At 67.8% G+C, this 56,993-nt stretch carries 51 protein-coding genes (2 of these 51 cut by a window edge); 27 read left to right on the plus strand and 24 right to left on the minus strand.

All coding sequences use genetic code 11. The features are described 5' to 3' along the window. Positions 1 to 108, minus strand: the beginning of a protein-coding gene (locus GFK26_RS01270) for an ABC transporter permease (protein ID WP_153280501.1). The gene continues 2,166 nt to the left of window position 1, outside the view; 108 of the gene's 2,274 nt are visible here — the first part of the coding sequence; it begins with the start codon at positions 106 to 108; the stop codon falls past the left edge of the window. Beyond that, the gene (locus GFK26_RS01275; RefSeq protein WP_153280502.1) at positions 109 to 1,119 is read right to left on the minus strand and encodes an ABC transporter substrate-binding protein; all 1,011 of its coding nucleotides are present in this window, start codon (positions 1,117 to 1,119) and stop codon (positions 109 to 111) included. 144 nt (positions 1,120 to 1,263) lie between these two features. On the opposite strand from GFK26_RS01275, the gene zwf reads away from it, so the two are divergent. Further along, entirely contained in the window at positions 1,264 to 2,736 is a 1,473-nt protein-coding gene (gene zwf / locus GFK26_RS01280; RefSeq protein ID WP_153280503.1) for a glucose-6-phosphate dehydrogenase, read from the plus strand. Between the two features lie 27 nt (positions 2,737 to 2,763). Here zwf and ygiD read toward each other — a convergent pair whose 3' ends face one another. From ygiD to GFK26_RS01320, 8 genes are all read right to left on the minus strand, one after another. Further along, complete coding sequence (ygiD, locus tag GFK26_RS01285; protein ID WP_153280504.1) at positions 2,764 to 3,684, minus strand: 4,5-DOPA dioxygenase extradiol; 921 nt, start codon at positions 3,682 to 3,684, stop codon at positions 2,764 to 2,766. Positions 3,685 to 3,787: 103 nt separating this feature from the next. Continuing rightward, positions 3,788 to 4,828, minus strand: coding sequence for an ABC transporter ATP-binding protein (locus GFK26_RS01290; RefSeq protein WP_153280505.1), 1,041 nt, complete (start codon positions 4,826 to 4,828; stop codon positions 3,788 to 3,790). After that, positions 4,825 to 5,895 (minus strand): ABC transporter ATP-binding protein, encoded by a 1,071-nt coding sequence (locus GFK26_RS01295; RefSeq protein WP_153280506.1) that lies wholly within the window; start codon positions 5,893 to 5,895, stop codon positions 4,825 to 4,827. The genes GFK26_RS01290 and GFK26_RS01295 overlap by 4 nt, the downstream gene beginning before the upstream one ends. 20 nt (positions 5,896 to 5,915) lie before the next feature. Continuing rightward, on the minus strand, positions 5,916 to 6,827 hold the full coding sequence (locus GFK26_RS01300; RefSeq protein ID WP_153280507.1) for an ABC transporter permease: 912 nt from the start codon (positions 6,825 to 6,827) through the stop codon (positions 5,916 to 5,918). A gap of 116 nt (positions 6,828 to 6,943) precedes the next feature. Further along, positions 6,944 to 8,524, minus strand: a complete 1,581-nt coding sequence (locus tag GFK26_RS01305) for an ABC transporter substrate-binding protein (protein ID WP_101491059.1) — start codon at positions 8,522 to 8,524, stop codon at positions 6,944 to 6,946. A gap of 34 nt (positions 8,525 to 8,558) precedes the next feature. Beyond that, positions 8,559 to 9,842: a M20 aminoacylase family protein gene (locus tag GFK26_RS01310; protein WP_153280508.1), complete on the minus strand. Its 1,284-nt coding sequence runs from the start codon at positions 9,840 to 9,842 to the stop codon at positions 8,559 to 8,561. A 1-nt stretch (position 9,843) separates the two neighbouring features. Continuing rightward, the gene (locus GFK26_RS01315; protein ID WP_056573001.1) at positions 9,844 to 10,824 is read right to left on the minus strand and encodes an ABC transporter permease; all 981 of its coding nucleotides are present in this window, start codon (positions 10,822 to 10,824) and stop codon (positions 9,844 to 9,846) included. 201 nt (positions 10,825 to 11,025) lie between these two features. After that, positions 11,026 to 12,270: a porin gene (locus tag GFK26_RS01320; protein WP_153280509.1), complete on the minus strand. Its 1,245-nt coding sequence runs from the start codon at positions 12,268 to 12,270 to the stop codon at positions 11,026 to 11,028. Between the two features lie 281 nt (positions 12,271 to 12,551). Here GFK26_RS01320 and coq7 point away from each other — a divergent pair, with 281 nt between their 5' ends. Next, complete coding sequence (gene coq7 / locus GFK26_RS01325) at positions 12,552 to 13,181, plus strand: 2-polyprenyl-3-methyl-6-methoxy-1,4-benzoquinone monooxygenase (protein ID WP_153280510.1); 630 nt, start codon at positions 12,552 to 12,554, stop codon at positions 13,179 to 13,181. Between the two features lie 26 nt (positions 13,182 to 13,207). Here coq7 and GFK26_RS01330 read toward each other — a convergent pair whose 3' ends face one another. Then, on the minus strand, positions 13,208 to 13,657 hold the full coding sequence (locus GFK26_RS01330; RefSeq protein WP_153280511.1) for an OsmC family protein: 450 nt from the start codon (positions 13,655 to 13,657) through the stop codon (positions 13,208 to 13,210). A gap of 273 nt (positions 13,658 to 13,930) precedes the next feature. Here GFK26_RS01330 and GFK26_RS01335 point away from each other — a divergent pair, with 273 nt between their 5' ends. After that, a complete protein-coding gene (locus GFK26_RS01335; protein ID WP_153280512.1) occupies positions 13,931 to 15,214 on the plus strand; it encodes a porin in 1,284 nt (427 codons plus the stop codon). Positions 15,215 to 15,309: 95 nt separating this feature from the next. Here GFK26_RS01335 and GFK26_RS01340 read toward each other — a convergent pair whose 3' ends face one another. Beyond that, positions 15,310 to 16,440 carry a hypothetical protein gene (locus GFK26_RS01340; protein ID WP_153280513.1) on the minus strand — a complete coding sequence of 377 codons (1,131 nt, stop codon included), beginning with the start codon at positions 16,438 to 16,440 and terminating at the stop codon, positions 15,310 to 15,312. A 73-nt stretch (positions 16,441 to 16,513) separates the two neighbouring features. Between GFK26_RS01340 and ilvA the strand changes: the two genes are divergently transcribed. Further along, positions 16,514 to 18,079 carry a threonine ammonia-lyase, biosynthetic gene (ilvA, locus tag GFK26_RS01345; RefSeq protein ID WP_228121865.1) on the plus strand — a complete coding sequence of 522 codons (1,566 nt, stop codon included), beginning with the start codon at positions 16,514 to 16,516 and terminating at the stop codon, positions 18,077 to 18,079. A 27-nt stretch (positions 18,080 to 18,106) separates the two neighbouring features. Here ilvA and GFK26_RS01350 read toward each other — a convergent pair whose 3' ends face one another. Next, on the minus strand, positions 18,107 to 18,739 hold the full coding sequence (locus tag GFK26_RS01350; protein ID WP_153280515.1) for a type II secretion system protein N: 633 nt from the start codon (positions 18,737 to 18,739) through the stop codon (positions 18,107 to 18,109). A 50-nt stretch (positions 18,740 to 18,789) separates the two neighbouring features. On the opposite strand from GFK26_RS01350, the gene gspG reads away from it, so the two are divergent. The 18 genes from gspG (at position 18,790) to GFK26_RS01440 (ending at position 39,550) form a co-directional block, all read left to right on the plus strand. Continuing rightward, positions 18,790 to 19,230: a type II secretion system major pseudopilin GspG gene (gene gspG / locus GFK26_RS01355; protein ID WP_056573020.1), complete on the plus strand. Its 441-nt coding sequence runs from the start codon at positions 18,790 to 18,792 to the stop codon at positions 19,228 to 19,230. Next, entirely contained in the window at positions 19,205 to 19,711 is a 507-nt protein-coding gene (locus GFK26_RS01360; RefSeq protein ID WP_153280516.1) for a prepilin-type N-terminal cleavage/methylation domain-containing protein, read from the plus strand. Before gspG ends, GFK26_RS01360 begins: the two co-directional genes overlap by 26 nt. Beyond that, positions 19,708 to 20,088, plus strand: coding sequence for a type II secretion system minor pseudopilin GspI (gene gspI, locus GFK26_RS01365; RefSeq protein ID WP_153280517.1), 381 nt, complete (start codon positions 19,708 to 19,710; stop codon positions 20,086 to 20,088). Before GFK26_RS01360 ends, gspI begins: the two co-directional genes overlap by 4 nt. Next, on the plus strand, positions 20,088 to 20,777 hold the full coding sequence (locus GFK26_RS01370; RefSeq protein WP_153280518.1) for a PulJ/GspJ family protein: 690 nt from the start codon (positions 20,088 to 20,090) through the stop codon (positions 20,775 to 20,777). The genes gspI and GFK26_RS01370 overlap by 1 nt, the downstream gene beginning before the upstream one ends. Then, positions 20,774 to 21,808, plus strand: a complete 1,035-nt coding sequence (gspK, locus tag GFK26_RS01375; protein ID WP_153280519.1) for a type II secretion system minor pseudopilin GspK — start codon at positions 20,774 to 20,776, stop codon at positions 21,806 to 21,808. The genes GFK26_RS01370 and gspK overlap by 4 nt, the downstream gene beginning before the upstream one ends. Positions 21,809 to 21,937: 129 nt before the next feature. Beyond that, positions 21,938 to 23,149 carry a type II secretion system protein GspL gene (gspL, locus tag GFK26_RS01380; RefSeq protein WP_153280520.1) on the plus strand — a complete coding sequence of 404 codons (1,212 nt, stop codon included), beginning with the start codon at positions 21,938 to 21,940 and terminating at the stop codon, positions 23,147 to 23,149. Next, a complete protein-coding gene (gspM, locus tag GFK26_RS01385; protein WP_153280521.1) occupies positions 23,146 to 23,700 on the plus strand; it encodes a type II secretion system protein GspM in 555 nt (184 codons plus the stop codon). The genes gspL and gspM overlap by 4 nt, the downstream gene beginning before the upstream one ends. A 22-nt stretch (positions 23,701 to 23,722) precedes the next feature. Next, entirely contained in the window at positions 23,723 to 24,526 is an 804-nt protein-coding gene (gene gspN / locus GFK26_RS01390; RefSeq protein WP_153280522.1) for a type II secretion system protein N, read from the plus strand. A gap of 7 nt (positions 24,527 to 24,533) precedes the next feature. Then, on the plus strand, positions 24,534 to 26,870 hold the full coding sequence (gspD, locus tag GFK26_RS01395) for a type II secretion system secretin GspD (protein WP_153280523.1): 2,337 nt from the start codon (positions 24,534 to 24,536) through the stop codon (positions 26,868 to 26,870). Positions 26,871 to 26,897: 27 nt separating this feature from the next. Further along, positions 26,898 to 28,289 carry a GspE/PulE family protein gene (locus GFK26_RS01400; RefSeq protein ID WP_153280524.1) on the plus strand — a complete coding sequence of 464 codons (1,392 nt, stop codon included), beginning with the start codon at positions 26,898 to 26,900 and terminating at the stop codon, positions 28,287 to 28,289. Positions 28,290 to 28,298: 9 nt separating this feature from the next. Continuing rightward, on the plus strand, positions 28,299 to 29,540 hold the full coding sequence (gene gspF / locus GFK26_RS01405; RefSeq protein WP_153280525.1) for a type II secretion system inner membrane protein GspF: 1,242 nt from the start codon (positions 28,299 to 28,301) through the stop codon (positions 29,538 to 29,540). 22 nt (positions 29,541 to 29,562) lie between these two features. Then, a complete protein-coding gene (locus tag GFK26_RS01410; RefSeq protein ID WP_153280526.1) occupies positions 29,563 to 30,462 on the plus strand; it encodes a 5'-nucleotidase in 900 nt (299 codons plus the stop codon). 417 nt (positions 30,463 to 30,879) lie between these two features. Beyond that, positions 30,880 to 31,062, plus strand: a complete 183-nt coding sequence (locus GFK26_RS01415; RefSeq protein WP_153280527.1) for a hypothetical protein — start codon at positions 30,880 to 30,882, stop codon at positions 31,060 to 31,062. A 32-nt stretch (positions 31,063 to 31,094) separates the two neighbouring features. Then, positions 31,095 to 33,332, plus strand: a complete 2,238-nt coding sequence (locus GFK26_RS01420; protein ID WP_153285818.1) for a phosphocholine-specific phospholipase C — start codon at positions 31,095 to 31,097, stop codon at positions 33,330 to 33,332. Between the two features lie 15 nt (positions 33,333 to 33,347). Continuing rightward, complete coding sequence (locus GFK26_RS01425; protein ID WP_153280528.1) at positions 33,348 to 35,609, plus strand: phosphocholine-specific phospholipase C; 2,262 nt, start codon at positions 33,348 to 33,350, stop codon at positions 35,607 to 35,609. A gap of 48 nt (positions 35,610 to 35,657) precedes the next feature. Then, a complete protein-coding gene (locus tag GFK26_RS01430; protein WP_153280529.1) occupies positions 35,658 to 36,560 on the plus strand; it encodes a LysR substrate-binding domain-containing protein in 903 nt (300 codons plus the stop codon). A 138-nt stretch (positions 36,561 to 36,698) separates the two neighbouring features. Then, a complete protein-coding gene (locus GFK26_RS01435) occupies positions 36,699 to 38,114 on the plus strand; it encodes a nucleobase:cation symporter-2 family protein (RefSeq protein ID WP_153280530.1) in 1,416 nt (471 codons plus the stop codon). Further along, positions 38,111 to 39,550, plus strand: a complete 1,440-nt coding sequence (locus GFK26_RS01440) for an 8-oxoguanine deaminase (RefSeq protein WP_153280531.1) — start codon at positions 38,111 to 38,113, stop codon at positions 39,548 to 39,550. The genes GFK26_RS01435 and GFK26_RS01440 overlap by 4 nt, the downstream gene beginning before the upstream one ends. 19 nt (positions 39,551 to 39,569) lie before the next feature. Here the strand turns inward: GFK26_RS01440 and GFK26_RS01445 are convergent, their stop codons facing one another. Genes GFK26_RS01445 through GFK26_RS01455 form a run of 3 tightly spaced genes read right to left on the minus strand, consistent with a single transcriptional unit; the run spans position 39,570 to position 41,789 of the window. Next, on the minus strand, positions 39,570 to 40,868 hold the full coding sequence (locus tag GFK26_RS01445) for a c-type cytochrome (protein WP_153280532.1): 1,299 nt from the start codon (positions 40,866 to 40,868) through the stop codon (positions 39,570 to 39,572). A gap of 7 nt (positions 40,869 to 40,875) precedes the next feature. Continuing rightward, positions 40,876 to 41,601, minus strand: a complete 726-nt coding sequence (locus GFK26_RS01450) for a c-type cytochrome (RefSeq protein WP_153280533.1) — start codon at positions 41,599 to 41,601, stop codon at positions 40,876 to 40,878. After that, entirely contained in the window at positions 41,601 to 41,789 is a 189-nt protein-coding gene (locus GFK26_RS01455; RefSeq protein ID WP_056573062.1) for a DUF2970 domain-containing protein, read from the minus strand. Before GFK26_RS01455 ends, GFK26_RS01450 begins: the two co-directional genes overlap by 1 nt. A 110-nt stretch (positions 41,790 to 41,899) precedes the next feature. Here GFK26_RS01455 and GFK26_RS01460 point away from each other — a divergent pair, with 110 nt between their 5' ends. After that, complete coding sequence (locus GFK26_RS01460; protein WP_153280534.1) at positions 41,900 to 43,318, plus strand: PLP-dependent aminotransferase family protein; 1,419 nt, start codon at positions 41,900 to 41,902, stop codon at positions 43,316 to 43,318. 92 nt (positions 43,319 to 43,410) lie between these two features. Here the strand turns inward: GFK26_RS01460 and GFK26_RS01465 are convergent, their stop codons facing one another. Beyond that, a complete protein-coding gene (locus GFK26_RS01465) occupies positions 43,411 to 44,679 on the minus strand; it encodes an MFS transporter (RefSeq protein ID WP_153280535.1) in 1,269 nt (422 codons plus the stop codon). Between the two features lie 100 nt (positions 44,680 to 44,779). Between GFK26_RS01465 and GFK26_RS01470 the strand changes: the two genes are divergently transcribed. Next, positions 44,780 to 45,232 (plus strand): GNAT family N-acetyltransferase, encoded by a 453-nt coding sequence (locus GFK26_RS01470; RefSeq protein WP_153280536.1) that lies wholly within the window; start codon positions 44,780 to 44,782, stop codon positions 45,230 to 45,232. Between the two features lie 40 nt (positions 45,233 to 45,272). Here GFK26_RS01470 and GFK26_RS33935 read toward each other — a convergent pair whose 3' ends face one another. From GFK26_RS33935 to GFK26_RS01485, 4 genes are all read right to left on the minus strand, one after another. Further along, positions 45,273 to 45,416, minus strand: a complete 144-nt coding sequence (locus GFK26_RS33935; protein ID WP_180838959.1) for a hypothetical protein — start codon at positions 45,414 to 45,416, stop codon at positions 45,273 to 45,275. 93 nt (positions 45,417 to 45,509) lie between these two features. Continuing rightward, positions 45,510 to 47,219 (minus strand): putative 2-aminoethylphosphonate ABC transporter permease subunit, encoded by a 1,710-nt coding sequence (locus GFK26_RS01475; protein ID WP_153280537.1) that lies wholly within the window; start codon positions 47,217 to 47,219, stop codon positions 45,510 to 45,512. 327 nt (positions 47,220 to 47,546) lie between these two features. Then, a complete protein-coding gene (locus GFK26_RS01480) occupies positions 47,547 to 48,620 on the minus strand; it encodes an ABC transporter ATP-binding protein (RefSeq protein WP_153280538.1) in 1,074 nt (357 codons plus the stop codon). 22 nt (positions 48,621 to 48,642) lie between these two features. After that, on the minus strand, positions 48,643 to 49,677 hold the full coding sequence (locus tag GFK26_RS01485) for a putative 2-aminoethylphosphonate ABC transporter substrate-binding protein (RefSeq protein ID WP_153280539.1): 1,035 nt from the start codon (positions 49,675 to 49,677) through the stop codon (positions 48,643 to 48,645). 257 nt (positions 49,678 to 49,934) lie between these two features. Here GFK26_RS01485 and GFK26_RS01490 point away from each other — a divergent pair, with 257 nt between their 5' ends. After that, a complete protein-coding gene (locus tag GFK26_RS01490) occupies positions 49,935 to 51,749 on the plus strand; it encodes an ABC transporter ATP-binding protein/permease (RefSeq protein ID WP_153280540.1) in 1,815 nt (604 codons plus the stop codon). Here the strand turns inward: GFK26_RS01490 and queC are convergent. The 3 genes from queC to GFK26_RS01505 all read right to left on the minus strand — a co-directional run bounded on the left by queC (position 51,731) and on the right by GFK26_RS01505 (position 55,062). After that, positions 51,731 to 52,444 carry a 7-cyano-7-deazaguanine synthase QueC gene (gene queC, locus GFK26_RS01495; RefSeq protein ID WP_101491092.1) on the minus strand — a complete coding sequence of 238 codons (714 nt, stop codon included), beginning with the start codon at positions 52,442 to 52,444 and terminating at the stop codon, positions 51,731 to 51,733. The genes GFK26_RS01490 and queC overlap by 19 nt on opposite strands. An 87-nt stretch (positions 52,445 to 52,531) precedes the next feature. Further along, positions 52,532 to 53,005, minus strand: coding sequence for a DUF1854 domain-containing protein (locus GFK26_RS01500; protein WP_153280541.1), 474 nt, complete (start codon positions 53,003 to 53,005; stop codon positions 52,532 to 52,534). Continuing rightward, positions 53,005 to 55,062, minus strand: coding sequence for an ABC transporter ATP-binding protein (locus GFK26_RS01505; protein WP_416222534.1), 2,058 nt, complete (start codon positions 55,060 to 55,062; stop codon positions 53,005 to 53,007). The genes GFK26_RS01500 and GFK26_RS01505 overlap by 1 nt, the downstream gene beginning before the upstream one ends. Between GFK26_RS01505 and GFK26_RS34645 the strand changes: the two genes are divergently transcribed. Continuing rightward, the gene (locus GFK26_RS34645; protein WP_416222535.1) at positions 55,045 to 55,242 is read left to right on the plus strand and encodes a hypothetical protein; all 198 of its coding nucleotides are present in this window, start codon (positions 55,045 to 55,047) and stop codon (positions 55,240 to 55,242) included. The genes GFK26_RS01505 and GFK26_RS34645 overlap by 18 nt on opposite strands. A 190-nt stretch (positions 55,243 to 55,432) precedes the next feature. Then, positions 55,433 to 56,993, plus strand: the 5' portion of a protein-coding gene (gene cphA, locus GFK26_RS01510) for a cyanophycin synthetase (protein WP_228121866.1). 683 nt of this gene lie beyond the right edge of the window; 1,561 of the gene's 2,244 nt are visible here — the first part of the coding sequence; its start codon is at positions 55,433 to 55,435; its stop codon lies off the right edge, out of view.

The following is a 56,993-nucleotide window of genomic DNA, read 5'->3' on the forward strand; positions in this document are numbered from 1 at the left end:
GGCCGCGAAGCCCAGCACGACCCAGGCCCAGATCCAGCGCCGTGCGCGCCGGGCGGCCGCGAGAGACGCCGGGTTGACCGGCGCGCCTTCGTTGGAACGCGCTTCCACTTAGCGCGGCAGCGAATTGACGTCTTTTTCCCAGCGCGCGATGAGGCGGCGACGCTCGGCGCTGGCGCCGTACTTGGCGTAGTCGTAGTTGATGAACTTGATCTTCTTGAAGTCAGGAATGCGCGGGTCGAGCTTGGCGGTCGCGTTGCTCGGCAGCTGGAACTGCTTGTTGGCGGCGCCGAGTTCCTGCGCGGCGGGCGTGAGCGCCCATTCGTAGAACTTCTTGGCGGCGTCGAGGTTGCGCGCGCCCTTGATGATGCTCATGGAGCCGATCTCGGCGCCGGTGCCGTCGCTGGGCGTGATGGTCTCGACCGGGAAGCCCTGCATCTTCTCGCCCGGGCCGTCGTGCACGAAGCTGATCGACACGGCCGTTTCGCCACGCGCCACCGCCTTGATCGGGCCGGTGCCCGAGCGGGTGTACTGGCCGACGTTCTTGTGCAGCGCCTTGAGGTAGTCGAAGGCCTTGTCCTCGCCCATGAGCTGCACCAGCGTGGCGATCATGGTGTAGGCCGTGCCGCTCGATGCCGGGTTGGCCACCTGGATGTCTCCCTTGTACTCGGGCTTGAGCAGGTCGGTCCAGGTCTTGGGCACGGGCAGCTTCTTCTTGGCGAGCAGCTCGGGGTTGTAGCCGAAGCCCAGCGGGCCCGAGTAGATGCCCACGGTCTTGTAGCCCGATTGCTTGGCCTGCTGCTGCGCCCAGGGGTGCAGCTGCGACAGCGTGGGCGACTTGTATTCGAGCGTGAGCCCCTGCTCGGCCGCCTGCAGGTGCGGGTCGCCCGTGCCGCCGAACCAGACGTCGGTCTTGGGGTTGTCCTTCTCGGCGATGAGCTGGGCCAGCGCCTCGCCCGAGCCCTTGAGCGCCATGTTGATGCGCACGCCCGTGGTGCGGGCGTAGACGGTGGAGATCACGTTGCACCACTCGGCCTGCACCGAGCAGATGACGTTGACGGTTTGCGCCGACGCGACGGCCGACAGACCCAGCAGCGCGGCTGCCGTGAAAAGCTTCTTCATTGGTATTCCCCTGCCTCGGACATAAAAAAAGGCCTTGCGGCCTTGGGGCAGCGTAGCTTTAGTACAGGTGTGCCGAATCGGTACAAGTACCATCGCGACTGGCACATTGCCTGCTCGGCATCCAGACAAAAGGAAAGTTTTCTCATGAGCTTCGATCTCGTTCTGTTCGGCGGTACTGGCGACCTTGCGTGGCGCAAACTGATGCCCGCTTTGTTCCAGGCCTTCAGGCACGGCAGCCTGCCGCAGGACGGGCGCATCGTCGGCGTGGCACGCGACGACCTGTCGGACGACCAGTACCGCGAACTGATCCAGTCGCGCTTCAGCGCCGTCGAAGGCGCCAAGCGCCCCTCCCCCGAGGAGTTCAAGAAGTTCGCGTCCATGCTGCACTACCTGCGCATGGACCTGTCCAAGCCCGCCGACTACGCCAGCCTGGCCGAGCTGCTCCAGCAGCGCGACGCAAAAACGGTCGTGATGTACGTAGCCACGGCGCCCGCGCTCTTCACGCAGGTGGTCGAGCAGATCGCCGCCGCCGGGCTCAACGGCCCGCGCACCCGCGTCGTGCTCGAGAAGCCGCTGGGCCACGACCTGGCCTCCAACCGCGCCATCAACGCCGCGGTGGGCAAGGTGCTCGAGGAGAAACAGGTCTTTCGCATCGACCACTACCTGGGCAAGCCCTCGGTGCAGAACCTGTTCGCGATGCGCTTCGGCAACGCGCTGTTCGAACCCATCTGGCGCCGCGAGCACATCGCCAACATCCAGATCACCATGGCCGAAGACCTCGGTGTGGAAAAGCGCGGCGCTTTCTACGACCAGACCGGCGCGCTGCGCGACATGGTGCAGAACCATGCGCTGCAGCTGCTGTGCGCCGTGGCCATGGAGCCGCCGATCAACGCGCACGCCGACGCCATCCGCGACGAAAAGCTCAAGGTGCTGCGCGCCCTCAAGCCCTGGACGCCAGAGAGCCTGGGCCTGCACGCGGTGCGCGGCCAGTACACGGCCGGCACGGCCTACGGCGAGCGGGTGCAGGGCTACCGCGACGAGCCGGGCGTGAACCCCGACAGCCGCACCGAGACCTTCGTGGCACTGCGCACCGAAATCGCCAACTGGCGATGGGCCGGCGTGCCCTTCTACATCCGCACCGGCAAGCGGCTGGCCTCGCGCGACGCGCGCATCGAAGTCAACTTCCGCCCGACGCCGCACGCGATCTACCGCGCGCCCGCGGGAAACGTCAACAAGCTGGTGATCAACCTGCAGCCGAAGGACGGCCTGGAGCTGCACATGCTCGCGCAGGCCCAGGACAACCGCCAGCGCGGCGGCAACGGCCACGCCAGCGCCGCGCAGCTGGCGCCGGTGCAGCTCGACCTCGATTTCGACAAACGCTTCGGCGCCGAGCGCGTGGGCGCCTACGAACGCCTGCTGCTCGACGTGATCGACGGCCGCCTCAACCTGTTCGTGCGCAGCGACGAACAGGAAGAAGCCTGGCGCTGGGTCGAACCGCTCATCGACAGTTGGGAATCCGACGGCGGCCCGCGCCCCTATGCGGCCGGCACCTGGGGCCCCAGCGCATCGAGCGCCATGATCGCGCGCGACGGCTTCGCCTGGGGCGAAGAGCAGTAACGCAGCAGCAGGCTGCGCGGCCTTCCTTCAGCCGAACTGAAGGCAGCGCATGCCGAGCGTGCCCGACTGGAAGCCTTCGTAGACGGTCTTCGCACGCTCGCCCGGCGCCGCAGCGCCCAGGGCATACAGGAAGGGAAAGTAGTGGTCCGGCGTGGCCACGGCGGTCGACGCCCCTTCGAGCTTCTGGTAGTCGATGAGCGCGCGGTCGTCCCGGCCGGCCAGCGCGGCTTTCACCGCATCGTCGAAAGACTGCGCCCACGGGCGACTGGCCTTCGGGCCATCGGGCGTGCCGCGGTCGGTCACGCGCAGGTTGTGCACGACGTTGCCGCTGCCCATCACGAGCACGCCTTGGTCACGCAACGCCGCCAGGTCACGCCCCACCGCATGATGGAACGCCGCCGGCTTGTCGTAGTCGATGCTGAGCTGGAAGACCGGCACGTCGGCCTTCGGGTACAGGTGCTTCAGCACGCTCCAGGTGCCGTGGTCCAGCCCCCACTGCTCGGTGGCGATGACCGGCGTCTGCTTGACCGCGCCGACCGCCTCGCGCGCGAGCGCGGGCTGACCCGACGCGGGGTATTCGATGTCGAACAGCGCCTGCGGAAAACCGCCGAAATCGTGGATCGTCTTGGGCCGCGTCTGCACCGTGACGCCGGTTGCGCCCTGGCTGAGCCAGTGCGCCGACACGCTGAGGATCGCCGTCGGACGCGGCAGCTCACGGCCCCAGGCGGCGAGGCGGCGCGTGAAGGCGTTGTCCGCGAGCGCATTCATCGGCGAGCCATGGCCGATGAAAATCACGGGCATGCGGCGCGCGGGTGCTGCGCCGGCCGCGTGCGCGATCTCGGTCATCGACGCCAGCGCGGCGGTCGCGCCCAGCGCCGAGCCCATGAGAAAGCCGCGGCGGCCGAGCAGGCGGGTCGCCCAAGAGGAAGGGATCGTCGGAGGTGTCATGGTTTCGTTCGGGACAAGCGCCGGACTCTGCCTGATCTCTCGCGGCGCCGCAGTGCCTTTACGCACACTTCGGCCGATCTCCTTCCGCTTCGGTGACGTACCTTCAGATCCGCCCTTCCTCCACCGCGTGGCAGGCGACCTGCACGCCCTTCAGGCTCATCAGCGACGGCCGCTCCGACGAGCAGCGCGCATTGGCATGCGGGCAGCGCGGATGAAAGGCGCAGCCGGTCGGCGGGTTCAGCGGGTTCGGCACTTCGCCCTGCACCGGCGTGCGCGCACGGCCGGTGTGCTTCATCTGCGGGATCGCGTCGAGCAGCATGCGCGTGTACGGATGCTGCGGCTCGGCGAAGAGCTTCTGCTTGTCCGCCACCTCGACCAGCCGGCCCAGGTACATCACGCCAACCTGGTCGGCCACGTGACGCACCACGGCGAGGTTGTGCGAAATGAAGAGGTACGTCAGGCCCTGCTCGCGCTGCAGGTCTTTCATGATGTTGAGCACCTGCGCCTGCACGCTCACGTCGAGCGCCGAGGTGGGCTCGTCGCACACCAGGAACTCGGGCTGCGTGGCGAGCGCCCGCGCAATCGAAATGCGCTGGCGCTGGCCGCCCGAGAACTGGTGCGGGTACTTGCTCATGTCCAGCGGCGAGAGGCCGACCGACTGCAGCAGCTCGCCCACGCGCTGGCGCAGCGCGTCCTTGTCGCTCAGGATGCCGTGCTCGCGCAGCGGCTCGCCGATGATGTCCTCGACGATCCAGCGCGGGTTGAGGCTCGCGTAGGGGTCCTGAAAGATCATCTGGATGCGACGGCGCAGCTGCCGGCCTTCGGGCGTCTTGAACGCGGCGTGCGCGTCCTGCCCGTCGAACTGCAGGCCGCCGCGCGTGGGCGCATACAGCCCCACCAGCAGGCGCGCCACGGTGCTCTTGCCGCAACCCGATTCGCCGACCAGCGCGAGCGTCTTGCCGCGCTCGATGGAAAAGCTCACGCCGTCCACCGCATGCAGCAGCACGCGCGGCTTGCGTTCCAGCACGCGGTTGAGCCAGGGCGGCGAGACGTCGAAGGTGCGCGCGAGGTCGTGCGCGACCACGAGCGGCTCGCCGGTCTTTGTGGCCGCAGCGTCCTTGCGGGGTTCGGTCACGGCGCTCATCGGGTCACCTCCGCGAGGGGTTCGGCCGCTTCGGGCGTAGCGCGCTCGCCGGACGCCAGGGCGTCGTGGTGCTGCGCGGCGATCTCGGCCTGTCCCGCATGCGGGTCGGCGGCGTCGTGCAGCCAGCAGGCGGCGCGCGTGGCGCCCGCATGCATCAGCTCGGGCCGTTCGGTCAGGCAGCGCGCAAAGGTGCGCGGGCAGCGCGGGTTGTAGGCACAGCCGGTCGGAATGGCATTGAGCCGCGGCATGGCGCCGTCGATCTGGTTGAGCCGTTCGCGATCGATCGTCATGTCGGGAATCGACGCCATCAGGCCCGAGGTGTAGGGGTGCGCGGGCTGGTGGATCACCTCATGCACCGGGCCGATCTCGGCGATGCGGCCCGCGTACATCACGGCCACGCGATCGCAGGTCTCGGCGATCACGCCCATGTCGTGCGTGATGAGCATCACGGCCGCGCCACGGTCTTTGCAGACCTGCTTGAGCAGCTGGATGATCTGCGCCTGGATCGACACGTCGAGCGCGGTGGTCGGCTCGTCGGCCACGATGAGCTTGGGCTCGGCCGCGAGCGCGAGCGCAATCACCACGCGCTGGCGCATGCCGCCCGAGAACTGGTGCGGAAAGTGGTCGATGCGCTGTTCGGCGGCGGGAATGCCGGTGTCCTGCAGCAGGCCGATGGCACGCTTGCGCGCTTCCGATTCAGTCACCGGCAGGTGCGTGCGGATGGTCTCGATGAGCTGGCGGCCCACCGTGTACAGCGGGTTCAGCGAGGTCAGCGGGTCTTGAAAGATCGCGCCGATCTTGCGGCCGCGGATGGGCCGCATCGCATCGAAGCCGAGGTTGTCGATGCGCTGGCCTTCGAGCAGGATCTCGCCGCTGGCCACGCGGCCCGGCGGTTCGAGCAGGCCGATGATGGCCGCGCCCGTGAGCGACTTGCCCGCACCCGATTCGCCCACCACGCCGAGGATTTCTCCGGGCGCGATGTCGAAGGAAATACGGTCGATCGCACGCAGCGTGCCGCGGCGGTGCGGAAATTCGACGACGAGGTCTTTGACCTGGAGCAGCGTCATGGGGCGTTGTCCTTTTCTGTTCAGCGCAAGCGCGGATTGAGCGCGTCGCGCAGCCAGTCGCCGAGCAGGTTCACGCTGAGTGCAATGAGCACCAGCATCAGGCCTGGGAACACCGTGATCCACCATTCGCCCGAGAACAGGTACTGGTTGCCGATGCTGATGAGCGTGCCCAGCGAGGGCGAGGTTGGCGGCACGCCGACACCCAGGAACGACAGCGTCGCCTCCGTGATGATCGCGGTCGCGACCTGGATGGTGGCCAGCACCATCACCGGCCCCATCACGTTGGGCAGCACGTGGCGCAGCATGATGCGCAGCGGCGCCACGCCGGTGACGCGCGCGGCCTGCACGTACTCCTTGTTGCGCTCCACCAGCGTGGAGCCGCGCACGGTACGTGCGTACTGCACCCAGCCCGTGAGCGAGATCGAAATGATCAGCACGCCGAAGGCCAGCGATTCGTGCGCGCTCGGAAAGAGCGCACGGCCGACGCCGGCGATGAGCAGCGCGACCAGGATGGGCGGGAACGACAGCATCACGTCGCACACGCGCATGAGGAAGGAGTCGAGCCAGCCGCCGAAGAAACCGGCCAGCAGGCCGAGCACCACGCCGACGACGACGGACAGCACCACCGACACCACGCCGACGATCAGCGAGATGCGCGCGCCGTAGATCACGGCCGACAGAATGTCGCGGCCCTGGTCGTCGGTGCCGAGCAGGTATTTGGACGAGCCTTCGGCGCTCCAGGCCGGCGGCAGGCGGGCGTCACCGAGTTCGAGGGTGGCGAGGTCAAAAGGATTGTGCGGCGACACCCATCCGGCGAACACCGAACAGAAGACGCACACCAGCGCAATGACGGCGGCGGCGATCGCCACCGGCGAGGTTCGGAAGCTGTAGCCGACATCGCTGTCGAGCCAGCGGGCAAGGGTTGTTTTCATCGCCGGGCCGCGCCGAGGGGAGCGTGGGGGTTATTTTTCATCGTGAAGCAAAAAAGAATGGGCCCGCAATAAGCGGGCCCATGGTCGGGCCGCTCAGGCAGCGGCCCAGGGTCGACTTACTTGATGCTCATCCACTTGAAGTACATGAAGTTGTCGGCCAGCTGCACCAGCTCGACCTTCTTGCTCACGCCCCAGGCCAGCGACTGCTGATGCAGCGGCAGGTGGCCGATGTCGTCGGAATGGACCTTGAAGGCTTCCTTGATCATCTCGTTGCGCTTGCCCTTGTCCGACTCGGACTGGATCTTCTTGGTCAGCTCGTCGAGCTTGGGGTTGCAGTAGGCGCCCAGGTTGAACTGGCCCGTGCCCTTGTCGTCGGGGCACGAGGTGAGCGAGCTCAGCGCGTTGTGCGAGTCGTAGGTGGTCGGGGTCCAGCCCAGCATGTAGAAGCTGGTGTCGCGGCGCAGGATCTTCGGGAAGTAAGTGCCCTTGGTCTCGGCCACGAGGTTGATCTTCACGCCGATCTTCGCGAGGTTGGCGGCCACGCTCTGGCAGATCTGGCCGTCGTTGACGTAGCGGTCGTTCGGGCAGTTCATCGAGACTTCAAAGCCATTCGGGTAGCCGGCTTCGGTCAGCAGCTTCTTGGCGGCATCCACGTCGAAGGGCAAGCGCTTGTCCTGGTCGGCGGTCCAGCCGTTGATGCCCGGGCCGACAAGCAGCGCGGTGGGCTTGGAGGCGCCGCGCATCACGGTGCGCTGAATGCCGGCAATGTCGATGGCCTGGTAGAAGGCCTGTCGCACGCGCTTGTCCTTGAACGGGTTCTTGCCCTTCACGTTCGAGTACTGCAGCTCGTCGCGCTTCTGGTCCATGCCTAGGAAGATGGTGCGCATCTCGGGGCCGGTGATGACGCGTGCATTGGGCGCGGCGTTGATGCGCGCGATGTCCTGCACGGGCACGGGTTCCATCACGTCGACTTCGCCGGAGACCAGCGCGGCCACGCGGGTCGCGGGGTTGGCGATGGGCGTGAACACGATCTCCTGCGCGTTGCCGTCGATCTTGCCCCAGTAGGTGCCGTTGCGCGTGAACACGGTGCGCACGTTGGGCTGGCGCTCGCGCACGCGGAACGGGCCGGTGCCGTTGGCCTTGAACGAGGCGGTGTTCTCGATGCCCTTGCGGCGGTCGACGGGCTTGGTGGCCTGGTTTTCCTCGCACCACTTCTTGCTCATGATCATGGTGAGCGAGATCACGTCGGGCAGGATCGGGAACGGGCCGTTGGTTTCGATTTCGACGGCGAGGTCGCCGACCTTGCGCACGGCCTTGATCTCGCTGAGCGTGGCCTTCATGTCGGAGCCGTCGCCCTGCGCACGCGCGAAGCTGAACACCACGTCGTCGGCGCTGAACGGCGTGCCGTCATGGAACACGACGCCCTTGCGCAGCTCGAAGCGCCACACGTTCGGCGAGGTCTGCTTCCAGCTCGTGGCCAGCAGCGGTGCCAGGCTCAGGTCCTTGTTGCGGCCCACGAGAGTTTCATAGACGTTGGCGGTGACGCTCAGTTGCAGCGACTCGTTGAGCGAGTGCGGGTCGAGCGACAGGGCGTCGCCCTGGTTCGCGATGCGGATGGTCTGCGCGCTGGCGACCATGCTGACGGCGCTCAGAGCGCACAGGACAGCGACCGCGGCCGCCTTCTTCTTGAAACTCATGGGAACACTCCTCGGGTTGGGATCAAAAAACACATCAAGAAGCCGCGGTGGCGGCTGCTTGCTCTGGCTGCGTACCGCGGGTGGCGGCAAGCGGCATGCCCCGCTCGATCAGCCCCGCATGCAATGCGGCGCCGAGCGGCAGGATCTCGTCGTTGAAGTCGTAGCGGCTGTTGTGCAGGAAGGCGCCGCTGCGGGCGTCCTGGCCGATGCGCAGATAAGCACCGGCCTTCTTCTGCAGCATGAAAGAGAAATCTTCGGCGCCCATGCTGGGCTCCAGGTTGCGGTCGACGTTCTTCGCGCCGACCAGCGACTCGGCCACGTCGGCCGCGAACATCGCTTCGGGCGCGGTGTTGATCGTGGCCGGGTAGATGCGCTCGTACTTGATCGTCGCGGTCGCACCAAAGCCGGCGGCAATGGCCGTGCACAGCTCGCTCAGGCGCTGCTCGACCTGCGCCTGCACGCGCGCGCTGAAGGTGCGCACGGTGCCGACCAGCGTGGCCTCGCCCGGGATCACGCTCATGGCGCCGAGATCGCCGGCCTGCACGGCGCAGATGCTGACGACGGCCGCGTCGATGGGACGCACGCTGCGCGACACGATGGTCTGCGCCGCGGTGATGATGTGCGCGGCCACCACGACGGGGTCGATGGTCTGGTACGCATGAGCACCATGGCCACCCTTGCCCTTGACCTCGATCGTCACGCGATCGGCCGCGGCCATCATCGCGCCGCGGTTGATGCCCACGGTGCCGGCCGGCATCGCGGGCCAGTTGTGCATCGCATAGACGGCGTTCACCGGAAAGCGATCGAACAGGCCGTCTTCGATCATCACGCGCGCGCCGGCAAAGCCTTCTTCGCCGGGCTGGAAGATCAGCACCGCGGTACCGTCGAAGTCGCGCGTCTCGGCCAGGTAGCGCGCGGCGCCGACGAGCATGGCGGTGTGGCCGTCGTGGCCGCAGCCGTGCATCAGGCCGTCGTTGGCGGAGCGCCAGCCGAAGTCGTTGTCCTCGCGCATGGGCAGCGCGTCCATGTCGGCACGCAGGCCGATCATGCGACCGCTGGCCGTCGACTTGCCGCGGATGACGCCGACGACGCCGGTCTTGCCGATGCCCTCGTGGATCTCGTCCACGCCGCACGCGCGCAGCGCTTCGCGCACGCGACCGGCGGTGTAGACCTCCTCGAAGCCGAGCTCGGGGTGGGCGTGCAGGTCGCGGCGGAAGGCCGTGATCTCGGGGTAGAAGCTGGCGATGTGCGCGAAGGCCCGGCCGGAGGCCTGCAGGCGCGGCGCTGCAGCGGCCGTTGCTGTTGCGGCGGCACTCACCTCAATGGCCTCCCGCCTTGCCCACGCGCAGCCGAGGATCGACCACGAAGTACAACAGGTCGACCACGAGGTTGATCACCACGAAGATCAGCGCGATCAGGCACAGGTAGGCGGCCATCACGGGGATGTCCGCGAAGGTCACGGCCTGGATGAAGAGCAGGCCCATGCCGGGCCACTGGAACACCGACTCCGTGATGATCGCGAAAGCGATCAGCCCGCCGAGTTGCAGACCCGTGATGGTCATGACCGGCACCAGCGTGTTCTTGAGCGCGTGGCCGAAATGGATCGCGCGGTTCGACAGGCCCCGTGCGCGCGCGAACTTGATGTAGTCGGTGCGCAGCACCTCGAGCATCTCGGCGCGCACCAGCCGCATGATCAGCGTGAGCTGGAAGATCGCCAGCGTCACCGCCGGCAGGATGATGTGGTGCCAGCCGTCGGCCTTGAAGAGCCCACTGGTCCACCAGCCGAACTGCACCGTATCGCCGCGCCCGAAGCTCGGGAACCAGCCCAGCGTCACAGCGAAGACGAGAATCAGCAGGATGCCGATCAGGAAGGTGGGCAGCGACACGCCGAGCAGCGACACAGTCATGAACACCTGGCTCATGAAGGTGCCACGGCGCAGAGCGGTGTACACGCCCATCGGAATGCCGACGAACAGCGCCAGGGCCGCGGCCACCAGTGCGAGTTCGAGCGTGGCCGGGAAGCGCTCGCCGATCAGGCGCGACACCTTGGCGCCCTGGCGCAGGCTCAGGCCGAACTCGCCTTGTGCGGCATTGACGAGGAAATGCCAGAACTGCACGAAGAAGGGTCGGTCGAGCCCCAATGCGGCGCGCATTTCACGGATCTGGTCGGGCTTGGCGTCTTGTCCCAGCAGGAACACGACCGGGTCGCCGACATATTGAAAGAGGAGGAAGGCGATGAACGCGACCGCGATCATCACGATCACGGCCTGGATCAGGCGGCGCAGTACAAAGGCAGTCATTCAACAACAATAGTGATCGCGGCATGCTAGCAGTGCAAGCAGCGTGCCCGCACGGGGGTTCCCCCGGGGTGCACACAGATGGTGCTCTTTGCCAACACTGCCCGGCCTCGCGATGACGGCGCACCAATGAAAAAAGCCACCCGGCTTGCGCCGGGTGGCTTTTGGTCTTTCGATTCGAAGCTGGCTTACGCCAGCATCAAATTAGAAAGCGTGACGGATACCGAAGTCGTAGCCGGTCGAGTTCTTCGGGGTGAAGACACCGTTGTTGATGAAAGCCGGGCCGCCAACGGTCAGAGCTGCACCGTTCTTGTTGCTCACGCGAGCAACGGTAGCGTACAGAGCCGTGCGCTTCGACAGGTTGTGCACGTAGCCGAGTGCCAGCTTGTTGGCCTTCGGGTCAGCGATACGCGGGCCGAAGAACACTTCAGGACGGTTGTAGTCGTACTTGACGTGCGAGTACGAAGCGCGGATCAGGCCAGCACCGACGGGCACGGTCACGCCCAGCAGGTAACCGGTCAGGTCGACGTCAGGCGTAGCAGCAAGGGGGGTGACTTCGTAGTCAGCCTTGTTCTTGACGCGCGACAGTTCACCGAACAGCTTCACGGGACCGAAGTCGTACGAAGCGCCCAGGTTCAGCGTGTTGACCTTGTTGGTCACGCCAGCGTAGAACTGGTCACCCGAGGTGCTGCTGCCATAAGCCAGCGCGACGTCCAGAGGACCGTTGGCGTAGCCGAAGCGGCCACCGACGTAACGACCGGTGCGCGAGTTGTTCGCAACGTTAGGCGTAGCCAGACCAGGGCTGAACTTGTCCTTTTCGTGGAAGCCGTACTGCACTTGGCCGTAGAAGCCGCCCAGGTTCGGGGGCAGGAAGTAGCCGATGGTGTTGCTGGCGCGAACGTAGTTCGGGTTGCCACCGAAGCCACCCGAACCGCCGGTGGTGTTGAAACCGCTGGCCGTCGAGATCAGGTTGGTGCCAACGCCGTTGGTGCCGAACGGATCGAACACGGTGTCGTTCCAGAACGTCGGGGTGTAATCACGACCCAGGCGAACTTCACCGAAACCACCCGACAGGCTCACGGTCGAGCGACGAGCGAACGTCGACACGCCGGTTGCGCCGTCGTCATTGGTGATCGGGGCTTCGAGCCAGAAGCTGGCTGCCAGACCGCCACCCAGGTCTTCCGTACCACGGAAGCCCAGACGGCTGGAGTTGTAACCCGAGTTAGCCAGAGCCGTACGGCTGACCTTGACGCTGCCTTGGTTCAGGTAGAACGGGTTGTAGATCGGGAAGCCAGCAGCGTTGTACGTCACGCCGTTGTTCTGATCACGCGAGGTGGACGAGTAGCCGCTGATCGACGCGTCGACCACACCAAACAGAGTGACGGACGACTGAGCCGAGGCAACACCGGCAACAGCCAGGGCAGCCAGAGCAACTAGAGATTTTTTCATTGCAAGTTTCTCCAAGGTTAAACATAGGGCTCCGGTGCGAAGGGCTCACCGTGACTGGCACTTTGTGCTCCCACCGGACCCCGGGCCAACCTCCTTTTGGGAAGTTGATGCTATTGCACCAGAGCCACTGCAACAGGGCAAAACAAATCGCCCTAAATCTTGGAAGCCCCGCGTGTTTCGTTGCAGTCGTGCAACAAAGGACTTAGGCAGGTCGTTTTTCCACGATGTGAAACAAAATGTGGCCGTCTTGCATCGTCAGGTAGGTGGGTTCAAATAGGCCCATGACCGCTCTGATCGACTCGACCCTGACTGCCGCCGATGCAGCTTTGCGCACGCTTTTTGCCCGATCTCATGCCACCCGGTCGCTTCCACCCGCGATCCTGCCGCAAGGTGAAATGACCGAATCGGAGCGGCGCGAGGCCGGCGCACTGATGCGCGTGAACCATGTCGGCGAAGTGTGTGCTCAGGCGCTGTACACCGCCCAAGCCGCTGTGACGCGCGACCCGGCATTGCGGGCCCATTTCTTGGAAGCCGCCCACGAGGAAACAGATCACTTGGCGTGGACCCGGCAACGGCTGGACGATCTGGGGGCCCGCCCCTCGCTCCTGAATCCGCTCTGGTACGCAGGCGCCTTCGGTCTCGGCCTGATTGCCGGGCGCCTGGGCGATCCCTTGAGTCTCGGCTTCGTCGCCGAAACCGAGCGGCAGGTGGAAGCGCACCTCGAAAGCCACTTGGACCGCCTGCCAGCAGCCGACTACGCCTCCCGGGCCGTGGTCGAGCAGATGAAGATCGACGAAGCACGCCATGCCACGCAAGCCGTTGACGCAGGTGCGGCGGACCTACCGGCACCGGCCAAGGCACTGATGCGCGTCGCCTCGAAGGTCATGACGACCATCGCGCACCGCATTTAAGGCCCAGGTCGCGCCGCACGGCGTTTTCAGGTCTCGATCAGGTCGAAGCTGGTGGTGATTTCGGCCGTCTTCGCCAGCATGATGCTGGCCGAGCAATAGGTTTCGTGGCTCAGCGCGATCGCCCGCTCCACGGCGGTCGCCGGAATTCCCTTGCCCGCCACCGTGAAGTGCATGTGGATCTTGGTGAAGACCTTGGGGTCCTTTTCGGCGCGTTCGCTGGTCAGCTTGACGCTGCAGCGCTCGACGCGATGGCGCCCCCTCTTCAATATGAGCACCACGTCATAGGCTGTGCAACCCCCGGTGCCCGCGAGCACGGCTTCCATCGGCCGCGCGGCGAGGTTCTGCCCGCCGTTCTCGGGCTTGGCCGCATCCGGCGCGCCGTCCATCATCAGGACATGGCCGCTGCCAGTTTCGGCCACGAAGCCCATGGCCGATCGGGTGCCTGCATCGCCGGTCCAACTTACTGTGCATTCCATGGTGTTCAGTTCCAATTGGGATGAATTCGTGCGGAAAAATGCGCACCAAACATCAACTTGTGTGTGGGAAAAGCATCGCCTGCTTGTTGCATCGCAACAAAGGGTGGGTATACTCTATTTCATTGCTGCGCACTTCATGGTGTGCACCCAGTTGTCTCCTCCACCCTTCCAATTGGTGGATTTAGCCCCGAGTCGCAAGACTCGGGGCTTTTTTCTTTGTGCGCCCCGATGGCGGCGCCACTCTAGCCGCTCCCCCTCAAAAGGGCAGCTGCTCTGGCTGCCCTGGCTGTTGCCGGTGTTGCCTCGGCTCAGTCGTCCGTCACTCTGTTTGGTGTGGTCGACGCGTCGATCAGCGGCTACTCGTCCACCTCGCGTGATCAGAACAACGGCGTCACCTACGACAAGCTTGGCTTCCCGGTCTACAACCCTTTCTATGTGAACAAGGGCAGTGTCAAGGTCAGCCGTACGACTTTGGCCAACTCGGGTTACAACTCCAGCCGTCTGGGCTTCCGTGGTACGGAAGACCTGGGTGGCGGTCTGGCAGCCAGCTTCTGGCTCGAAGCCCCGATCACCAATGACGACGGCGCAACCGGCGTTTCGACGTTCGCTCGTCGCTCGACCGTGAGCCTGTCGGGTGGTTTCGGTGAAGTTCGCCTGGGTCGTGACTACACCCCGTCGTTCTGGAACGACACCGTGTTCGATCCGTTCGGCGCCAACGGTGTGGGCACTAACCTGATCTCGACGGCCGGTGGCTTCAACACCACCGGTGGTTCGGGCGGCTTCGGTGGCAACCCCAACTACGCCCGTGCCAGCAACACCATCGGCTACTTCCTGCCACCGAATCTGGGCGGCTTCTACGGCCAAGTGCAGTACGGCTTCCATGAACAGAACAAGTACGACAGCGGCGATTTCACGCCGAAGGCCAGCACAGCCTTCGTTCTGAATCCAAAGACGGGTGCGATCGAAAAAACCGATGTTGCAGCTGCGAAAAGTCGCACCGGCCGTTACATCGGTGGCCGCTTCGGCTACGCCAACGGTCCTCTGGATGTCGCGCTGGCCTATGGCAGCAGCACCTCGGATGACCAGTTCTACGCGGGCACGACCTCCAAGGTCAACACGCTGAACCTGGGCGCTTCGTACGACTTCGGTCCCGTGAAGCTGTTCGGTGAAGTGTCGCGCGTCAAGAACAAGGTCGACTACGAAGTCGCCCCGTTCACCGACACTACGCCCGACACCAATCTGACCGGCTACCTGCTGGGTGTGACTGTGCCCGTCGGTGCTGGCTTGATCCGCGCTTCGTACTCGTCCGTCAAGTACGACCTGAACCAGCCCGAGTCGTTCTTCACGCCCCGCGCTGCTGACCCTAAGGCGAACAAGCTGGCCATCGGTTACGTGCACAACCTGTCGAAGCGCACGGCTCTGTACGCGACCGTTGCTCGCGTGAGCAACAAGAACGGTGCAGCTTTGACCGTTGGCGGCCCGGCTTTCGCGTCCACGGCCGGCTTCACCCCGAAGACCTCGACCGGCTACGACTTCGGCCTCCGTCACGCCTTCTGATCGACTACGGCTCGATTCTCATGCTGGCCCTTGCCAGTTTGAATCAAGAGGCCTTCAAGCCGCCCGGCTCACGCCGGGCGGCTTTTTGTGCTTCTTCAACTCACCCGGCCACGCCTGCTCTGCAGCAGCCCCACATTCATTTCTCCGCTCAGCACCGATGCGTAGAAACGCTCCACCATGTTGACGCTCGTGCGTGCATTGCGCGCCAAAGTCAGCATGTCGATCCCTTGCCCATACAAGAGCCGCAACGTGATGGCCGTATGGCGCAGGCAATACAGCGTCCTCGATTGACCCAGCGGCCCCTTTTCGAGCCCGGTCTTTTCGAGCACCCAGTGAAAAAAGAAATTGAGAACCGCCAGCGCGTGCTCGCGGTTCTTCAGGTGCGGCATGAAGATGTAGTCTTCCGCCCCGCCGAAGCCATGCGCCGCGCGGTGAGCGCGCAAACATTCATAGACGCGAACAGCAGGCCGCAGGCTCACGATGGGCTGACTGTGCCGCTTGGTCTCCGGCAGGTTCATCCGCAGGTAGACGTGCTTGCCGCGCACGACCTCGATGTGCTTGTGCTTCATGAGCTTGATGTCGCTGGGGCGCACGAAGGTGTTGACCATCCAGCGGATCAGCCACGGCAACTCGTCGGGCATGACGAGCAGTTCACGCGCGATCCAGAAGCGTTCGCCAGCCGTCAATCGATCAAGCACCGGGTGCGAGTGACCCCGCAACTTGCGTGCAGCCGCAATCAGGGCGCGGTATTCCGCCACGCTGAAGCTGCCTCGCGGCTGGCTGCGCACCTTGATCTTCGGAAACACGGGCGCCTCGCGCACCGCACCGGTGTGCACGCCATGCATCACGATCTTGCGCAACAACACGAGGTACTGCGCGATCGTCGTGCTGGTGAAGCCTTGCTCGCCGAGGTGATCAATCAGTCGCTGCACATCGGCCGTCACGAACAAGGTCGCTTGCACATCGCCCAGCAACGGAACGATGTGCGCACGCAATCTGTTGCCCATGACCTGCCATGTGGGCCGTCCGATTTCGCCGCGTTGCACGCGTGCGGCCTCGGCTTGCATCAGTCCTTTCGAAAGGTCGCTGACAGAAACTGATAACAAATTCTGCTCAACCGTTATCGAATTAGCGGGCGTATGAATCGCGGGATAGGTGCGCGCAAAAAAACCGGAATCATTTGCAGCTGGAGCCTTGCGGAATAGGTTTATGACATTTGTGTCCATGCCATTCCCCGCATGCAATACCGATGCCTCTTATGATTGATGGTTAGCAAATGAAAACTCCCTGGAAAAGATCTTGCGCAATGCACCTGTTACCGCGGCCTTAACGCCCGCCGACTATCTCAGAAAAATCCTCAATGCGCGGGTCTACGACGTGGCCGTCGAGTCCGCTCTGGAGAAGGCGCGCGCGCTCAGCGAACGGCTCGGCAATACCGTATTGCTCAAGCGCGAGGATCAACAACCCGTCTTCAGTTTCAAACTGCGCGGTGCCTATAACAAGATGGCGCACCTCAGCAAAGCGCAATTGGCGAGCGGTGTGATTTGCGCATCGGCCGGCAACCACGCACAAGGCGTTGCGCTCGGTGCGCGCAAGCTCGGCACACGCGCAGTGATCGTGATGCCCGTGACCACGCCGCAATTGAAGATCGATGCGGTGCGCGGTTTCGGCGGCGAGATCGTGTTGCACGGCGACAGCTATTCCGACGCCTACCTGCATGCGCTCGAATTGCAGACGCAGCAGAGCCTGACCTTCGTCCACCCGTTCGACGACCCCGATGTCATCGCGGGCCAGGGCACCATCGCGATGGAAATCCTGCGCCAGCACCAGGGTCCGCTCGATGCGGTGTTCGTGGCGATCGGCGGCGGCGGCCTGATCTCCGGCGTGGCCAACTACATCAAGGCCGTGCGGCCCGAGATCAAGGTGATCGGCGTTCAGATGAACGACTCCGACGCGATGATGCAATCGGTCGCCGCGCGCCAGCGCGTCAACCTGACCGATGTCGGCCTGTTCTCCGACGGCACGGCCGTCAAGCTGGTCGGCGAGGAAACCTTCCGCATCGCGCAGAACCTGGTCGACAGCTACATCACGGTCGACACCGACGCCGTGTGCGCCGCCATCAAGGACGTGTTCGTCGACACGCGCAGCATCGTCGAGCCGGCTGGTGCGCTGGCCGTGGCGGCCATCAAGCAGTACGTAGCCGAACACGGCCGCCAGGGCGAAACCTACGCGGCGATCCTGTGCGGCGCCAACATGAACTTCGACCGGCTGCGCTTCGTGGCCGAGCGGGCCGAGGTCGGCGAGGAACGCGAGGCGCTGTTCGCCGTGACCATCCCCGAAGAGCGCGGCAGCTTCCGTCGTTTTTGCGAACTCATCAGCGAGTTGCCCGCCGGCGGCGCACCGCGCAGCGTGACCGAGTTCAACTACCGCATCAGCGACGCCGCCAAGGCCCACGTGTTCGTCGGCCTCACGACCTCGGCGCGCGGCGAGTCGGCCACCATCGCGAAGGTCTTCATCGAACATGGCTTCGACGCGCTCGACCTCACGCACGACGAACTCGCCAAGGAGCATCTGCGCCACCTGGTGGGCGGTCGCACGGGTCTCGCGCACGACGAGCGCCTGCTGCGCTTCGTGTTCCCCGAGCGTCCGGGTGCGTTGCTCAAGTTCCTGAGCCTGATGCGGCCGAACTGGAACATCAGTCTGTTCCATTACCGCAACCAGGGCGCCGACTACGGGCGCATCCTCGTGGGCCTGCAGGTGCCGGCCGAAGAGTCGGCGGCCTTCGACGAATTCCTCGAAACGCTGGGCTATCCGTACGTCGAGGAAACGGCCAACCCCGCCTACCGCCTGTTCCTTCAGGCCTGAAAGAAAGAAGAAAAGAGACCGCTGGGCTTACTGCGCAGGGCTCTGCGCCTGCGGCGGCGGCTCCATCGCGGCGCCCGCCGTGGCGGCGGGTTGAAGTTGCTGCTGCGGCGGCATCACCACCGCCGGCATCGTGGTCGGCAAGGGCCCGGCCGGCGCAGGTGACGACACCACGGGCAGGCCGGCAGGCGGCGTCGGAAGCCCCATGCTCAACGGCGCACGCACCGGCAGTTGCAGCGTGAACGCCGCGGGCCCATCGCGCTGGGCGCCGAGCGTCGCCGCGCGCACCCCCACCGACTGCAGCACATAGCTCTCGCCGACCTTCGAGCCGACGCGGAACGGCCGCGGCGGCTTGCCGTCGATCGAGATCAGCGCCGCGCCCTGGTTCGACGGGTCCGCCACCACGCCCGACAGCGCGAAGCGGCTCGCGGCCTCCGGCGCCACGGGCGCGTTCGACGTCACCGTGACCACGCCCAGCAACCGGGCCACCGCCTCGGCATCGGCCGCGACCGGCGCGCGCGGCATCGTGGCCGCAGCCGCCACCGCATCGGCCGGCGACGCCAGCCTCAGCGCCCAGAACACCGCGGCGCCTGCGGCCAACGCCCAAAGCCCCGTCGTTGCAAGTGGGGCATGCCAGCGGGCCGCGGAGTAAGGACTTGTCATGGCCGCGGATTATCATGCAGCGCGCTTACTGCCTCATGTCCCCGCAAGCTATGAACAAACTCCTTCGTTCCGTCTCCCGCACCGCCCAGCGCGGCTTCACGCTGATCGAACTCATGGTGGTGCTTGTCATCATCGGCGTGCTCGCGGCCCTGATCGTGCCGAACGTGATCGAGCGCGCCGACGACGCCCGCGTCACCGCCGCCCGCACCGACATCAACAACCTGATGCAGGCGCTCAAGCTCTACCGCCTCGACAACCAGCGCTACCCGACCGCCGAGCAGGGCCTGCAGTCGCTGCTGACCCGCCCCACCGCGGGCCCGGCCGCACCCAACTGGAAGCCCTACGTCGAGAAGCTGCCCAACGACCCCTGGGGCCATCCGTACCAGTACATGAACCCGGGCATCAAGGGCGAAATCGACGTGCTCTCCTTCGGCGCCGACGGACAGAGCGGCGGCGAGGGCAAGAATGCCGACATCGGCAGCTGGCAGTAAGCGCATCGCCCCCGGCCGCACCGTGCAGCCACTCCCTCGCGCGGTGCGCGGCTTCACCTTGCTGGAACTCATCGTGGTGATCGCGATCATCGCCATCGCGACTGCCAGCGTCAGCTTCGCAATGCGCGACAGCAACGCCGCCGCGCTCGACCGCGAGGCCGACCGCCTCGCCGCCCTGCTCGAATCGGCCCGCGCCCAGTCACGCGCCAGCGGCGTCATGGTGCGCTGGCGCCTCGTCGAAGGCGGCGGCTTCGTCTTCGACGGCCTGCCGGCCGACGCCTTGCCCACGGGCTGGATCCACGCCGGCATCACGGCCCAGCCCCTGCTGGGCGGCGGCACGCCGGTGGCGGCGCTGCAGCTCGGGCCCGACCCCATCATTCCGGCGCAGCAGGTCATGCTGCACAGCGAAGGCCCGCCCGCGCGCATGCTGCGCGTCGCCACCGACGGGCTGCGTCCGTTCACCGTGTTCGCCGTGCCATGACACAACGGCTGCGGCGCACCGCACGCCACCGCGGCTTCACGCTGATCGAGGTGCTGATCGCGCTCGGCATCGTCGCGCTCGCGCTCGCGGCCGGCTCGCAGGCCACGATGTCGCTCACGCGCAATGCGCAGCGCCAGTCCGACCTCGTGCTGGCCGGCCTGTGCGCCGAAAACGAACTCGCCAAGGCGCGCCTGTCGCGGCAGATGCCAGCCATCGGCGACTCCGGCTCGATCTGCCTGCAGGCCGGCCTCACCTTCCTCGTGACGACCACGACGGTGCCCACGCTCAACCCGAACTTCCGGCGCGTCGAAGTGCAGGTGCGCGACGAAGGCAGCGCGCCGCTGCTGCGCGTCTCGACCGTGGTGGGGCGCGTCTGATGCCGCGCATCCGCAAGCCTTCGCGCGCACGCGGCTTCACGCTCATCGAGCTGTTGGTCGCCATCGCCGTGATGGCGCTGCTCGCGCTGGTGAGCTGGCGCGGCCTGGACAGCATGTCGCGCGCCACCACGCAGAACCAGCTGCGCGCCGACGCGGTGCTCACGCTGCAGGCCACGCTCGCGCAATGGAGCGCCGACCTCGACGCCGTCACCCTGCTCGCGCAGACCCGTCCGATCGACTGGGACGGCCGCGTGTTGCGCATGACGCGCCGCGGCAGCGACACCAGCACGCCGACCGTGCAGGTCGTTGCGTGGACATTGCGCCCCGGCGCCGACGGCACGCGCTGGCGGCGCTGGCAATCGGCGCCCTTCGCCACGCGCGGCGAATGGGTGCAGGCCTGGAACCTCGCGGCCGCCTGGGCACAGGATGGCGCCGCGCCCACCGCCGGCGCCACCGATGTGGCACTGATGCCCGTCAACAGCTGGCAGCTCGCGTACTTCCGCAACAACGCCTGGGTGCCGGCCGAGCCGCTGCCCGTCGCGGCAGCGAACCCGTCCAACCCGGCCGGCGCACTCGTCGCCCTGCCCGACGGCGTGCGGCTCGTGCTGACCCTGCCGCCCGGCGACGGGCTCTCAGGCACGCTCACGCGCGACTGGGTCCGGCCGACGCTCGGGGGGCCGCGCTCATGACCGCACCGCGCAGCCATCGCACGACAGGCACACGCCGCCAGTCCGGCGCCGCGCTGCTCGCCGCCATGCTGACCGTGATGCTGGTCGCCACCTTTTCCGCCGCGGCGCTCTGGCAGCAGTGGCGTTCCGCCGAGGTCGAAGGCGCCGAGCGCGCGCGCGTGCAGGCGGCCTGGGTGCTCATCGGCGCGCTCGACTGGTCACGCCTGATCCTCGGCGAAGACGGCCGCGCCGGCGGCCCCGACCACCTCGGCGAGCCGTGGGCCGTGCCGCTCGAAGAGGCCCGCCTCACCAGCTTTCTCTCGGCCGAGAAGAACGTGGCGAGCGACAACCTCGAAGGCCTGCCCGACGCGTTCCTGTCGGGCCGCATCGTCGACGCGCAGTCCAAGCTCAACGTGCTGTCACTGGTAGACGCCGGCAAGCCGGTGCCCGCCAGCGTCGCCACCTTCACGCGCCTCTTCAATCTGCTGGGCCTGCCGGCCGGCGAGCTCAGCCAGATGACCGCGCGGCTCGCGAGCGCGCTGCACACCGGCACCACCGACGCCGCCTCCGCGGGTGGTGCCAGCGGCGGTGGCGCTGCAAGCGCCGACACCGGCGCCGCCCCGCTGATGCCGCAGGAAGTCGCGCAGCTGGTCTGGCTCGGTCTCTCGCCCGCCACCGCCGCCGCGCTCGAGCCCTACGTGACGATCCTGCCGGAGCGCACCACGCTCAACCTCAACACGGCCAGCGCCGAGGCCATCAGCGCGAGCGTCGAATCGCTGGGCATTGCCAGCGCGCGCCAGCTGGTGGAGCGGCGCACCCGATCCTTCTTCAAGAACATCGAGGAGGCCAACGCCGGCCTGCCCAGCGGCGGCTCGCGTTTCAACGCGGCCCAGCACGGCGTGGGCACCCAGTATTTCGAGGTGTACGGCCGGCTGCGGCTCGATCGCACGTGGGTCGAAGAGCACTCGCTGCTCTTTCGCAAGGGCCTGGCCGTGACCACCGTGTGGCGCACGCGTGGCGCGGGCGCCACCACGCCTCCGGCAAAACCCTGAGTCCCATTTACTTTTGACTGCTCAAAACACCGTCAAACGCACGTAGTCTCTGCAAGGTATGCTATTCAAACAATAGCAACAACTTGTAAGCCACCCCCTACAATCTCCGGCTTTTCCGACACCCCCTACATGACCCCGCTGCTGCTCATTGCTCCCCTCCCTCCGGCCGATGCCGCGGGTGAGTACGACTGGGCCCAGGCCGGTGAGGACGGCATCGCCTTGCGCGACCAGGGCCGAGCGCTGCTGGCACTGCTGCCGTCGGGCCCCGAGGTCACGCTCGGCATTCCGTCCGCGGCGCTTTCGTGGCACCGCGTCACGCTGCCCAAGGGCAGCATGGGCAGCACCTCGAAGCTGCGCGCCGTGCTCGACGGCCTGCTCGAAGAGCACCTGCTCGACGAGCCGGAAACCCTGCACTTCGCGCTCGCACCCGACGCCAAGGCCGGCGAGCCCGTGTGGGTCGCGGCCTGCAACCGCATCTGGCTGCGCAGCGTCGTGCAAGGGCTCGAAGCCGCCGGCCGGCGCGTCGTGCGCATCGTTCCCGAATTCACGCCGCAGCCGGCCGATGCGCCGCCGCTGCTGCAGATCACGGGTGAGGCCGAAGCCCCGCAGCTCACCGTTTGCGACGGCGACGGCGTGGTCTCGCTGCCGCTGGCCGGCGCAGGCCTGGCCCTGTCGAACAGCCTGCCGCTCGACACCGCCGTGATCAGCACCGAACCCGCCGTCGCCGAAGCGGCCGAACACCTGCTCGAGCGCCGCGTGCCGATCGTGCAGGCGCCGCAGCGCTGGCTGCACGCCACGCGCACGCCCTGGGAGCTCGCGCAGTTCGACCTCGCCGTGACGGGCCGCGCGCGCGCCGGCAAGAAGTTCGCGTCGGTGTTGCAGACGCTGCGCTTCGCGCCCGAATGGCGCGCCGCGCGCTGGGGCATCGTGGTGCTGCTGCTGACTCAATTGATCGGCCTGAACGCCTGGGCCTGGAAGGAGCGCAACGCGCTCGAGTCCAAGCGTCAGGCCACGCGCGCCATCCTCACGCAGACCTTCCCCTCGGTGAAGATCGTGGTCGACGCGCCGCTGCAGATGGGCCGCGAGGTCGCCGCGCTGCAGCAGGCCGTGGGCGACGTGGCACCGAGCGATTTCGAACCCATGGTCGGCGCCATCGCCGCCGCCCTGCCGTCCGGCCGCTCCCCGAGCGCGATCGATTTCAGCGCCGGCCAGCTGCGCCTGCGCGGCCTCGGGCTGCAGCCGCAGGAGGTCACGCAGATCACCAGCGTGCTGTCGCCGCGCGGCTACCAGGTGCGCACCGAAGGCGATCTGCTGCTGGTGCAGGCCGAGGCCAACCGATGAACTTCAGCGAACAACTCAAGGCCCGCTGGGCCGTCCTCGGGATGCGCGAGCGCCGCCTCGTCATCGGCGCCGTCGCGCTGGTGGCACTGGCCTTGCTCTGGTGGATCGCGCTCGCCCCCGCGCTGCGCACGCTGGCCGCGGCACCGGCCGAACACGCACGGCTCGACGCCCAGCTCCAGCAGATGGCCACCTTGCAGAACCGCGCGAAGGCGCTGCAGTCGCAACCGCGCCTGGCGCGCGACGACGCACTGCGCGCACTCGAAAGCTCGGTGCGCGACGGCCTCGGCGTCACGAACGCCCAGCTCATGACGGCCGGCGGCGACGGCGGCGCCACCGTCACGCTGCGCGGCGCGCCGGCCCAGAACCTGGCGCAATGGCTCGCACAGGCGCGCGGCAACGCGCACGCCGTGCCGCGCGAAGTGCACCTGACGCGCGCGCCCGTCGCACCGCCGCCGCCGGGCGCCAAGCCAGCGCCCGCCGCCACGCCCGACCAACCTCCGCAACCCCGCTGGGACGGCACGCTCGTGATGGCGCTGCCCGCCCCGCGTTAAGCATCCCCACGCACCGCACGGCATGGCGAGACGCCCTCCGGTCCCCGACCTCCAGCCGCGCCGCGGCAGCTGGCGCTGGGCCGTGCTCGGCGCCGTCACCGGCGTGCTGGTCGCGGTCGTGCTGTTCGCACCGGCACGCTGGCTCGCCTCGGCGCTCTCGGGCTGGACGCAAGGCCGCCTGCTGCTGGTCAACCCGCGCGGCACGGTCTGGAACGGCACCGCCGCCGTCGTGTTCGCCAGCGGCGCGGGCGGCGCGCAGGCCGTCTCGCTGCCGGGCCTGTTGAACTGGCGCATGTGGCCGAACTGGCGCGGCCTGTCGGCGCGCCTTGATCTTTCGTGCTGCGCGGCGCAACCGCTCGGCCTGCAAGCCAGCCCGCGCGCCGACGGCCTGCAGCTCACATGGCAGGACGCCCGCTCGCGCTGGCCCGCCACGCTGCTCACCGGCCTGGGCGCGCCCTGGAACACCCTCAAACTCGAAGGCGCGCTCGACCTCAATACGCGCGCCTTCGCCATGCAGTGGGACGGCCCCGCATTGCGCATCGAAGGCCAGGCCACGCTCGACGCCACCGATGTCTCGTCCGCCCTGTCGACCCTGCGGCCGATGGGCAGCTACCGCCTCTCACTCGAAGGCGGCACGCGGCCCACGCTGCTGCTGAGCACGCGCGAAGGCAGCCTCGAACTGAACGGCAGCGGCAGCTGGAGCGGCACCGCGTTGCGCTTCAACGGCGAAGCCAGCGCGGCACCGGGCCGCGAAGACGCACTTTCCAATTTGTTGAACATCATCGGGCGGCGCGACGGTGCGCGCTCGATCATCACCCTGGGTTGATCCGACCATGAAGAAGCCTCTGTCCTCGTCCGGCGCCCGCCCCGGCCTCATTGCGCTCGCGGTACGCCTGCTGATCGCGGCGTCGTTCGTGCCGGTCTTGCCAGCCGCCTACGCGCAGACCGGCGACGCCCCGCGGCGCGGCGAACCGATCACGCTCAACTTTGCCGCCGCCGACATCGAGGCCGTGGCGCGCACCATGGCGGTGGTTACCGGGCGCGACGTGGTGGTCGACCCGCGCGTGAAGGGCACCATGAACTTGGTCACCGACCGCCCGCTGGCGCCGGCCGCCGCGTTCAACCAGTTCGCCGCCGCGCTGCGCCTGCAGGGCTTCGCGGTGGTCGAGGCCGACGGCCTGTTCAAGGTGGTGCCCGAGGCCGACGCCAAGCTGCAGACCAGCACCGTCAACACCTCCATCAGCGGCGCCAGCTCGACCGCGGGCAACCAGATCGTCACGCAGATCTTTCGCCTGAACTACGAGTCGGCCAACAGCCTGCTGCCGGTGCTGCGCCCGCTGATTCCGCCGAACAACACCATCAACGTGAACCCGGGCAACAACTCGCTCGTGATCACCGACTACGCCGACAACATGCGCCGGCTGGCGCGCATCATCGCGTCGCTCGACGTGCCCAACGCGTCCGACATCGAAGTCATCCAGCTCAAGCATTCGATTGCCACCGACATGGTGCCGCTGGTCACGCGGCTGGTCGACGGCGGCGGTGCGAGCACGCCGGGCGCCGCCGCGCCGGGCGGGGCCGACGCCTCGTTCCGCACCACGCTGATGGCCGACCCGCGCAGCAACTCGCTGATTCTTCGCGCCGCCAACCCCGCGCGCGTGCAGCTCGTGCGCACGCTGGTCGAGAAGCTCGATCGTCCGCCCGCAGAAAGCAGCAACGGCGCGGCCGGCAACATCTACGTGGTCTACCTGAAGAACGCCGATGCGGTGCGCCTCGCGGCCACGCTGCGCGCCGCCATGGCCGCTAGCCAGCAGCAGTCGCAGGTGCCGGGCGCGCCCGGCGCCGCGGGCAGCGCCGGCTCGTCGGCGCCGCCGGCCGGCATGCCGCAGCAGATGCAGGCCAGCTTCGGCGGCAACGCCCAGGGCGGCGGTTCGGCCGCGGCCAACGCGCCGCTGAACAACGCCAACCAGCCGTCCACCGGCGGCCAGATCCAGGCCGACCCGAGCACCAACTCGCTGATCATCACCGCGCCCGAACCGCAGTACCGCCAGATGCGCGCCGTGATCGACAAGCTCGACGGCCGCCGCGCACAGGTGATGATCGAGGCGCTCATCGTCGAGGTCAGCGCCAAGAAGGCCGCCAACTTCGGCGTGCAGTGGCAGAGCGCGCTGGGCAACAACGCCGTCATCGGCACCAACTCCAGCCTGGCCAGCGCCAACATCCTGGCGCTCACGCAGGCACTGGCCACGCGCGATGTGGCCAATATCCGGCCGTCCACCGGCCTGAACCTGGGCATCGCCGGCAAGATCGGCGGCCAGTACATCCTGGGCGCCATCGCCAACTTCTTCAACAGCGACGGCGACGCCAACGTGCTCTCCACGCCCAACCTGCTGACGCTGGACAACGAAGAAGCCAAGATCGTCATCGGCCAGAACGTGCCCTTCGTGACCGGCCAGTACGCCAGCACCTCGGGCTCGGTCGGCATCAACCCGTTCACCACGGTGGAACGCAAGGACGTGGGCCTCACCCTGCGCGTGCGCCCGACCATCAACGAGAACGGCACCGTGAAGATGACCATCTTCCAGGAGACCTCCACGGTCGACCAGAACACGGCCAAGGACCCGAACGGCCCGACCACCAACAAGCGCTCCATCGAATCGAGCGTGCTGGTCGAAGACGGCGGCCTGGTCATGCTCGGCGGCCTGCTGTCGGACAACTACGGCAACACCATCGAGAAGGTGCCCGTGGCCGGCGACATCCCGGTGCTCGGCAACCTGTTCAAGAACGAAGTGCGCACGCGCGACAAGAGCAACCTCATGATGTTCCTGCGCCCCGCCGTGATGCGCGACGGCGCCTCCACCGAAGCCTTCGCCTACGACCGCTACGACGAGATCCGCGGCATGCAGCAGCGCACGCAGCCCAACACCGACAACATCATGCTGCGCGGTGTCGACTCGGCGCCCGTGCTGCCCGAGGCGCCGCTGGTGCGCATCAACCGCATCAACGGCAACAGCGACGACAGCAAGAAGAGCGGTCAGACCCGCATGGAAGGCACGCAGCTCATCCCGCCGCCGCGCCCCGCGAGCGACAACCGCCGGCTCGCACCCAGCCCGCTGCGCGGCGCACTGCCGCCCACCTCCGACCCGACCAGCTCGCGCGAGTCGCCCTGAACCCCGTCCCGCACACGCCAGCCCCCCATGCGCTATCCCCTGCCCTACGCGTTCGCCCGCAGCCAGCAACTGCTGCTCGAAGCCGCGGACGACGGCCGCCACACACTGTGGATGTCTGCCCACCCGGCGCGCAGTGCGGTCGGTGAAGTGACCCGCAAGTACGGCGTGCAGGCCTTCGAAGTGCTCGACGCCGGCCCGCTCGCCCAACGCATCAGCGCCGCCTACGCCCAGGGCGAATCGAGCGCCGCCGCGGTGGTCAGCGAAGTGCAGAACGACGCCGACCTCTCGCGCATGATGCAGGAGCTGCCGGCCGTCGAAGACCTGCTGGCCAGCGCCGGCGATGCGCCCATCATCCGCATGCTCAATGCGCTGCTCACGCAGGCCGCGCGCGACGGTGCCAGCGACATCCACATCGAGCCCTACGAGCGCACGTCGTCCGTGCGCTTTCGCATCGACGGCACCTTGCGCGAAGTGGTGCAGCCCAACCGCGCACTGCACGCCGCGCTGATCTCGCGCCTGAAGATCATGGCCGACCTCGACATCTCCGAGAAGCGGCTTCCGCAGGACGGGCGCATCAGCCTGCGCATCGGCACGCGCGCGGTCGACGTGCGGGTGTCGACGCTGCCCAGCGCGCACGGCGAACGCGCCGTGCTGCGCCTCCTGGACAAGAGCGAATCGAAGCTCACGCTCGAGTCGGTCGGCATGCAGGGCGACTCGCTGGCACGCTTCGAAAAACTCATTGCGCAGCCGCACGGCATCATCCTCGTGACCGGCCCGACCGGCTCGGGCAAGACCACCACGCTGTACGCCGCGCTGGCCCGGCTCGATGCGAGCCGCAGCAACATCATGACGGTGGAAGACCCCATCGAGTACGAGCTGCCGGGCGTGGGCCAGACGCAGATCAACGCGAAGATCGAACTCACCTTCGCCAAGGCCCTGCGCGCCATCCTGCGGCAAGACCCCGACGTGATCATGATCGGCGAAATCCGCGACTTCGAAACCGCGCAGATCGCGATCCAGGCCTCGCTCACCGGTCACCTCGTGCTGGCCACGCTGCACACCAACGACTCGGTGAGCGCCGTCACGCGCCTCACCGACATGGGCGTGGAGCCCTTCCTCTTGAGCTCGTCGCTGCTCGGCGTACTGGCCCAGCGCCTCGTGCGCAAGGTCTGCACGGCCTGCGGCGGCCCGGGCTGCGAGGTCTGCGGCCAGACCGGCTACCAGGGCCGCACCGGCATCTTCGAGCTGCTCGTGGCCGACGACGAGGTGCAGGCGCTCATCCACGGCAAGGCCGCAGAGAGCGCGCTGTTCGAAGCCGGCGCACGCGGCGGCCTGCGCTCCATGCGCGAAGACGGCGAACGGCTGGTGCAGGCCGGCATCACCTCGCGCGCCGAACTGCTGCGCGTCACCCGCGAGTAACGACCCGCGATGCCCGCCTATTCCTTCGAAGCCATCGATGCCAGCGGCCAGTCGCGCGAAGGCGTGCTCGAGGCCGACACCGCACGCGCCGCACGCGGCCTGCTGCGGGCGCAGGCGCTCATTCCGCTGTCGGTCAAGCCGGTCGGCAGCGGCGATGCGGCCGGCGGTGGCGCCGGCAGCAACGCGCTCACGCGCTGGCTCGGCGGCGGCAAGCGGGTCTTCAACTCGACCAACCTCGCGGTGTGGACGCGCCAGCTCGCCGGCCTCATCTCGGCCGGCCTGCCGCTGGAACGCGCGCTCACGGCCCTCACCGACGAGGCCGAATCGGAACCCCAACGCAACCTCGTCGCCTCGCTGCGCGCCGAGGTCAACGCGGGCTCGCCCTTCGCGCGCGCGCTGGCGGCGCACCCGCGCGAGTTCTCGCCCATCTACACCGCCGTGATCGGCGCCGGCGAGCAAAGCGGCAACCTCGGGCTCGTGCTCGAGCGCCTGGCCGACGACCTCGAAGAACGCCAGGTGCTGCAGCAGAAGCTGATCGGCGCCGCGCTGTACCCGGCCATCGTCACGCTGGTGGCGATCGTGATCGTGATCTTCCTCGTGAGCTACGTCGTGCCGCAGGTCGCGCAGGTGTTCGCGGGCACCAAGCGCTCGCTGCCCTTTCTCACGACCGTGATGCTGTCGCTGAGCGCGGCCGTGCGCAACTACGGCTGGTGGATGCTGGGCGCCATCGTGATCGCGGCGGTCGGCGTGCGCGTCGCACTGGCGCAGGAAGCCTTCCGCCTCAAGTTCGATGCCGCCTGGCTCAAGCTGCCGCTGGTCGGCAAGCTCGCGCGCGGCTACAACGCGGCGCGCTTCGCGAGCACGCTCGCCATGCTGGCCACAGCCGGCGTGCCCATCCTGCGCGCGCTGCAGGCGGCGTCCGAAACGCTGGGCAACCGCGCCATGCGCGCCGACGCGCTCGACGCGCTGGTGCTGGTGCGCGAAGGTGCGCCGCTGGCCTCGGCGCTGGCGCAGAAAAAGCGCTTCCCTGGGCTGGTGTCGATGTTCGCGCGCCTGGGCGAGCAGACCGGCACGCTGCCCGTGATGCTGCAACGCGCCGCCAACCAGCTCGGCGCCGAAGTGCAGCGCCGCGCGATGCACCTGGCCACCATCCTCGAGCCGTTGCTCATCGTCGCCATGGGCGGCGTGGTCATGCTCATTGTGCTGGCCGTGATGCTGCCTATCATCCAGCTCAATCAGTTCGTCAAGTGATGACGGACGGGGAGCCCCTCACATGCCCGTAACGCTCGAAGACAAACTCGTGGTCGCGATCTCCTCGCGCGCCCTGTTCAACCTCGAAGAAGAAAACAAGATCTTCGAGGCCGGCGACAACGAGGGCTACATGAAGCTGCAGCTCGACCGCATCGACGTGCCCGCGGTCCCCGGCATCGCGTACTCGCTGATCCGCAAGCTGCTGCGCTTCAACGACGACGGCGTGCAGCGCGTCGAGGTGGTCATCCTCTCGCGCAACGACCCGGTGTCGGGCATGCGCATCTTCAAGTCGAGCGCCGCGGCCGACATCAAGCTGCAGCGCGGCGTGTTCACCCAAGGCCGCCCGCCCTTCGGCTACCTGCGACCGCTGCGCGCGCACCTGTTCCTGTCGGTCAACGCGCAAGACGTGCGCGAGGCACTCGCCGCGGGCTTTCCGGCCGCGCGCGTGCTCGTCGAATCGGTGAAGGCCAGCGACGCGTGGCCCAACGAAGTGCGCATCGCCTTCGACGGCGACGCCGTGCTGTTCAGCGACGAAGCCGAGCGCGTGTTCCAGGCCGAGGGCCTCGACGCCTTCCAGGCGCACGAACTCAGCAAGGCCGACCTGCCCCTGCCCGAAGGCCCGTTCAAGCCCCTGCTGATGGCCTTGCACCGGCTGCAGATGGCCGGCAATGCGCAGATGCGCATCCGCACCGCACTGGTCACGGCGCGCAGCGCACCCGCGCACGAGCGCGCGATCCGCACGCTCATGAAGTGGAACATCCGCGTCGACGAAGCGATGTTCCTCGGCGGCCTGCCCAAGGGCGAGTTCCTGCGCGAGTTCGAACCCGACTTCTTCTTCGACGACCAGACCGGCCACGTCGACGCGGCGTCGCGGCATGTGCCTGCGGGGCATGTGTCGAGCGGCATCAGCAACGAGCCCTGAAAACCTCCTTGCGATCTGTTGGGTCGCATTGAGTGGTGCTGTTCAGGGCTCGATCCCGCCGACGGGGCACCTTGCTCCGCGAATGTCCCCCGCCCTTCGGGCTCCTCCTTGATTTCGCTGCGCAAGGCACCCCATCGACGTGATCGATGGGCAGTGCGGTCGTTGATCGGCCGCACACCAGCGCTGCGCCTTGTGCCCAGTGCCCTGCGCACGCGCCCCAGCCCTTCTCTCGCAACCTCGAAGACCAGCGCGTTGTCACACGCGTTTCGTCCCACTGTCATCGCTCGTTCACTGCCGAGTAACGGGTTCTCCCTAGTCTTGTCGCCTGTCCGGTGCACACGTCAGGCCAGCCGCTTTTCGCGCTCGCGCCCTGATCACCCCCCGATCTCCACGACATCACAAAGAGAGGATCACCCCATGCTTCTTCAAGCCTCACTCCCCACGCGGCTGCTGGCCGCCTTCATCCTGGCTTGCACGCTGTCCGCTTGCGGCGGCAGCGACAACGGCGGCGGCTTCGCCGGCTTTCCGCCCGTCACCACGCCGCCCCCGCCGCCGCAACCCGAAGCCGGCGTGAAGCCAGAAATGCGCTGCGCACCGTGACGCGCGACTTCATGACCTCCAACGACAAGACCATGAACTCACGCCGCAAATTCCTCACGGGCACCGCCACCACCGGCGCTGCCGCCCTCGCGCTCTCGGCCTTCCCGCCAAGCATCCGCCGCGCGCTGGCCATTCCCGCCAACAACAAGACCGGCACCATCAACGACGTCGAGCACATCGTCATCCTGATGCAGGAGAACCGCTCGTTCGACCACTACTTCGGCACGCTGATGGGCGTGCGTGGTTTCGGCGACCGCTTCACGATTCCGCTGCCGGGCGGACGCAACGTGTGGCAGCAGGCCGACAAAACGGGCGCGCCCGTGCTGCCTTATCACCTGGACCAGACCAAGGGCAACGCGCTGCGCGCGGGTCAGACGCCGCACGACTGGGCCGATGGCCAGGACGCCTGGGACGGCGGTCGCAACTATCAGTGGCCGCGCTACAAGCACCCGCTTTCCATGGGCTACTACAAAGAAGCGGAGTTGCCGTATCAAACGGCGCTGGCCAACGCCTTCACGTTGTGCGACGGCTACCACTGCAGCATGCACGCGGGCACCAACTCGAACCGCATGTTCGTCTGGACCGGCACCAACGGTCCCACCGGCGCCGGCGTGGCCACGGTCACCAACGAATGGGACGACCGGCGTCCGCCCCCTTCGACCAGCGGCTATGAGTGGAAGACCTACCCCGAACGCCTGGAAGCGGCAACGCCCAAAGTCAGCTGGATCGTGTATGAAAACATACCCGACAACTACGGCGACAACCCGCTCACGGGCTTCAAGCAGTACCGTCTGGCCAACGAAGCAGCGAAGGCAAAGCAGATCACCAGCCAGAACCCGGTGCCGGCCTACGATCCAGCCAGCGACGACGTCGGCAACCCCTTGTACAAGGGCATTGCCAACACCATGCCCGGCACCAAGGTCGACGAGTACCTGAACACCTTCCGCAACGACGTGAAGAACGGCAAGCTGCCGCAGGTGTCCTGGGTCGTGGCACCCGATGCGTACTCCGAACATCCGGGCCCCTCCAGCCCGGTGCTGGGCGCTTGGTACATCCAGGAAGTGCTGGATGCGCTCACCGCCGTGCCCGAGGTGTGGAGCAAGACCGTGCTGTTCATCAATTTCGACGAGAACGACGGCATCTTCGACCATTACCCGTCGCCGGCTGCGCCTTCCATCAACCCGGACGGCACCGCCGCCGGCAAGACCACGCTGAGCGATGCCGAGCTGGCCTTCGAATACCACAACTACCCTGCCCCGCCCGGCACCACCGACCAGAGCAAGTACCCACCGGATGGCAAGGTCTTCGGACCGGGCAAGCGTGTTCCCATGTACGTGGTCTCGCCATGGAGCCGTGGTGGCTGGGTGAATTCGCAAGCCTTCGACCACACCTCGGTGCTGCGCTTCATCGAGGCGCGTTTCGGCGTGGCGGAGCCCAACATCAGCCCGTTCCGCCGCGCGGTGTGCGGCGACCTGACCAGTGCTTTCAACTTCGCCAACCCGAACAACGAGCCACGGCCTCGACTCGCGGGAAGAAAGAGCCTGGACGAAGCCGTTGCGCAGAACAAATCGCAAGAGTTCGAGGCGGATGGCACGACCAAGCGAGCGCCAGTTCCCTTGCCCGTCGATCCCCAACTGCCGGTTCAAGCGGTGGGCACGCGCCCCTCGCGCGCCCTGCCCTACGAGCTGCACGTGAGCGCGCGCAACGACGCGATCAGCGGCAAGGTGCGGCTGGTGTTCGCCAACACGGGCAAGGCCGCCGCCGTGTTCCACGTATACGACAAGCTCAACCTGGAACGCCTGCCGCGCCGCTACATGGTCGAGGCCGGCAAGACGTTGGACGACACCTGGAACGCGATGGTCGACAACACGGGCTTCTACGACCTGTGGGTGCTCGGCCCCAACGGCTTCCACCGCCATTTCCGCGGCGACCTGAACAGCCTGCGCGCGGGCGATGCGCCCAACCCCGAAGTGCGCGTGTGCTACGACATCGCCAACGGCAATGTCTACCTGCAGATGCTCAACGGCGGGCGCAACGCCTGCAAGTTCACCGTGCGCCCCAAGGCCTACCGCACCGACGGCCCGTGGACCGCGAGCGTGGCCGGCGGCACCTCGGCCGAGCAGCACTGGGAGCTGGCCGCCAGCGGCGCCTGGTACGACTTCGAAGTGACCTGCGACGCCGACACCAGCTACTACCGGCGCTTCGCGGGCCGCGTCGAGACCGGGCGGCATTCGGTGAGCGATCCGGCCATGGGCATGACCGGCGCCTGAGGCCAGGGTGACACCATGACCTCCCGCCGCAACTTTCTCACCGGCACCGCCACCACCGGTGCCGCCGCGCTCGCACTCTCAGCCTTTCCGCCGAGCATCCGACGCGCACTGGCCATTCCGGCCAACAACAAGACCGGCACGATCAAGGACGTCGAACACGTCGTGATCCTGATGCAGGAGAACCGGTCGTTCGACCACTACTTCGGCACGCTCGCCGGCGTGCGTGGCTTCGGCGACCGCTTTCCCATTCCGCTGCCCAAGGGCCTCAACGTCTGGCAGCAGAGCGATGCCAACGGCAACGTGGTGCTGCCGTACCACTTCGACAGCCGCAAGGGCAATGCGCAGCGCGACGGCGGCACGCCGCACGACTGGGACGACAGCCAGCAGGCCTGGGGCGGCGGCCGCATGAACGAATGGGCGAGCTACAAGACGCCCAAGGCCATGGGGTACCACAAGGCGGCCGAGATTCCGTTCCAGTTCGCGCTGGCCGATGCCTTCACGCTGTGCGACGCGTACCACTGCGCGATGCACACCGGCACCGACGCGAACCGCTCATTCCACATCACCGGCACCAACGGCCCGACCGCGCAGGGCGTGGCCTTCGTCAGCAACGAGTGGGACTGGCTGGACGCCACGCCCAGCAAAGTCGACACCGGCTACACGTGGAAGACCTATGCCGAGCGGCTCGAAGACGCCGGCGTGAGCTGGATCTGCTACCAGAACATGCCCGACGAATGGGGCGACAACATGCTCGGCGCGTTCCGCCAGTTCCGCCGCGCCAACCGCGCGTCGCCCTACCCGGTGACGAGCGGCTACTACAAGGCGCCGTTTTCCGACACGGGCCAGAAGCTCCCCTTCCACGCCTACGACGCGGCCAGCGACAACCCGGGCAACCCGCTCTACAAGGGCATCGCCAACACGCTGCCAGGCGACAAGCCCGAGGACTACCTGGACGCGTTCCGTCGCGACATCAAGGCCGGCCGCCTGCCGAAGGTGAGCTGGATCAACGCGCCCTCCGCGTACTGCGAGCACCCCGGCCCGTCGAGCCCGGTGCAGGGCGCGTGGTTTGTGCAGGAAATCCTCGATGCGCTCACCGCCGTGCCGGAGGTCTGGAGCAAGACCGTGCTGCTGGTGAACTTCGACGAGAACGACGGCTACTTCGACCACGTGCCTTCGCCATCGGCGCCGTCGCTCAACGCAGACAAGACGCCGGCCGGCAAGACGACCCTCGCCACCGACGACCTGAAGGCCGAGTACTTCACGCAGCCCGCGCCCGAAGGCAGCACCTCGCAACCCGCACCCGACGGTCGCGTGTACGGCCCGGGCCCGCGCGTGCCGATGTACGTGATCTCTCCGTGGAGCCGCGGCGGCTGGGTCAACTCCCAGGCGTTCGACCACACCTCGGTGCTGCGCTTTCTCGAGACGCGCTTCGGCGTGAAGGAGCCGAACATCTCGCCCTTCCGGCGCGCGGTGTGCGGCGACCTCACGAGCGCCTTCAACTTCGCCACGCCGAACACCGAGGCTCCGCCCGCACTCGCAGGGCGCACGACCCGGACCGACGCCGACACGTTGAGAACCACTCAGGAGTTCGATGCAGGCGGCAAGAAGAGGCCACCCATCGAGCCCCCTGTTGATCCGCAGCTGCCGCGACAAGTCACCGGCACGCGACCGTCGCGCGCCCTGCCCTACGAGCTGCACACGAGCGCCAGGGCCGACACCCTCACCGGCACCGTGAAGCTGATCTTCTCGAACACCGGCAAGGCCGCCGCCGTGTTCCACGTGTACGACAAGCTCAACCTCGACCGCCTGCCGCGCCGCTACATGGTCGAGCCCGGCAAGACGCTCGACGACAGCTGGGCCGCGGCCACCGACAACAGCGGCTTCTACGACCTGTGGGTGCTCGGCCCCAACGGCTACCACCGCCACTTCAAGGGCGACCTCAACCGCCTGCGCGCCGGCGGCGTGGCGGCGCCCGAGGTGCGTGTCTGCTACGACATCGCCAACGGCAATGTGTACCTGCAGATGCGTAACGACGGCAAGGCCGCGTGCAAGTTCACGGTGCGCGCCAAGGCCTACCGCGACGACGGCCCGTGGAACGCGACGGTGAACGGCGGCGCGCAGTCCGAGCAGCACTGGGAGCTCGCCGCCAGCGGCCAGTGGTACGACTTCGCCGTCACCTGCGACAGCGACCCCGCCTTCTACCGCCGCTTTGCCGGCCGCGTGGAAACCGGCAAGCACACGGTCAGCGATCCGGCGATGGGCTTGCCCGACCTCTGAAGACGTAGGCATGATCCCCCCGCGCCCGCCAGTGGCGCGGGGGAATTCATGCACGCCAAGGTCATTCGGTACTTCGTCGAGGTGGTTCGCGCGGGCTCGATCCGCAAGGCGGCCGAGCAACTGCACGTGGTGCCCACGGCCGTCAACCGGCAGATCCTCAACCTCGAGGAAGAACTGGGCGCGCCGCTGTTCGAGCGCATCCACAACACGCTCAAGCTCACGCCCGTGGGCGAGATCGTGCTGGCGCATGCGCGCGGCACGCTGCGCGAGTTCGACCTCGTGCGCCAGCGCATCGAGGACGTGCGCGGCCTGCGCCAGGGCGAGGTCACGCTGGCCACCACGGCCGGCCTGGCCGACGCCTTCCTGCCCGCTGTGGTGCAGCGCTTTCGCGCGGCGCACCCGGGCATCCAACTCAAGCTGCTGGGCCTGCCCATCGCGGCCGTGCTGCGCAGCGTGGCCGAAGGCGATGCCGATCTGGCGCTGGCCTACGACGTGCCCGGCACGGCCGGCTTTCGCACGCTGTTCAGCAGCGAATGGCCGATCGGCGCGGTGGTGCCGCCGGGCCATCCGCTCACGGCGCATGCGACCACGGTGCTGGCGGAGTGCGTGGGCTACCCGCTGATCCTGCCCGCGCCGTCGCTGTCGATCCGGCCGATCCTCGACGCCGCGTTCGAACGCTCCGCCATCCGCGTGTCGCCGGTGGTCGAAACCACCTCGACCGCGCTGATGCGCCGGCTGGTGCGCGACGGCGGCGGTATCACGCTGCTGAACCGCCTGGACGTGGACGAGGAGCGCAACGACGGCACGCTGGTCTTCGTGCCGCTGCGCGACACCACGCTGGGCGCGCAGACGCTCACGCTCGAGACCCGCGCCGCGCAGCCGCCGAGCGCCGCGGCCGAGCTGTTCGCGAACCATGTCGTGGCCTGCCTGGACGACCTTCTGGCGCCCTGAAACTGCGCGCGTCCGCTCTGGCAGCCCTTCCGATGACCGTCCACTTTTTGTGCACAGGGCGCGTCATTTATTGACTTTGCATGAGCAAAGACATCGCTCCTAGACTGCCGCGCCGGTTCATCGGCAGGAAAGGCTCCCATGTTCTCGAACGATAAAAAGACCCTCGCAGGAGACGGCGAAGGGGTCGACCAGAAGCTTCCGCTCGCCCGTTGCGGCGCATTGAGCCTGCAGCACGTGCTCGTGATGTACGCGGGCACGGTGGCCGTGCCGCTCATCGTGGGCGGTGCGCTCGGCCTCTCGAAGGCCGACATCGCGTTTCTCATCAACGCCGACCTGTTCGCCGCCGGCATCGCCACGCTGGTGCAGGCCATCGGCTTCTGGCGCTTCGGCATCCGCATGCCGGTGATGATGGGCGTGACCTTCGCGGCCGTCGGGCCGATGATCGCCATCGGCATGGACCCCTCGCTCGGTCTGCCCGCGATCTACGGCGCGACCATCGTGGCGGGCGTGTTCGGCATGCTCGTCGCGCCGCTCATGGGGCGGGTGCTGGGCGTGTTTCCGCCGCTCGTCACGGGCACGGTCATCACGCTGATCGGCGTGTCGCTCATGGGCGTGGCCATCAACTGGGCGGCCGGCGGCCAGCCCACGGCGACCCGCATGATCGGCGGCGTGGCGCACGCGGTGGCCAACCCGGCCTATGGCGAGCCGGTGAACCTGGCGATTGCCGCGGCGGTGCTCGCGGTGATCATCGCGATCACGCGCTTCGGCAAGGGCCTCGTCGCCAACATCGCGGTGCTGCTGGGCATCGTGTTCGGCGTGGGCGTGTCGCTGGCGCTCGGGCGCATGCACTTCGACGGGCTCGAAGAAGCGAGCTGGATCGCCGTGACCACGCCCTTCCACTTCGGCCTGCCGCGCTTCGAGCTCACGGCCATCGCCTCGATGTGCATCGTGATGCTCATCACGCTGGTCGAATCGACCGGCATGTTCCTCGCGCTGGGTGAGATCACCGGCCGCAAGGTGACGACCGACGCACTCACGCGCGGGCTGCGCGCCGACGGGCTGGGCACGGTCATCGGCGGCGTGTTCAACACCTTCCCCTACACCTCGTTCTCGCAGAACGTGGGGCTGGTCACGGTGACGGGCGTGCGCTCGCGCTACGTGGCGGCGGGTGGTGGCCTGATGCTGATTGCACTCGCGCTGTTTCCGAAGATCGCGCACATCGTGGCCTCGGTGCCGCAGTTCGTGCTCGGCGGTGCGGGCATCGTGATGTTCGGCATGGTGGCGGCCACGGGCGTGCGCATCCTGGGTGCGATCGACTACGCGCAGAACCGCCACGCGCTGTACGTGATCGCCATTTCCATCGGGCTCGGGCTGATTCCCACGCTGTCGCCCAACTTCTTCCAGCACTTCCCCGCCTGGACCCATCCGCTGACGCACAGCGGCATCGTGCTGGGCACGCTGGCCGCGGTGCTGCTCAATCTTTTCTACAACGGCGTGCTGTCGAAGGAACGGTCCTTCGCGATGGCGGCGCGCACTTCGCACGGCTCCGAATGACCCTTCAACATCCATCTTCTTCCTCGCAACCGCAGCGCCCGCCGCTGCTGATCGTCCGCCACGCCGACGTGCTCGTCACCATGGACGCAGCCCGGCGCGAGATCGCCGACGGCGCCGTGGTGATGAACGGCCCCGCCGTCGCCTGGGTGGGCGCCACGGCCGAGCTGCCGGCGCCCTACCTCGACGCGCTGCGCAGCGGCCAGGCCGAGGCCATCGACATGCACGGCCATGTCGTGATGCCGGGGCTGGTCAACACGCACCACCACATGTACCAGAGCCTCACGCGCGCCGTGCCCGAGGCGCAGGATGCCGAGCTCTTCGGCTGGCTCACGAACCTGTACCTGCTGTGGGCGCGGCTCACGCCCGAGATGATCCGCGTGTCGACGCAGACCGCGATGGCCGAGCTGATGCGCTCGGGCTGCACCACCACGAGCGACCACCTCTACCTGTTTCCCAACGGGTCGCGGCTCGACGACTCGATCGAGGCCGCCGACGCCATGGGCATGCGCTTCCACGCGGCGCGCGGCAGCATGAGCGTGGGCCGCAGCGCCGGCGGCCTGCCGCCCGACGAGGTGGTGGAGACCGAGGCCGCGATCCTGCGCGACAGCGAACGGCTCATCGACCGCTGGCACAACCCCGCGCGCCATTCGATGCGCCGCATCGTGCTCGCGCCCTGCTCGCCGTTCTCGGTGTCGCGCGACCTGATGCGGCTGTCGGCCGAGCTGGCGCGCGCACGCGGCGTGTCGCTGCACACGCACCTGGCCGAGAACGACAACGACGTGGCGTACTCGCGCGAGAAGTTCGGCATGACGCCGGCCGAATACGCCGAAGACCTGGGCTGGGTCGGCCCCGACGTGTGGCACGCGCACTGCGTGAAGCTCGACGACGCCGGCATCGCGCTCTTCGGGCGTACCGGCACCGGCGTGGCGCACTGCCCGTGCTCGAACATGCGGCTGGCCTCGGGCATCGCGCCCATCGGGGCCATGCGGCGCGCGGGCGTGGCCGTGGGCCTGGGCGTGGACGGGAGCGCGTCGAACGACGGCGCGCACATGCTGGGCGAGGCGCGCCAGGCGATGCTGCTGCAGCGCGTGGGCTACGGCCCGGCTGCGATGACCGCGCGCGAAGCGCTCGAGATCGCCACGGTCGGCGGTGCCCGCGTGCTCGGGCGCGACGACATCGGTGCCCTCGCACCGGGCATGTCGGCCGACCTCGTGGCCTTCGACATGCGCGGCGTCGACCACGCAGGCGCCTGGCACGACCCGGTCGCGGCGCTGGTGTTCTGCACGCCGGTGGCGGCGGCACTGAGCGTGATCGACGGCGTGGTCCGCATCCGCGACGGGCGCTTCACGGGCTTCGAGTTGGCGCCGCTGCTGGCCACGCACCGCGACCTGGCGCGCACGCTGTACGAAAGCGCGCGGCATCCGCACACCGCCTGAACAGGCGATGCACTGATCGTCAGCGCCGCATCGTGTCCAGCTGCGTGACCGGCGCGGCGTTGTTGCCCCACGACCCGCGGATGTAGGTGAGCACCTCGGCCACCTCGGTGGCGTCGAGCGCGTGCCCGAACGGCGGCATGCCGTAGGGGCGCGGGTTGCCGGCCGTCGCGGGCAGGAAGCCACCGTGCGCGACCACCTGGATCAGGTTGGTGGGCCGCGCCATCGTCACCGCGCGATTGCCCGCGAGCGGCGGGTAGGCGCCGGCCGCGCCCTGGCCCTGGTCGCCGTGGCAGTAGGCGCAGCGCTGGTCGTAGATTTTGGCGCCGCGCACCATCGCGCCGGCGTCGCGCCGCACCGGCGCGGCGGGCGCTTTCTGGGCTTCGGGCGCGTCCTGCTTCACGGCCTCGGGCAGGTCCTTCAGGTAGATCGCCATCGCACCCAGGTCGGCGTCGCTCAGGTACTGCGTGCTGCGGAACACGACGTCGGCCATCGGACCCATCACCGAGCCGCGCGGGGCGGTGCCGGACTTGAGCAGCGCCACGACATCGGCCGCGGGCCAGTCGGCCACGCCGGCTTCGTGCGGGTCGGCCAGCGAGGGTGCGTACCAGTTCTCCACCGCGATCAGGCCGCCCGACAGCCCGAGCTTGGTTTCGGTCGCGCCCAGCGAGTTGCGGCTGCCGTGGCAGGCGATGCAGTGGCCCAGCCCGCCCACGAGGTAAGCGCCGCGGTTCCATTCGGCCGGCTTGTTCGCGTTCGCCACGAAGGGCTGCGGCTTGAACGAGAGCGCGCGCCACACGGCGAGCGCGGCCTGCGTGTCGTACGGAAAGCGCAGGCGGTGCGCCTTGTTTTCCGTGGCCGCGGGCGCCACGCTGCGCAGGTAGGCGTAGAGGGCGTCGGAGTCTTCACGCGTGACCTGCGTGAAGTTCGGGTATGGGAAGGCCGGGTACAGCAGGCGCCCGTCCTTGCTGCGGCCGTTGTGCATGGCGCGCCAGAAATGCGCGCTGCTCCAGCCGCCGATGCCGTGCGTCGCATCGGGCGTGAGGTTGGTCGCGTAGATGGTGCCGAACGGCGTTTCGAGCGGCACGCCGCCCGCGTAGGGCTGGCCGCCGCGCGTGGTGTGGCAGCCGGCGCAGTTGCCCGCCAGCGCGAGGTAGCGCCCGCGCTCGACGAGCTGCGGCGTGGCGTCGAAGGCTTCGGCGTGTTCGGGCAGCGGGTCTTCGCCGCGCAGGTTCAGCGCCAGCACGACGCCGGCCAACACGGCCGCCAGGGTGAGCAGGCCCAGCAGGGCCCAGCCGAAATGTCTCAATCGCGCGGTCATCGGGTTCTCAGGGTTTCGCTGCGGTGGGCATGCCGCCGCAGGTGACGGGCAACGGCGCGGGCAGCGAGGCGGCCGGGCGGGTGTCGGCCGGCATCGGCTGCACGGCCAGCCAGCTGGCCACGGCGTTGATGTCGGCGGTGGTCATGCGCTGGCCGATCTGCGCCATGCAGTCGGGCGCGGGCGCGTGGCGCTCCTTGGTGAGCCAGGCGCCGAGCTGCGACGACACATACAGCCGCGGCAGGCCGAGCAGGCCGGGAATGGCCGGCTGCACGCCCGTGAGCGCCGCGCCGTGGCACTGCACGCAGGCCGGGATGTTGCGCGCGGCATCGCCTTCGAGCGCCAGCTGGCGGCCCCGGCGCAGCTGCTCGGGCGAGGCGTCGCTCTGCGGCGAGATCGCCGCGTACGGCAGCGACAGGTTCGCGAAGTACTCGGCCATCTCGCGCAGGTAGTCGTCCGACAGGTGCTGGACCATGTAGGTCATGTCGCTGTTGAAGCGGCGCCCGTCGCGAAAACTCACGAGCTGGTTGAACAGGTAGCCCGCGGGCTTGCCCGCCAGGCGCGGGAAGAAGCCGGCGTTGGTGGTCGCGCCCTCGCGCCCGTGGCAGGCGATGCAGGCGGCCACGCGCTGTTCGATGGTGTCGGGCACGGTGGTGGTGGCGGCCTGCGCGGCGATGGGCGCAAGCGGCAACAGCAGCGCCAGGGCCAGCGCCGCACGATGGAGCACGGCCTGCATCACGTGCCTGCCGCGAAATGCGCCAGGGCCAGCAGGCCCGCGATCAGCAGCAGGGCCATGCACAGCCCCACGCCGATCAGCGGCAGGATGCCCAATTGGGCGGTCCGCTTGTCGGCGTCGGCCCGGCGGCCGCCCAGCCCGATGAAGCTCCAGAGTACGGCGCGCACCGCGCGCATCAGATTGAACATGGCTCCACTGTCGCGCAAACGGGTCAAAAAAAACAGATGCAGATCCAGCTCGATTCACCATATCAGATTAGAGTCCCCGCGAATGACAACGCCCCCCCGATGAAACCCCGATGAAGCGTTATGAAGCCCTGGCCGCCGACATCGAGGCCTCGATCCGCAACGGCACCCTCAAGACCGGCGACCGCCTGCCTTCCGTGCGGCACACGGGCAGCAGCCGCGGCGTGAGCGCCTCCACCGTGTTCCAAGCCTACTACCTGCTGGAAGCGCGCGGCCTCGTGCGCGCGCGCGACCGCTCGGGCTACTACGTGGCCGGCGGCGGCCTGCGCGACGCGCCGCCCGAAACCACCCTCACCTCGCGCCCCGCCGAAGGCCCGCGCGCCCTCGACGTGAGCGACCAGGTGTTCGACATCCTCGAAGCCAGCATGTCGCGCCAGGTCGTGCCTTTCGGCTCGGCCTTTCCGAGCCCGCTGCTGTTTCCGCTCGCGCGGCTGGGCCAGTTCATGGCGGCCAGCGCCAAGTCGCTCGACCCGTGGCGCACCGTGGACGACCTCACGCCCGGCAGCGCCGCCCTGCGCCGGCAGATCGCGCTGCGCTACCTGGCCGACGGCCTGCCCGTGCCGGCCGAGGAGATCGTCGTCACCAACGGCGCGCTCGAGGCGCTCAACCTCTGCCTCTCGGCCGTCACGCGGCCGGGCGACGCGGTGATCGTCGAGTCGCCCACCTTCTATGCCGCGCTGCAGGCGCTCGAACGCATGGGGCTGCGCGCCATCGAGGTGCCGACGCACCCGGGCGAAGGCATCGACCTCGACGCGCTCGCCCAAGCCATCGCCGCGCACCAACCCACGGCCTGCTGGCTCATGACCACCTTCCAGAACCCGCTCGGCAGCCTGATGCCCGATGCGAAGAAGAAGGCGCTCGTCGAACTGCTCGCGCGGCACGAACTGCCGCTGATCGAGGACGACGTGTACGCCGAGCTCTACTTCGGCGAGCGCCGCCCACCGCCCGCCAAGGCCTTCGACACGCAGGGACTGGTGCTGCACTGCTCGTCGTTCTCGAAGAGCCTCGCGCCCGGCTACCGCATCGGCTGGGCCTCGGCCGGGCGCTTCGCGCGCAAGGTGGCGCGACAGAAACTCACGACCACGCTCAGCACCTCCGTGCCCGCGCAACTGGCGCTGGCCGACTACCTCGAGAAGGGCGGCTTCGACAAGCACCTGCGCAAGCTGCGCCAGACGCTCGCGATGCAGCAGGCCACCTTCGCGCAGGGCGTGGGGCATTACTTTCCGGCGGGCACGCGCGCCACGCGACCGCTGGGCGGGTACTTCCTGTGGGTGGAATTGCCGCCGCAGGTGAATGCGCTGGAGATCCATCGCCTGGCGCTGGAGCGCGGCATCAGCGTCGCGCCCGGACCGATTTTTTCGGCCACGCGCGCGTTCACCAACTGCCTGCGGCTGAACTACGGGCATGCGTGGGATGCGCACAGCGAGCAGGCCTTGCAGACGCTCGGGCGACTGGTCGCGGACGCGGCCTGAGGCCGGTGGTGCGTCGCCGATGCCAGGCCGCACGCTTCAAAAACACTGCGGGTTCTGCACATCCGGCACCAGCAACGCGACTCCCTGGAACCTCAAGCCGCCACAGCCACCCCACCCCGCCGCATCCGGCTCACCCTGAACAGCAGGAACGCCGTGATGCTCACGTTCACCAGGTTCCATCCGATGCCGTTCAGGAAGGCCGCGTGGTAGCTGCCCGTCAGGTCGAAGACCTTGCCTGACATCCAGCCGCCCAGCGCCATGCCGAACAGCGTGAACATCAGCACCGTGCCCACGCGCGCACCAGCCTCCTTGGGCGGAAAGTGTTCGCGCACGATGATCGCGTACGAGGGCACGATGCCGCCCTGGAACAGGCCGAACAGCGCCGAGATCACATACAGCGGCACCAGTCCGTCGAACGGCAGAAACAGCAGCAGCGCTACGCACTGCAGCAGGCCGCCCAGCATCAGCGTGCGCAGCCCGCCGATGCGGTCGCAGATGGCGCCCGACACCAGCCGGCTCACGATGCCGAAGCCCAGCATCAGCGACAGCATCATCGCGCCCTGCGCCGGGCCGTAGCCCAGGTCGCCGCAGTACGCCACGATGTGCACCTGCGGCATCGCCATCGCCACGCAACAGGCCACGCCCGCCACGCACAGCAGGCCCTGCGCCGTGCCCAGGCTCAGGCCGAAGGGCCGCGTCATGTCGCGCACCAGGGTGCTGCCCGCAACGTGCGACACGGGCGCCGCCTCGGCCAGTGCCGGCGGGCGCGCGCGGAAGAACAGCGCGAGCAGTGCCATCGTCACGCCGCAGAAGATGCCCATGCCGATGTAGGTCTGGCGCCAGCCGACCTGCTCGACAAAGTGCTGCGCGATGGGCGGCCACACCGCGCCCGCAAGGTAGTTGCCGCTGGCGCACACGGCCACCGCGATGCCGCGCCGCTTGACGAACCACAGCGAGGTGTCGGCCACCAGCGGCGCAAAAGCCACCGAGCTGCCGAGCAGACCCACCAGCAGTGCCTGCGCGATGGTGAAGGACACGATGTCTTGCGACAGGCCCGTGGCGATGTAGCCGGCGGCGAGAAAGGCAGAGCCCATCAGCAGCGGCTTCATCACGCCGATGCGGTCGGCCAGCTTGCCCATGAGCACGCCGCCGAAGCCGAAGCCCAGCATCAGCAGCGTGTAGGGCATGGAGGCATCGGCGCGCGCCACGCCGAACTCGGCCTGCACGGCGGGCAACATGACCGACACCACGTACATGCCGCTGCTGCCGACCGTCATGACCAGCAGCGTGAGCGCCAGGCGCACCATGGCGTAGCGCGAATCAGGCTGGTGGACGATGGGGGTGTCGTGTGTCGTCTTCATTCTTGTTGTCTCTCCACGCATGCATCGGGCGGCGCATGTCGTGTGGCATTCTCGCGGAAGGCTGCGCCGCTTGCTGCGCACGCCCTCGAGAACCCAACGCATGCAAATCACCTACAGACAGGCCGTGCCTGAAGACACGCCCGCGTGCATCGAACTGCGTGGCCGCACGCGAGAGAACGCGTTCTCCGTCGAAGAATTGAAGGCGCTCGGCATCACGCTGGAAAGCTGGCAAACCGGCATCGCCGATGGCTCACTGCCCGGTCATGTCGCGCTGGTCGATGGCGAGCTGGCCGGCTACTGCTTCGGCGACCGCGACACCGGCGAGATCGCCGTGCTGGCGCTGCTGCCTGCGTACGAAGGCCAGGGCATCGGCAAGGCGCTGCTTGCGTTGATGGTCGATGCGTTCAAGGGGCTGGGCTTCCAGCGTCTCTTCCTGGGTTGCTCGCCCGACCCGCAGGTGCGCTCGCACGGGTTCTACCGGCACCTGGGCTGGAAGCCCACGGGTGAATTCGATGCGGCGGGCGATGAAGTGCTGGCGTACGTCCCGTCCTGAGACGTACCCCGTGGCCGGTGCGCGTCAACACCCGGCAGCCTCAGCCGACGAACGGCGCGGGCATGACGACGACGAAGCTCGACGACAAGGCCTTCGGCACCGGCACACCGGGCTTGCGCTTGCCGTCACAGGCCGCTGTCAGCAGGCCGAGACACAACAGAAGAACAAAGGCTGTGCTTCTCATGCGGCGCATGCTAAGCCTGCAACATCGCGCGTCAAGTCGGACGTGGCGCCAATCGGCATGGCGCCGCCGCTGTCAGGCGCGCTGCGCGGTTCGTCAGCGCTGCCGCCAGGCCTGCGTGCGCTTCAACGCCCCATGCCCGGCCAGCGCGAACAGGCCGCGGCCGACGGCGGCCGTGAGCATGATGAGCGAGGCCATGGCGGCGGCAGGCGCCACGTCGCCGGCGTCGTCCATGTTGAGCACGGCGATGGCGGCCAGCGTGGTCTGCGGCGAATAGAGGAACACGACGGCCGACACGGTGGTCATCGCGTTGACGAAGAAGTAGCCCGCCACGTTGAGCACCGTGGGCAGCGCCACCGGCAGGTGCACGCGCCACAGCGTGCGCCAGAACGGCACGCCCATCGACTCGGACACCAGCTCGTACTCGCGGTCGAGCTGGCGCAGCGCAGTGAGCGACGTGAGATGCGCCACCGAGAAAAAATGCGCCACGGTGCAGACCACCAGGATCGACATGCCGCCGTAGATGCCGTGCAGCGGGTTCGCGGCCGAGTTGAAGAAGAAGATGTAGCCCACGCCGAGCACGAGCCCCGGCACCGCGAGCGGCAGGTTGGCCAGCAGGTTCAGCAGCTCGCGCAGCAGGCCGAAGTGGCGCGGCTTCTCCACGAAGTAGGCCGACACGAAGGTGGCGAGCGCGCCCGCCACGGCCGCGTACAGCGCGAGGCGCAGCGAGTTGCCGTAGCTGCCCCAACCGCCGCCGTCCATGTTGCTGAAGTCGTAGTTCTTCAGCGACGGCGTGAGCTTGTAGGGCCAGTAGCTGGCGAGTGAGGCGAACACGGCCATGCCGATCATCACGACGATGGCAATGGCGGTGAGCGTGCAGAACACGAGCAGTGCGCGGTCGCGCGACTTCACGGGCTCGGGTTGATAGGGCGTGGCGCGTGCCGACAGCGCCGCGGCCTGCTTGCGGCGCACGCGGCGCTCGACGAGGAACGACAGCACGGCCGGAATCAGCAGCACGAGGCCGACCACGGCGCCCATCTGAAAATTCTGCTGCCCGACCACCTGCTTGTAGATGTCGGTCGCGAGCACGCCGGTCTGGCCGCCCACCACCTTGGGCACGCCGAAGTCGGTGATGACGAGCACGAACACGACCATCGCGGCCACGATGAGGCCGTAGCGCGAGGCCGGCAGCGTGACGGTGCGGAAGATCCGCCAGCGCGAAGCGCCCAGCGTCTGCGCGGCTTCGTACAAACGCCCGTCGGACGTGGCCATGGCGGTGGTGAGGATCAGCAACGCATGCGGCAGCGTCCAGAACACCGAGCCGAGCACGATGCCCAGCGGGCCGTAGATCGACACGTCGCCGAGCAGCCCCTTGAACAGGCCCTGGTTGCCGAACAGGTAGATCAGGCTGATGGCCGGCAGCAGCGAAGGCGCAAGCAGCGGCATGAGCGCCACGGCGCGCAGCAGGCCCTTGGCGGGCATGCACGAGAGCGTGAGGCCGTAGGCGTACACGTAGGCGATGGCAGTGCACAGCACGGCGCTGATCACCGCGAGGGCGACGCTGTTGAAGGCCGACTGCACGAGCGCGGGGTTTTCGAAGTAGCGCGCGAAGTTGGTGAGGCCTACGAAGTTGCCAGTACGGTCGTAAAAGCTCTGGCCGACGAGGGCGCCGACAGGGAGCGCGACGATCACGACGAGCAGCAACACGACGAGCAACACGGCGGCGCCGGTGAGCCAGCGTTCACGGTCGAAATGGATCGTGCGCGGTATTGCGATCGGGGCGAGGGCTTCTGTGGGGGTGCTCATGTTGTTCTTCTTGTGGTGTCGTTGTTCAGGGCGCGTGCACAGGCCACCGGGTACTTCCCTCCGCGAATGTCCCCCGGGCTTCGCCCTCCTCCTTGATTTCGCTGCGGGAAGCACCCAGTGTCCTGTGCACACCGAGCGCGGCCGTTGTGCTGTTCGATCAACGACCGCACTGAATCACGCTCACGTCGATGGGGTGCCTTGCACAGCGAAATTAAGGAGGAGCCCGAAGGGCGGGGGACATTCGCGGAGCAAGGTGCCCCGTCGGCGGGAGCGCGCCCTGAAGGGCTGCGCACCGCGCGACAAGGAACCCGCACGCGCGAGGTCATGTCATTGCGCCAGCACCGACAGCGCGTTCAAAGGCAGCTGGATGTGCACCATGCTGCTGGGCACCAGCGGCTCTTCGCCACCGCTGCGCGCATCGGCGGGCAGCTCGGCTTCGATCTCGATGCCGAGCGGCTCGCAGGCCAGGCGGGCCGAGGTGCGGTTGCCGAAGAACTCGGTGTCGAGCAGGCGTGCGGCAAAGCTGTTGGTGCCGAGTTCGGAACCGAAGCGCTTCACCACCACATGCTCGGGCCGGATGCCCACGGTGGCTTGCGAACCGACGCTGAGGTTGCCCGGTGCGCAGAACAGCTCGCTGTCGCGCACACGCACCTTGCCGCCGGCCAGCACGGTGGCGGGCAGCATGTTCATGCGGCCCACGAAGCCCGCCGCGAAGCGGGTGCGCGGCTGGCGGTACAGCTCGTCGGGCGTGCCGGCCTGCTCGATGCGGCCGTTGTGCATCAGCACCACGCGGTCGGCCATCGAGAGGGCTTCTTCCTGGTCGTGCGTGACCATGATGGTGACGATACCCAGGCGCTTTTGCAGCGCGCGGATTTCGCTGCGCAAGGTGGCGCGCACCTGCGCGTCGAGCGCGGAGAGCGGCTCGTCGAGCAGCAGCAGACGCGGATTGGGCGCGAGCGCGCGCGCCAGCGCGATGCGCTGCTGCTGGCCGCCCGAGAGCTGCACGGGGTACTTGTCGGCATGCGCGGTGAGCCCGACAAGGTCGAGCATCTCGCGCGATCGCTTGGCCATCTCGCGCGCCAGTGCACCCGTGGGGTGCAGGCCGTAGGCGATGTTCTGCGCCGCCGTCAGGTTGGGGAACAGCGCATACGACTGGAACACCACGCCGAAGCCGCGCGCCGCGGGCGGCAGGCCCGCGATGTCTTGGCCGCCGAGCAAGATTTGCCCGCTGTCGGCGCGTTCGATGCCGCACACGATGCGCAGCAGCGTGGTCTTGCCGCAGCCCGAAGGGCCGAGCAGGCAGACGAACTCGCCGGGCTCGATGTCCAGATCAATGCCGTCGAGCACGCGCGTGGCGCCAAAGGACTTGCCGATGCCGCGAAGAGAGAGAAAGCTGGTCATGTGCGGCTACCCGGAATCCCGATCACATCGGCTTTTTTTCAGCCTTGGCGTCGTAGCGCTTCGACCATTCCGTCAGGATGCGGTCGCGGTTGGCGGCAGCCCAGTTGAAGTCGTTCTTGGCCAGCAGCTTCTCGACGTCGCCCGGCACGAACTCGAGCTTTTCCTGGATGCCCGGCAGCGCGAGCACGGCGAAGTTCTTCGCGTAGAGCTCGTTGGCCTGCTTGGTCACGGCCCAGTCGGCCAGGGCCTTGGCGGCGTCCTGCTTCTTGCTGGTCTTCATGATGCCGGTGGCTTCCATGTCCCAGCCCAGGCCTTCCTTGGGCAGCACGATGTCGATGGGGGCGCCGTCGCGCTTGGTCTTGTTGGCGCGGTATTCGAACGACATGCCGAGCGCGAACTCGCCGGCGCCGGCCTGGCGGCAGGGCTTGCTGCCCGACAGGCTGTACACACCGATGTTCTGGTGCAGCGCGTCCATGTACTTCCAGGCCTTGTCTTCGCCCATCATCTGGATCCAGCCCGACACCATGAGGTAGCCGGTGCCCGAGGCGGCGGGGTTGGGCATGGTGATCTGGCCCTTGTAGACCGGGTTGGTCAGGTCGGCCCAGCTGGTGGGCTTGGGCAGGCTCTTCTTCGTGGCTTCAACAGTGTTGAAGCAGATGGCCGACGACCACACGTCCATGCCGACCCACTTGGGCGGGTTGGCCGTGTCGCGCATGGTCGGCTTGATGGCGTCCAGGCCCTTGGGGGCGTAGGGCTGGAGCATGCCTTCCTTGTCGAGCAGCATCAGCGAAGTGGCGGCCAGGCCCCACACCACGTCGGCCTGCGGGTTGGCCTTTTCGGCCAGCAGCTTGGCGGTGACGATGCCGGTCGAGTCGCGCACGAACTTCAGCTCGATGTTCTGGTTCTCTTTCTCGAAGGCGGCCTTGTAGGCCTGCACCTGGTCGGCTTCGAGCGCGGTGTAGACCAGCAGCTCGGTGCGGCCCTGGGCCGAGGCGGCAAAAGCCAGCGAGAACAGGGCGGCGGGCACGGCGGCCCACATCAGACGACGATGCAGCATGGGAGATTCCCTCGGGGTAAGAACAGGCGGTGTACGCAAAAAGAAAACACGGCCGGGGCCGTGAACGCAGCGATGCTCGCAGCGGTATGTGACAAAGGTTTGTCACATGACACAGCCGTGCCACGGCACGGTCGTGGGCGTCACACGGCTGTCATGTCGACGGGTGACGCGGGCGGCTTCAGCCCCGTCTAAGGAAGCTTTGTCTACGATGGGCTCCCCACGAGGTTTGGCGCACGAGCGCCTGCGAGGAAATCTGCATGTCATCTTCTGTCCCATCGCCCACCATCGCCGCGCGTGCCGGCACCTTCGTCCAGGTCGTGCGCCGCGTGTTCCGGCTCGCGGCGCCCTACTTCAACTCCGAAGAAGAGAAGTGGCGCGCGCGCCTGATGTTCGCGGGCATCGTGGCGCTGAACCTGGCCTATGTGTACGCGCTGGTGCTCTTCAATCAGTGGTACGGCCGCTTCTACGACGCGCTGCAGAACAAGGATGCGACGGTCTTCTGGCGCGAGATCCGCGTGTTCGCCGTGCTGGCCTTCTTCAACATCGCGATCCAGGTGCTGAAGTTCTATGTGACGCAGATGCTGCAGCTGCGCTGGCGCGCCTGGATGACGCGCAACTACCTGGGCCGCTGGATGGCCGACCGGGCCTTCTATCACCTGGAGCTGGCGCGCTACGCGCAGGCCGACGGCGTCACGCCCGACAACCCCGACCAGCGCATCCAGGAAGACATGCAGATGTTCACCAATGCCACGATGACGCTGTCGATGGACTTGATGAACGCGGTGGTCACGCTGCTGAGCTTCATCGGCATCCTGTGGGGCCTGTCGGGGACCTTCGACCTGTCGCTGGGTGACAGCACCTACCAGATCGCCGGCTCGATGGTGTGGCTGGCGCTGGTCTACTGCGTGGTCGGCACGGTCATCACGCACTTCATCGGCCGGCCGCTCATCGGCCTGAACTTTCGCCAGCAGCGCTTCGAAGCCGATTTCCGCCACCACCTGGTGCGCGTGCGCGAATACAGCGAAGCCATTGCGCTCGACCGCGGCGAGACCGTGGAACGCGGCCAGCTCGACGTGCGATTCGGTGCGGTGCTGCGCAATTACCTGCAGCTGATCAAGCAGCAGAAGAACCTGGTCACTTTCACTGCGATGTTCGGACAGGCGTCGCTGATCTTCCCGTTCATCGTGTCGGCGCCGCGCTTCTTCAGCGGCGCCATTCAGCTGGGCGGCCTCATGCAGATTTCATCGGCCTTCGACAAGGTGCAGGAATCGCTGAGCTGGTTCGTCGAAAACTACGACAAGGTGGCCGTCTGGCGCGCCACCACCGACCGTCTGATCAGCTTCGACGACGCAATGCGCGCGCACGCGGCACGCGACATCGGCCTGCAACGCGACGACAACGCCCCCGCGCTCGACACCACCGGCCTCACGGTCGCGCTGCCCAATGGCACGCAGCTGCTGGCCGGCGCCGCGCTGGCGGTGCGGCCCGGCGACAGCGTGCTGCTGCAAGGCCCGTCGGGCAGCGGCAAGTCGACGCTGTTCCGCACCTTCGCGGGCATCTGGCCGTTTGCGAGCGGCCAGGTGCAGGCCCCGGCCGACGCGGTCTTCATGCCGCAGCGCCCCTACCTGCCCGACGGCAAGTTGCGCGAAGCGTTGACCTACCCGCACCCGGCCGCCGGCTTCAGCGATGAACAACTGCGCCAGGCGCTGATCGATGCATTGCTGCCCGACCTCGTGAACCGGCTCGACGACAGCGACGCCTGGAGCCAGAAGCTCTCGGGCGGCGAGCAGCAGCGGCTGGCCATCGCACGGGTGCTGCTGAAGAAACCGGCCTGGCTCTTCGCCGACGAAGTGACCAGCGCGCTCGATGCGCCGGCCGAAGCCGTGCTCTATCAGCGGCTCGCCGACACGGTGCGGGCGGGCGGCGGCGCGATGGTGTCGATCGCGCACCGCCCGGCCGTGGGCGATTTCCATGGCCAGCGGTGGACGCTGGTGCCGCAGGAAGAAAGCGCGAGCGGCGGTGCGCGCTACCGGCTCGAGACCGCTGCGGCTGCTCAGCCCACCGCGGGCTGATCGACGTAGCGCTCCCAGCCCTTCTTGCGCAACTCGCAGGCCGGGCATTCGCCGCAGCCGTAGCCCCAGGCCTGGCGGTGCTCGCGGTCGCCGAGGTAGCAGGTGTGGGTTTCTTCGACGATCAGGTCGACCAGCGGCTGGCCGCCCAAGCGGTGGGCCAGCGCCCAGGTCTCGGCCTTGTCGATCCACATGAGCGGCGTCTCGATGACGAGGCGGCGCTCCAGGCCGAGCGACAGCGCGAGTTGCATCGCCTTCATGGTGTCGTCGCGGCAGTCGGGGTAGCCCGAGAAGTCGGTTTCGCACACGCCGGTGACGATCACCTGCAGCCCGCGCCGGTAGGCCAGCGCGCCCGCGAGCGTGAGAAACAGCAGGTTGCGCCCCGGCACGAAGGTGTTGGGCAGGCCGTCGGCCTGCATGGCGAAGGCGACTTCTTCAGTGAGCGACGAGCCGCCGAGCTGGGCCAGCGCGGCGAGCGTGAGCACGTGGTCTTCGCCCAGGCGCGGCGCCCATTCGGGAAAGCGCTCGCGCATCTGGGCGAGCACGGTGCCGCGCACGTCGAGCTCGACGCGGTGGCGCTGGCCGTAGTCGAATCCCAGGGTTTCGACACGCTGGTACTTGGACAGGGCCTCGGCCAGGCAGGTGGCCGAGTCCTGGCCGCCGGAAAACAGAACGAGGGCGGTGGTGTGCAGGGGCATGTCCGTCAACGGCGGGGCCGTTGTAGTGCAAATGCGTGATTTTCGCAGCCGATCGATGAGGCTGCTGACCGCCCTGTTCGGCGGCTTCTAGAGAAAGCGCTCCAGCAGCTTGCGCGAGGCGCGGTCGAGCGCCTTGGTATCGGGAATGCGGAACTGCACGCCGTGCGCGCTCGCGATGAGCAGCGCGCCGCCGTCGAGCCGGCGGATGTCTTCTTCGGCCTTGAGCACGAAGCTGGTGTCGCCGCGGTCGGTGCTCACGGTCCAGGTGCTGGGCACGCCGAAGCTCGACACGCCGTGCAGCTTCAGCAGCGTCGGCGCAAAGTCGCGCACGGCGAGTTCTTCGGTCAGCAGCGCCTGCGTGGGTGCGGGCAGCTGGTCGACGCGGTCGACCCACACGAGCTCGCGGCCTTCGCTGCCGACGAGCGACACGCCCTCGTTGGGCGCGCTCAGCGGAAACGCGCGCACGGGCGTCACGCCCACGTGGCGCTCGCCCTGCGCGTCGGTCAGCACGAGGCGGCCGAAGGTGTCGCGTGCGAGTTCGAAATTGTTGGTGTTGCTCATCACACGTCCCCTGCCGGATGGGCGGCGTGGCTCACGGCCAGCGGCGCTTGCGCGTTGGCGCGCTCGTCGGCCGCGCCCTCGCTCACATCGTCTTCGTCGCCCTGGCGCAGCTGCGCCTGGTACAGGCGCCAGTAGGCGCCCTGCTTGGCCATGAGCGCGTCGTGCGGCCCGACCTCGACCACCTCGCCGCGGTCCATGACCACGAGGCGGTCGGCCTTGCGCAGCGTGGACAAACGGTGCGCGATGGCGATGGTGGTGCGGCCCTGCACGAGGTTGTCGAGCGCCTTCTGGATTTCCTTTTCGGTCTCGGTGTCGACGGCCGAGGTGGCCTCGTCGAGGATCAGGATGCGCGGGTCGATGAGCAGTGCGCGCGCAATGCTGATGCGCTGGCGCTCGCCGCCCGACAGGCCCTGGCCGCGCTCGCCCACCAGCGAGTCGTAGCCATGCGGCAGGCGCAGGATGAAGTCGTGCGCATGGGCCGCGCGTGCGGCAGCGACCACCTCTTCGCGCGTGGCGTCAGGCTTGCCGTAGGCGATGTTCTGCGCGATGGTGCCGAAGAACAAAAACGGCTCCTGCAGCACCAGCCCCACGTGGCGGCGGTAGTCGGCCACGGCGAAGCGGCGGATGTCGGTGCCGTCGACCTTGATGGCGCCGTCGGTCACGTCGTAGAAGCGGCAGATCAGGTTGACCAGCGTGCTCTTGCCCGAGCCGCTGTGGCCCACGAGGCCGATCATTTCGCCGGGTTCGATGGTCAGGTCGAGGTCGTGAATGACGGCGCGCGAGCCGTAACGAAAGCCCAGCCCGCTCATCTCGATGCGGCCCTGCACGCGCTCCACCTTCACCGGGTTGGCCGGCTCGGGCACGTTGCTCACATGGTCGAGGATGTCGAAGATGCGCTTGGCGCCAGCGGCGGCCTTCTGCGTGACCGAGACGATGCGGCTCATCGAATCGAGGCGCGTGTAGAAGCGGCCGATGTAGGCGATGAACGCGGTGAGCACACCCACCGTGATATGGCCGCGCGCCACCTGCCAGATGCCGAAGGCCCAGACCACGAGCAGACCGATTTCGGTGAGCAGCGACACCGTCGGCGTGAACAGCGACCAGGTGCGGTTGAGCTTGTCGTTGACCTGCAGGTTGTAGGCGTTGGCGACGCGGAAGCGCTCGGCTTCGCGGCGCTCCTGCGCAAAGGCCTTGACCACGCGGATGCCGGGGATGGTGTCGGCCAGCACGTTGGTCACCTCGGACCAGACGCGGTCGATCTTCTCGAAGCCGGTGCGCAGGCGGTCGCGCACGACGTGGATCATCCAGGCGATGAAGGGCAGCGGCACCAGCGTGACCACGGCCAGCAGCGGGTTGATCGAGAACAGGATGACCGCCGTCATGACGATCATCAGCACGTCGTTCGCGAAGTCGAGCGCGTGCAGCGACAGAAAGACGTTGATGCGGTCGGTTTCCGAGCCGATGCGCGCCATGAGGTCGCCGGTGCGCTTGCCGCCGAAGTAGTCCAGCGGCAGGGTCAGCAGGTGTTCGTAGGTGGTGGTGCGCAGGTCGGCGCCGATGCGCTCGGACACCAGCGCCAGCAGGTAGGTGCGCGCCCAGCCAAGCCCCCAGCCGACCAGCGCCGCGATCAGCAGGCCGCCCAGGTAGAGGCCGACCCGGCCGGAGTCGATCTTCTGCCCGTTCTGGAACGGGATCAGGATGTCGTCCATCAGCGGGATGGTCAGGTACGGCGGCACCAGCGTGGCGGCCGTGGAAATGAGGGTCAGAACAAACCCGAGGATCAGCTGCTTGCGGTACGGACCGGCAAAGCGGCCCAAACGCAGCAGCACCCAGGTCGAGGGCGGCGTTTGCAGTTCGGTGTCGGTGCTGTCGGCATCGAGCCCGTCGGGCACCTCTTCTGTCGCCTTCGTGACAGCCGGCGCAGCGCGCTGGCCGAACAACTTGAGCATCTTGAGCGCCGCCGGCTGGCCGGCGAGCGTGTAGCGCCAGCGGGCGAGCTGCCCGGCGGGCCCGATGAGGTCGAGGGTTCCGACGCCCGCATGGTCGGAAAGACGCATTTCCAAGGCCTGATCGGAGAGTGGCCACTCACGCCACTCGCCGCCGGGTTCCAGGGCGATGAGCCGCTGGTCGGTCAGGGCGACAAGGCCGGTGGCGAATCGAAGTTGGTCGTCGAGGTCAACCGCAAGTGTTACCGAAACGTTTTCAGCGCCTGCGAGTCGGCTTTTCAGCACGCCTGAAACCGCCTCCGTTTCGCCCGCCTGGGCGCCGACTGGATCGTGATGTTGCATTGTGTTTATTTGACTCTTGCCCGTCGCGGGCCGCAGGGACCGCGTCATGGCGTCCTTGGTCGGGCGCCGATTCTGACCGATCGCCATGGGTGCGCTTGAAGGCGCCGTGGTGCTCGGCCAAAGCACATCGAACGTTTGCATGACCCGTTTCGACGACATCCAATTGCTGCGCATTAACTATTTGCGCGGTCCCAACCTCTGGACCTACCGTCCGGTGCTCGAAGTCTGGCTCGACCTGGGTCAACTGGAAGACTTCCCCTCCAACAAGATCGACGGTTTCACCGACCGGCTGACCACCCTGCTGCCGGCGCTCATCGAGCACCACTGCGGCGTGGGCGAGCGCGGCGGCTTCATCCAGCGCCTCACCGAAGGCACCTGGTCGGGCCACGTGCTGGAGCATGTCGTGATCGAGCTGCTGAACCTGGCCGGCATGCCGACCGGCTTCGGGCAAACCCGCAGCACCTCTGAGCACGGCGTGTACCGCATGGTGTTCCGTGCCCGTGACGAGCAGGTCGCCCGCGTGGCCCTGACCGAAGGCCACCGCCTGCTGATGGCGGCCATCAACAACGACTCGTTCACCGCGTCCGACGTGCAAACGGCCGTCGAGGCGGTCAAGGCCAAGGTCGAAGACTGCTACCTCGGCCCGAGCACCGCGGCCATCGTGTCGGCTGCCACCGACCGCGGCATTCCGCACATGCGCCTGAACAGCGGCAACCTGGTGCAGCTGGGCTACGGCGCCAACCAGCAGCGCATCTGGACCGCGGAAACCGACTACACCAGCGCCATCGGCGAATCGATTGCCAGCGACAAGGAGCTGACCAAGTCGCTGCTTGCCAGCTGCGGCGTGCCCGTGCCGCACGGCCAAGTGGTCGAGTCGCCCGAAGAAGCCTGGGAAGCCGCCGAGGACATCGGCCTGCCCGTGGTCGTGAAACCGTCGGACGCCAACCATGGCCGCGGCGTGTCGCTCGAGCTGACGACGCGCGAAGAAGTCATGGCCGCCTTCGCGGTCGCCGAGCCCGAGGGCAGCGACGTGATGGTCGAGCGCTTCATCCGCGGCCACGAACACCGCCTGCTGGTGGTGGGCGGCGAGGTGGTGGCGGCCGCGCGCGGCGAGATCATCACCGTGACCGGCGACGGCACGAACACCGTGGCCGGGCTGATCGACAAGCAGCTCAACAGCGACCCGCGCCGCGGCGCCGAAGAAGAGTTTCCGCTCGACGTGATCGTGCTGGCCACCGACGCCAAGCTGCAACTGGAGCTCAAGCGCCAGGAGCTCGACGGCACTTCGGTGCCGGCCGCCGGCCGCGTGGTCACGATCCAGCGCAACGGCAACATGGCCTACGACTGCACCGACCTCGTGCACCCCGAGGTGGCACACGCCGCCGTGCTCGCCGCCCGCGTGGTCGGCCTGGACATCGCGGGCATCGACATGGTCGCGCAGGACATCTCCAAGCCGCTGGGCCCGCAGGGCGGCGCGATCGTCGAGGTGAACGCCGGCCCCGGCCTGCTGATGCACCTGAAGCCGGCCATCGGCTCGCCGCGCCCCGTGGGCCGCGCCATCTGCGACCACCTGTTCCCGAACGACGCGCCCGGCCGCATCCCCGTGGTGGGCGTGGCCGGCTCGCGCGACACCGCCGTGCTCGCGCGGCTGGTGGCCTGGCTCATCAACCTCGGCGGGCGCCACACCGGCCTGGCCTGCC

It is taken from the genome of Variovorax paradoxus (assembly GCF_009498455.1).
Taxonomy (GTDB): Bacteria; Pseudomonadota; Gammaproteobacteria; order Burkholderiales; family Burkholderiaceae_C; genus Variovorax; species Variovorax paradoxus_H.

Coding starts and splice junctions, on each gene's coding strand:
- GFK26_RS01415 (WP_153280527.1), top strand. CDS start 30,880: ATGCTTCTTCAAGCCTCACTCCCCACGCGGCTGCTGGCCGCCTTCATC.
- GFK26_RS01460 (WP_153280534.1), top strand. CDS start 41,900: ATGAAGCGTTATGAAGCCCTGGCCGCCGACATCGAGGCCTCGATCCGC.
- gspF (WP_153280525.1), top strand. CDS start 28,299: ATGCCCGCCTATTCCTTCGAAGCCATCGATGCCAGCGGCCAGTCGCGC.
- GFK26_RS01475 (WP_153280537.1), bottom strand. CDS start 47,219: ATGAGCACCCCCACAGAAGCCCTCGCCCCGATCGCAATACCGCGCACG.
- GFK26_RS01350 (WP_153280515.1), bottom strand. CDS start 18,739: ATGACAAGTCCTTACTCCGCGGCCCGCTGGCATGCCCCACTTGCAACG.
- GFK26_RS01330 (WP_153280511.1), bottom strand. CDS start 13,657: ATGGAATGCACAGTAAGTTGGACCGGCGATGCAGGCACCCGATCGGCC.
- GFK26_RS01445 (WP_153280532.1), bottom strand. CDS start 40,868: ATGACCGCGCGATTGAGACATTTCGGCTGGGCCCTGCTGGGCCTGCTC.
- queC (WP_101491092.1), bottom strand. CDS start 52,444: ATGCCCCTGCACACCACCGCCCTCGTTCTGTTTTCCGGCGGCCAGGAC.
- GFK26_RS01450 (WP_153280533.1), bottom strand. CDS start 41,601: ATGCAGGCCGTGCTCCATCGTGCGGCGCTGGCCCTGGCGCTGCTGTTG.
- coq7 (WP_153280510.1), top strand. CDS start 12,552: ATGACCGCTCTGATCGACTCGACCCTGACTGCCGCCGATGCAGCTTTG.
- GFK26_RS33935 (WP_180838959.1), bottom strand. CDS start 45,416: ATGAGAAGCACAGCCTTTGTTCTTCTGTTGTGTCTCGGCCTGCTGACA.
- GFK26_RS01435 (WP_153280530.1), top strand. CDS start 36,699: ATGTTCTCGAACGATAAAAAGACCCTCGCAGGAGACGGCGAAGGGGTC.
- gspK (WP_153280519.1), top strand. CDS start 20,774: ATGACCGCACCGCGCAGCCATCGCACGACAGGCACACGCCGCCAGTCC.
- GFK26_RS01340 (WP_153280513.1), bottom strand. CDS start 16,440: ATGGACACAAATGTCATAAACCTATTCCGCAAGGCTCCAGCTGCAAAT.
- GFK26_RS01465 (WP_153280535.1), bottom strand. CDS start 44,679: ATGAAGACGACACACGACACCCCCATCGTCCACCAGCCTGATTCGCGC.
- GFK26_RS01275 (WP_153280502.1), bottom strand. CDS start 1,119: ATGAAGAAGCTTTTCACGGCAGCCGCGCTGCTGGGTCTGTCGGCCGTC.
- GFK26_RS01455 (WP_056573062.1), bottom strand. CDS start 41,789: ATGTTCAATCTGATGCGCGCGGTGCGCGCCGTACTCTGGAGCTTCATC.
- gspG (WP_056573020.1), top strand. CDS start 18,790: ATGAACAAACTCCTTCGTTCCGTCTCCCGCACCGCCCAGCGCGGCTTC.
- GFK26_RS01430 (WP_153280529.1), top strand. CDS start 35,658: ATGCACGCCAAGGTCATTCGGTACTTCGTCGAGGTGGTTCGCGCGGGC.
- GFK26_RS01295 (WP_153280506.1), bottom strand. CDS start 5,895: ATGACGCTGCTCCAGGTCAAAGACCTCGTCGTCGAATTTCCGCACCGC.
- GFK26_RS01300 (WP_153280507.1), bottom strand. CDS start 6,827: ATGAAAACAACCCTTGCCCGCTGGCTCGACAGCGATGTCGGCTACAGC.
- gspM (WP_153280521.1), top strand. CDS start 23,146: ATGAACTTCAGCGAACAACTCAAGGCCCGCTGGGCCGTCCTCGGGATG.
- gspI (WP_153280517.1), top strand. CDS start 19,708: ATGACACAACGGCTGCGGCGCACCGCACGCCACCGCGGCTTCACGCTG.
- GFK26_RS01425 (WP_153280528.1), top strand. CDS start 33,348: ATGACCTCCCGCCGCAACTTTCTCACCGGCACCGCCACCACCGGTGCC.
- GFK26_RS01440 (WP_153280531.1), top strand. CDS start 38,111: ATGACCCTTCAACATCCATCTTCTTCCTCGCAACCGCAGCGCCCGCCG.
- GFK26_RS01500 (WP_153280541.1), bottom strand. CDS start 53,005: ATGAGCAACACCAACAATTTCGAACTCGCACGCGACACCTTCGGCCGC.
- GFK26_RS01485 (WP_153280539.1), bottom strand. CDS start 49,677: ATGCTGCATCGTCGTCTGATGTGGGCCGCCGTGCCCGCCGCCCTGTTC.
- GFK26_RS01420 (WP_153285818.1), top strand. CDS start 31,095: ATGAACTCACGCCGCAAATTCCTCACGGGCACCGCCACCACCGGCGCT.
- GFK26_RS34645 (WP_416222535.1), top strand. CDS start 55,045: ATGGTCGGAAAGACGCATTTCCAAGGCCTGATCGGAGAGTGGCCACTC.
- gspN (WP_153280522.1), top strand. CDS start 23,723: ATGGCGAGACGCCCTCCGGTCCCCGACCTCCAGCCGCGCCGCGGCAGC.
- GFK26_RS01410 (WP_153280526.1), top strand. CDS start 29,563: ATGCCCGTAACGCTCGAAGACAAACTCGTGGTCGCGATCTCCTCGCGC.
- GFK26_RS01490 (WP_153280540.1), top strand. CDS start 49,935: ATGTCATCTTCTGTCCCATCGCCCACCATCGCCGCGCGTGCCGGCACC.
- GFK26_RS01400 (WP_153280524.1), top strand. CDS start 26,898: ATGCGCTATCCCCTGCCCTACGCGTTCGCCCGCAGCCAGCAACTGCTG.
- GFK26_RS01480 (WP_153280538.1), bottom strand. CDS start 48,620: ATGACCAGCTTTCTCTCTCTTCGCGGCATCGGCAAGTCCTTTGGCGCC.
- GFK26_RS01370 (WP_153280518.1), top strand. CDS start 20,088: ATGCCGCGCATCCGCAAGCCTTCGCGCGCACGCGGCTTCACGCTCATC.
- GFK26_RS01505 (WP_416222534.1), bottom strand. CDS start 55,062: ATGCGTCTTTCCGACCATGCGGGCGTCGGAACCCTCGACCTCATCGGG.
- ygiD (WP_153280504.1), bottom strand. CDS start 3,684: ATGACACCTCCGACGATCCCTTCCTCTTGGGCGACCCGCCTGCTCGGC.
- gspD (WP_153280523.1), top strand. CDS start 24,534: ATGAAGAAGCCTCTGTCCTCGTCCGGCGCCCGCCCCGGCCTCATTGCG.
- GFK26_RS01305 (WP_101491059.1), bottom strand. CDS start 8,524: ATGAGTTTCAAGAAGAAGGCGGCCGCGGTCGCTGTCCTGTGCGCTCTG.
- GFK26_RS01315 (WP_056573001.1), bottom strand. CDS start 10,824: ATGACTGCCTTTGTACTGCGCCGCCTGATCCAGGCCGTGATCGTGATG.
- GFK26_RS01290 (WP_153280505.1), bottom strand. CDS start 4,828: ATGAGCGCCGTGACCGAACCCCGCAAGGACGCTGCGGCCACAAAGACC.
- zwf (WP_153280503.1), top strand. CDS start 1,264: ATGAGCTTCGATCTCGTTCTGTTCGGCGGTACTGGCGACCTTGCGTGG.
- gspL (WP_153280520.1), top strand. CDS start 21,938: ATGACCCCGCTGCTGCTCATTGCTCCCCTCCCTCCGGCCGATGCCGCG.
- GFK26_RS01470 (WP_153280536.1), top strand. CDS start 44,780: ATGCAAATCACCTACAGACAGGCCGTGCCTGAAGACACGCCCGCGTGC.
- GFK26_RS01360 (WP_153280516.1), top strand. CDS start 19,205: ATGCCGACATCGGCAGCTGGCAGTAAGCGCATCGCCCCCGGCCGCACC.
- GFK26_RS01320 (WP_153280509.1), bottom strand. CDS start 12,270: ATGAAAAAATCTCTAGTTGCTCTGGCTGCCCTGGCTGTTGCCGGTGTT.